The sequence below is a fragment of the Kribbella swartbergensis genome, assembly GCF_054784135.1.
The window spans coordinates 57672-115342 of sequence record NZ_BAAGPM010000014.1 but is presented as its reverse complement, the minus strand read 5'-3'; the positions used below and the strand labels follow the sequence as shown (position 1 = coordinate 115342).

General features: G+C 69.2%; 51 protein-coding genes, 1 pseudogene and 2 riboswitches (2 of these 54 cut by a window edge). Of the genes and pseudogenes, 14 read left to right on the top strand and 38 right to left on the bottom strand.

Annotated elements, in window-relative coordinates:
- The 6 genes from ACYVOK_RS07365 to ACYVOK_RS07340 form a co-directional block, all read right to left on the bottom strand.
- Positions 1–396, bottom strand: partial view of a fumarylacetoacetate hydrolase family protein gene (locus tag ACYVOK_RS07365; RefSeq protein WP_460661506.1) — the start only. The gene continues 438 nt to the left of window position 1, outside the view; only the first 396 of its 834 coding nucleotides appear in the window; it begins with the start codon at positions 394–396; its stop codon lies beyond the left edge, outside the window.
- A gap of 159 nt (positions 397–555) precedes the next feature.
- Positions 556–951 (bottom strand): RidA family protein, encoded by a 396-nt coding sequence (locus ACYVOK_RS07360; RefSeq protein ID WP_460661505.1) that lies wholly within the window; start codon positions 949–951, stop codon positions 556–558.
- Complete coding sequence (locus ACYVOK_RS07355; RefSeq protein WP_460661504.1) at positions 951–2039, bottom strand: Ldh family oxidoreductase; 1089 nt, start codon at positions 2037–2039, stop codon at positions 951–953. The genes ACYVOK_RS07360 and ACYVOK_RS07355 overlap by 1 nt, the downstream gene beginning before the upstream one ends.
- Positions 2036–2815 (bottom strand): ABC transporter permease, encoded by a 780-nt coding sequence (locus tag ACYVOK_RS07350; RefSeq protein WP_460661503.1) that lies wholly within the window; start codon positions 2813–2815, stop codon positions 2036–2038. Before ACYVOK_RS07350 ends, ACYVOK_RS07355 begins: the two co-directional genes overlap by 4 nt.
- Complete coding sequence (locus ACYVOK_RS07345; RefSeq protein ID WP_460661502.1) at positions 2812–3633, bottom strand: ABC transporter ATP-binding protein; 822 nt, start codon at positions 3631–3633, stop codon at positions 2812–2814. The genes ACYVOK_RS07350 and ACYVOK_RS07345 overlap by 4 nt, the downstream gene beginning before the upstream one ends.
- Positions 3634–3643: 10 nt before the next feature.
- Complete coding sequence (locus tag ACYVOK_RS07340) at positions 3644–4663, bottom strand: ABC transporter substrate-binding protein (RefSeq protein ID WP_460661501.1); 1020 nt, start codon at positions 4661–4663, stop codon at positions 3644–3646.
- 515 nt (positions 4664–5178) lie between these two features.
- On the opposite strand from ACYVOK_RS07340, the gene ACYVOK_RS07335 reads away from it, so the two are divergent.
- Together ACYVOK_RS07335 and ACYVOK_RS07330 are read left to right on the top strand one after the other, a co-directional pair.
- Positions 5179–6555, top strand: a complete 1377-nt coding sequence (locus ACYVOK_RS07335; protein WP_460661500.1) for a sensor histidine kinase — start codon at positions 5179–5181, stop codon at positions 6553–6555.
- A 1-nt stretch (position 6556) separates the two neighbouring features.
- Positions 6557–7213 carry a response regulator transcription factor gene (locus ACYVOK_RS07330; RefSeq protein ID WP_460661499.1) on the top strand — a complete coding sequence of 219 codons (657 nt, stop codon included), beginning with the start codon at positions 6557–6559 and terminating at the stop codon, positions 7211–7213.
- On the opposite strand, the gene ACYVOK_RS07325 is transcribed toward ACYVOK_RS07330, so the two are convergent.
- A complete protein-coding gene (locus tag ACYVOK_RS07325; RefSeq protein WP_460661498.1) occupies positions 7210–7755 on the bottom strand; it encodes a MarR family winged helix-turn-helix transcriptional regulator in 546 nt (181 codons plus the stop codon). The genes ACYVOK_RS07330 and ACYVOK_RS07325 overlap by 4 nt on opposite strands.
- Positions 7756–7881: 126 nt before the next feature.
- Between ACYVOK_RS07325 and ACYVOK_RS07320 the strand changes: the two genes are divergently transcribed.
- Complete coding sequence (locus tag ACYVOK_RS07320; protein WP_460661497.1) at positions 7882–8538, top strand: FMN-dependent NADH-azoreductase; 657 nt, start codon at positions 7882–7884, stop codon at positions 8536–8538.
- Positions 8539–8584: 46 nt separating this feature from the next.
- On the opposite strand, the gene ACYVOK_RS07315 is transcribed toward ACYVOK_RS07320, so the two are convergent.
- From ACYVOK_RS07315 to ACYVOK_RS07275, 9 genes are all read right to left on the bottom strand, one after another.
- Positions 8585–9418 carry a putative RNA methyltransferase gene (locus ACYVOK_RS07315; protein WP_460661496.1) on the bottom strand — a complete coding sequence of 278 codons (834 nt, stop codon included), beginning with the start codon at positions 9416–9418 and terminating at the stop codon, positions 8585–8587.
- 12 nt (positions 9419–9430) lie between these two features.
- Complete coding sequence (locus ACYVOK_RS07310) at positions 9431–10300, bottom strand: ABC transporter permease (RefSeq protein ID WP_460661495.1); 870 nt, start codon at positions 10298–10300, stop codon at positions 9431–9433.
- A complete protein-coding gene (locus tag ACYVOK_RS07305; protein WP_460661494.1) occupies positions 10287–11231 on the bottom strand; it encodes an ABC transporter ATP-binding protein in 945 nt (314 codons plus the stop codon). The genes ACYVOK_RS07310 and ACYVOK_RS07305 overlap by 14 nt, the downstream gene beginning before the upstream one ends.
- A 2-nt stretch (positions 11232–11233) precedes the next feature.
- Complete coding sequence (locus ACYVOK_RS07300; protein WP_460661493.1) at positions 11234–12334, bottom strand: LolA family protein; 1101 nt, start codon at positions 12332–12334, stop codon at positions 11234–11236.
- Positions 12335–12461: 127 nt separating this feature from the next.
- Positions 12462–13076 (bottom strand): hypothetical protein, encoded by a 615-nt coding sequence (locus ACYVOK_RS07295; RefSeq protein WP_460661492.1) that lies wholly within the window; start codon positions 13074–13076, stop codon positions 12462–12464.
- A 13-nt stretch (positions 13077–13089) separates the two neighbouring features.
- Positions 13090–14454, bottom strand: coding sequence for a 5,6-dimethylbenzimidazole synthase (bluB, locus tag ACYVOK_RS07290; protein ID WP_460661491.1), 1365 nt, complete (start codon positions 14452–14454; stop codon positions 13090–13092).
- Entirely contained in the window at positions 14451–15806 is a 1356-nt protein-coding gene (locus ACYVOK_RS07285) for a cobyrinate a,c-diamide synthase (protein WP_460661490.1), read from the bottom strand. Before ACYVOK_RS07285 ends, bluB begins: the two co-directional genes overlap by 4 nt.
- Complete coding sequence (gene cobO / locus ACYVOK_RS07280; protein ID WP_460661489.1) at positions 15800–16414, bottom strand: cob(I)yrinic acid a,c-diamide adenosyltransferase; 615 nt, start codon at positions 16412–16414, stop codon at positions 15800–15802. Before cobO ends, ACYVOK_RS07285 begins: the two co-directional genes overlap by 7 nt.
- Entirely contained in the window at positions 16414–18537 is a 2124-nt protein-coding gene (locus ACYVOK_RS07275; protein WP_460661488.1) for a putative cobaltochelatase, read from the bottom strand. The genes cobO and ACYVOK_RS07275 overlap by 1 nt, the downstream gene beginning before the upstream one ends.
- A 68-nt stretch (positions 18538–18605) precedes the next feature.
- A riboswitch (cobalamin riboswitch) is annotated at positions 18606–18731 on the bottom strand.
- Positions 18732–18820: 89 nt separating this feature from the next.
- Here ACYVOK_RS07275 and ACYVOK_RS07270 point away from each other — a divergent pair.
- The gene (locus tag ACYVOK_RS07270) at positions 18821–19456 is read left to right on the top strand and encodes a 3-keto-5-aminohexanoate cleavage protein (RefSeq protein ID WP_460661487.1); all 636 of its coding nucleotides are present in this window, start codon (positions 18821–18823) and stop codon (positions 19454–19456) included.
- Positions 19429–19512 (top strand): hypothetical protein, encoded by an 84-nt coding sequence (locus tag ACYVOK_RS07265; protein WP_460662180.1) that lies wholly within the window; start codon positions 19429–19431, stop codon positions 19510–19512. Before ACYVOK_RS07270 ends, ACYVOK_RS07265 begins: the two co-directional genes overlap by 28 nt.
- A gap of 58 nt (positions 19513–19570) precedes the next feature.
- Here the strand turns inward: ACYVOK_RS07265 and surE are convergent, their stop codons facing one another.
- The 4 genes from surE to ACYVOK_RS07245 all read right to left on the bottom strand — a co-directional run bounded on the left by surE (position 19571) and on the right by ACYVOK_RS07245 (position 26187).
- Positions 19571–20344 carry a 5'/3'-nucleotidase SurE gene (gene surE, locus ACYVOK_RS07260; protein WP_460661486.1) on the bottom strand — a complete coding sequence of 258 codons (774 nt, stop codon included), beginning with the start codon at positions 20342–20344 and terminating at the stop codon, positions 19571–19573.
- Positions 20345–20356: 12 nt separating this feature from the next.
- Positions 20357–24052 carry a cobaltochelatase subunit CobN gene (gene cobN / locus ACYVOK_RS07255; protein ID WP_460661485.1) on the bottom strand — a complete coding sequence of 1232 codons (3696 nt, stop codon included), beginning with the start codon at positions 24050–24052 and terminating at the stop codon, positions 20357–20359.
- A gap of 36 nt (positions 24053–24088) precedes the next feature.
- Positions 24089–24216, bottom strand: a riboswitch (cobalamin riboswitch).
- Between the two features lie 29 nt (positions 24217–24245).
- Positions 24246–25214 carry a DUF3500 domain-containing protein gene (locus tag ACYVOK_RS07250; RefSeq protein WP_460661484.1) on the bottom strand — a complete coding sequence of 323 codons (969 nt, stop codon included), beginning with the start codon at positions 25212–25214 and terminating at the stop codon, positions 24246–24248.
- A 49-nt stretch (positions 25215–25263) separates the two neighbouring features.
- Positions 25264–26187: a cobalamin biosynthesis protein gene (locus ACYVOK_RS07245; protein ID WP_460661483.1), complete on the bottom strand. Its 924-nt coding sequence runs from the start codon at positions 26185–26187 to the stop codon at positions 25264–25266.
- A 42-nt stretch (positions 26188–26229) separates the two neighbouring features.
- Here ACYVOK_RS07245 and ACYVOK_RS07240 point away from each other — a divergent pair, with 42 nt between their 5' ends.
- From ACYVOK_RS07240 to ACYVOK_RS07230, 3 genes are read left to right on the top strand one after another with little or no spacing between them, the layout of a single operon-like run.
- Positions 26230–27081, top strand: coding sequence for a serine hydrolase (locus tag ACYVOK_RS07240; RefSeq protein ID WP_460661482.1), 852 nt, complete (start codon positions 26230–26232; stop codon positions 27079–27081).
- Entirely contained in the window at positions 27078–28139 is a 1062-nt protein-coding gene (locus ACYVOK_RS07235) for a mandelate racemase/muconate lactonizing enzyme family protein (protein ID WP_460661481.1), read from the top strand. The genes ACYVOK_RS07240 and ACYVOK_RS07235 overlap by 4 nt, the downstream gene beginning before the upstream one ends.
- Positions 28136–29002 carry a C40 family peptidase gene (locus ACYVOK_RS07230; protein WP_460661480.1) on the top strand — a complete coding sequence of 289 codons (867 nt, stop codon included), beginning with the start codon at positions 28136–28138 and terminating at the stop codon, positions 29000–29002. The genes ACYVOK_RS07235 and ACYVOK_RS07230 overlap by 4 nt, the downstream gene beginning before the upstream one ends.
- A 66-nt stretch (positions 29003–29068) precedes the next feature.
- Here ACYVOK_RS07230 and ACYVOK_RS07225 read toward each other — a convergent pair whose 3' ends face one another.
- From ACYVOK_RS07225 to ACYVOK_RS07180, 10 genes are all read right to left on the bottom strand, one after another.
- A complete protein-coding gene (locus ACYVOK_RS07225; RefSeq protein WP_460661479.1) occupies positions 29069–30211 on the bottom strand; it encodes a TerC family protein in 1143 nt (380 codons plus the stop codon).
- A 351-nt stretch (positions 30212–30562) separates the two neighbouring features.
- Positions 30563–30910 (bottom strand): MmcQ/YjbR family DNA-binding protein, encoded by a 348-nt coding sequence (locus tag ACYVOK_RS07220; protein ID WP_460661478.1) that lies wholly within the window; start codon positions 30908–30910, stop codon positions 30563–30565.
- 33 nt (positions 30911–30943) lie between these two features.
- Positions 30944–33049 carry an excinuclease ABC subunit UvrB gene (gene uvrB, locus ACYVOK_RS07215; RefSeq protein ID WP_460661477.1) on the bottom strand — a complete coding sequence of 702 codons (2106 nt, stop codon included), beginning with the start codon at positions 33047–33049 and terminating at the stop codon, positions 30944–30946.
- 101 nt (positions 33050–33150) lie between these two features.
- Positions 33151–33948 carry a hypothetical protein gene (locus ACYVOK_RS07210; protein WP_460661476.1) on the bottom strand — a complete coding sequence of 266 codons (798 nt, stop codon included), beginning with the start codon at positions 33946–33948 and terminating at the stop codon, positions 33151–33153.
- 34 nt (positions 33949–33982) lie between these two features.
- Positions 33983–34855 carry a hypothetical protein gene (locus ACYVOK_RS07205; RefSeq protein WP_460661475.1) on the bottom strand — a complete coding sequence of 291 codons (873 nt, stop codon included), beginning with the start codon at positions 34853–34855 and terminating at the stop codon, positions 33983–33985.
- Complete coding sequence (locus tag ACYVOK_RS07200) at positions 34852–35943, bottom strand: hypothetical protein (protein WP_460661474.1); 1092 nt, start codon at positions 35941–35943, stop codon at positions 34852–34854. Before ACYVOK_RS07200 ends, ACYVOK_RS07205 begins: the two co-directional genes overlap by 4 nt.
- On the bottom strand, positions 35940–37076 hold the full coding sequence (locus tag ACYVOK_RS07195; protein ID WP_460661473.1) for a PrsW family glutamic-type intramembrane protease: 1137 nt from the start codon (positions 37074–37076) through the stop codon (positions 35940–35942). The genes ACYVOK_RS07200 and ACYVOK_RS07195 overlap by 4 nt, the downstream gene beginning before the upstream one ends.
- Positions 37077–37278: 202 nt before the next feature.
- On the bottom strand, positions 37279–37896 hold the full coding sequence (coaE, locus tag ACYVOK_RS07190) for a dephospho-CoA kinase (RefSeq protein WP_460661472.1): 618 nt from the start codon (positions 37894–37896) through the stop codon (positions 37279–37281).
- Positions 37897–37995: 99 nt separating this feature from the next.
- On the bottom strand, positions 37996–39474 hold the full coding sequence (gene rpsA / locus ACYVOK_RS07185; RefSeq protein WP_460661471.1) for a 30S ribosomal protein S1: 1479 nt from the start codon (positions 39472–39474) through the stop codon (positions 37996–37998).
- 262 nt (positions 39475–39736) lie between these two features.
- A complete protein-coding gene (locus ACYVOK_RS07180) occupies positions 39737–40627 on the bottom strand; it encodes a phosphotransferase family protein (protein ID WP_460661470.1) in 891 nt (296 codons plus the stop codon).
- Positions 40628–40723: 96 nt separating this feature from the next.
- Here ACYVOK_RS07180 and ACYVOK_RS07175 point away from each other — a divergent pair, with 96 nt between their 5' ends.
- On the top strand, positions 40724–41476 hold the full coding sequence (locus tag ACYVOK_RS07175; protein WP_460661469.1) for a MerR family transcriptional regulator: 753 nt from the start codon (positions 40724–40726) through the stop codon (positions 41474–41476).
- Between the two features lie 71 nt (positions 41477–41547).
- Positions 41548–42339, top strand: coding sequence for a class I SAM-dependent methyltransferase (locus ACYVOK_RS07170; protein WP_460661468.1), 792 nt, complete (start codon positions 41548–41550; stop codon positions 42337–42339).
- Here ACYVOK_RS07170 and ACYVOK_RS07165 read toward each other — a convergent pair.
- Positions 42298–43401, bottom strand: a complete 1104-nt coding sequence (locus ACYVOK_RS07165; RefSeq protein WP_460661467.1) for a PorA family protein — start codon at positions 43399–43401, stop codon at positions 42298–42300. The two genes, ACYVOK_RS07170 and ACYVOK_RS07165, sit on opposite strands and share 42 nt — an antisense overlap.
- A gap of 113 nt (positions 43402–43514) precedes the next feature.
- Here ACYVOK_RS07165 and ACYVOK_RS07160 point away from each other — a divergent pair, with 113 nt between their 5' ends.
- On the top strand, positions 43515–45290 hold the full coding sequence (locus ACYVOK_RS07160) for a hypothetical protein (protein ID WP_460661466.1): 1776 nt from the start codon (positions 43515–43517) through the stop codon (positions 45288–45290).
- Positions 45287–46510, top strand: coding sequence for an acyltransferase family protein (locus ACYVOK_RS07155; protein WP_460661465.1), 1224 nt, complete (start codon positions 45287–45289; stop codon positions 46508–46510). The genes ACYVOK_RS07160 and ACYVOK_RS07155 overlap by 4 nt, the downstream gene beginning before the upstream one ends.
- Here ACYVOK_RS07155 and ACYVOK_RS07150 read toward each other — a convergent pair.
- Positions 46399–50439, bottom strand: coding sequence for an alpha-(1->3)-arabinofuranosyltransferase (locus ACYVOK_RS07150; protein ID WP_460661464.1), 4041 nt, complete (start codon positions 50437–50439; stop codon positions 46399–46401). The genes ACYVOK_RS07155 and ACYVOK_RS07150 overlap by 112 nt on opposite strands.
- 29 nt (positions 50440–50468) lie before the next feature.
- On the bottom strand, positions 50469–51215 hold the full coding sequence (locus ACYVOK_RS07145) for a class I SAM-dependent methyltransferase (protein ID WP_460662179.1): 747 nt from the start codon (positions 51213–51215) through the stop codon (positions 50469–50471).
- 116 nt (positions 51216–51331) lie between these two features.
- Here ACYVOK_RS07145 and ACYVOK_RS07140 point away from each other — a divergent pair, with 116 nt between their 5' ends.
- On the top strand, positions 51332–52516 hold the full coding sequence (locus ACYVOK_RS07140; protein WP_460661463.1) for a glycosyltransferase family 4 protein: 1185 nt from the start codon (positions 51332–51334) through the stop codon (positions 52514–52516).
- Here the strand turns inward: ACYVOK_RS07140 and ACYVOK_RS07135 are convergent.
- Positions 52470–52568 (bottom strand): annotated as a pseudogene (locus ACYVOK_RS07135) (DUF2613 family protein); the annotation flags it as partial. The gene ACYVOK_RS07140 and the pseudogene ACYVOK_RS07135 sit on opposite strands and share 47 nt — an antisense overlap.
- 46 nt (positions 52569–52614) lie before the next feature.
- Positions 52615–54285 carry a hypothetical protein gene (locus ACYVOK_RS07130; protein WP_460661462.1) on the bottom strand — a complete coding sequence of 557 codons (1671 nt, stop codon included), beginning with the start codon at positions 54283–54285 and terminating at the stop codon, positions 52615–52617.
- 43 nt (positions 54286–54328) lie between these two features.
- Here ACYVOK_RS07130 and ACYVOK_RS07125 point away from each other — a divergent pair, with 43 nt between their 5' ends.
- Positions 54329–55594, top strand: a complete 1266-nt coding sequence (locus tag ACYVOK_RS07125) for a lipopolysaccharide biosynthesis protein (RefSeq protein WP_460661461.1) — start codon at positions 54329–54331, stop codon at positions 55592–55594.
- Positions 55595–55613: 19 nt separating this feature from the next.
- Here the strand turns inward: ACYVOK_RS07125 and ACYVOK_RS07120 are convergent, their stop codons facing one another.
- The 3 genes in view from ACYVOK_RS07120 to ACYVOK_RS07110 are tightly spaced (at most 4 nt apart) and all read right to left on the bottom strand, a layout consistent with a single transcriptional unit that may run on beyond the window.
- A complete protein-coding gene (locus tag ACYVOK_RS07120; RefSeq protein WP_460661460.1) occupies positions 55614–56636 on the bottom strand; it encodes an ABC transporter permease in 1023 nt (340 codons plus the stop codon).
- 4 nt (positions 56637–56640) lie between these two features.
- Positions 56641–57579 (bottom strand): carbohydrate ABC transporter permease, encoded by a 939-nt coding sequence (locus ACYVOK_RS07115; protein WP_460661459.1) that lies wholly within the window; start codon positions 57577–57579, stop codon positions 56641–56643.
- On the bottom strand, positions 57576–57671 hold the 3' portion of the coding sequence (locus tag ACYVOK_RS07110; RefSeq protein ID WP_460661458.1) for an extracellular solute-binding protein. It continues 1662 nt past the right edge of the window; only the last 96 of its 1758 coding nucleotides appear in the window; its start codon lies off the right edge, out of view — the gene reads right to left on this strand; its stop codon occupies positions 57576–57578. Before ACYVOK_RS07110 ends, ACYVOK_RS07115 begins: the two co-directional genes overlap by 4 nt.

The following is a 57671-nucleotide window of genomic DNA, read 5'->3' as shown; positions in this document are numbered from 1 at the left end:
GCCGGTCCTGCCGATCACCAGGGCAAGCTCGGCCTCGTAGTCCCACTTGGCCGAGATCGCCGGATCCCACGCGATGTCGTCGTACGGACCGATCACGACGTCCGGGCCCTTGGTGAAGAACGTCGGGTGCTCGGGCCGGTCGACGTCCTGACCCTCGCGCTTGCCTCGGCTCTCCTCGAAGTGGTCCCAGTAGTTCCACCCGGTACACAGGATGTCGCGCCGGAACCGCCGCAGCGGAGGACGCAGGATCCCTTCGCTGTAGGGAATCTCAGCGACGACCGAGGCCTCGGCGGTGAGCACCGCCGTCAGGTCAGGTGCCGAGAGCAACAAGACCGAATCCCCGTCGAGCACGCCCGGCCGTTCCCGGCCGTCGTGCTCCACCATCACGTACCGCATCTCACGTCCACTCGACGCCACGCATGCGATCACCCCCGGTCATGGGGCCTCCCGGCCTGGACTGAGGAGCGCAGGGAGCGAAGCGACCGGAGCGACGAGGGAAGGCCGGGAGCAACAGCCCCATGACCCGCCGCGCGGCAGCGCGGCAATGTGCACAGTTCATGAGATCACCGCGATGGCGCTGATCTCGATCAGATAGTCAGGATGCGCGAGTTTGCTGACCTCGACCATGGTGGAGGCCGGCAGCGGTTCGGCGAAGTACTGCGCCCGGACCTCGTGGATCTTGGCGAAGTCCTCCATGTTGCGCACGTACACGTCCACCCGGCAGACGTCCGCGAGCGTCCCGCCGGCCGCCCGGACCGCGGCCTGCACGTTCTCGCACACCTGCCGGGTCTGCTCCCGGATGTCGCCGACGCCGGCGATGCTGCCGTCCGGACGACGCGCGGTCATCCCGGAGACGAACACCAGCCGCCCGGTCGCCTCGATCGTGGTGGCCTGGGAGAACACCCCGTTCGGCGTGTGCAACTCCGTCGTCGAGACCTGTGCCTTCGGCATCAGTCGATCATCCCTCCCGCCGGGACGACGGCGCCGACCGCCCGTGCGGCCGCCAGCAACCCGTCCAGCCCGGACCTTTCGATCAGTACGCCGTTCCGTCGCTGATGCGCGGCGCGTTCGGCCTCGATCTCCCCCGGCAGGTACAGCCGGTCGACCCCGGGCGCCGTCGCACTGCTGCGGACCCGCGCGGCCAGGCCGGAGGATCGGCGCCGGAAGCTCTCCGCACCGCCGAGCAGCTCCGGGTCGATCGCCAGGAACAGGTGGGCGCAGTCGTTCGGCCGGTCCGGCTCCCGGTACAGCGGTCGCACCTGGTCGCCCCAGCCGCCACCGCTCAACACACCGGTCAGCACGTCGATCATCAGCGCCAGCCCGAACCCCTTGTGACCGGCGGCCGGCAGCAACATTCCGAGGACCGCCTGCTCCGGGTCGGTGGTCGGCGTCCCGGACGGGTCGGTCGCCCAGCTGTCCGGGATCGGGCGCCCGGCCGACGCCGCCAGCCGGATCTTGCCTAAGGCAACAGCCGACAAGGCCATGTCGAGCACGATCTCGACCCCGGCCGAGGTCGGCACCGCGATCGCCAGCGGGTTGTTGCCGACGATCCGCTCGGCCCCGCCGGGAGCCGGCATCAGCGGAGTGGTGTTCGACATCGCGACCCCGATGCAGCCGGCGTCGCCGGCCTGCATGGCCCAGCGGCTGGCCGCGCCGAAGTGGTGGGCGTTGCGGACCGACACCAGGCCGATCCCGTGCCGCCCGGCCCGCTCGATCGCGTGTCCCATCGCCTGCGGGCTGGACAGTTGCCCCATGCCACCGCGCGCGTCCACGACCATCGCTGCGCCGGCGTCGTACAGGATGTCCAGCTCGCGTTCCCGGGTGACACCGCCGGAGTTCAGGCGCTCGACGTACATCGGGACGAGCATGATGCCGTGCGAACTCACGCCGCGCAGATCCGCCTCGACCAACGCGGTGGCGATCTTGGCAGCGTCGGACGGGTCGAAACCGAGTGCGCTGAACACGGCCGAGACGGTCGCCTCCAGCCAGGCCGGCCGAACCAGCACACGCCGATCGGCGTCAGACGCTTGGGCTGTCACCGCTTCTCCTGGGCCCAGGGGAGGAACAGGTACTCCAGCAGCACCAGTCCGTAGAACAGGACGATGCTCATGATGCTGAGCAGGGTGATCGCGGCGAACGCCAGCGCGGTGTCGGCACTCGCGCCGGACTGCTGGATCACGTACCCCAGCCCCTGGGTGGCGCCGACGAACTCGGCGATCACCGAACCGATCACCGCCAGCGAGATCGCCACCTTGAGCCCGGTGAAGATCTGCGGCATCGCGTAGCGCAGCCGCAGCTTGAAGAACTCCTGCGCCCGGCTCGCCTTCAGCGACCGGAGCAACTCCACCAGCTCGACGGGAGTCGACTTCATCCCCTGCGCGGTCGAGATCACGATCGGGAAGAAGCACATCAGCAGGACCATGACCACCTTGGGCCATTGCCCAAACCCCATCCAGACCACCAGCAGGGGCGCCACCGCGATCTTGGGAATGGCGTTCACCATCAGCAGCAGCGGGTAGACGAGGCGCTCCAGGATCACCGAGCGCACGATCAGCAAGGCGATCGGTACGCCGATCACGATCGCGAGCAGGAAGCCCTCGACGGTCTCCAGGAACGAGACGCCGGTCTCCTTCAGCAGGTACGCCGGCTGATCGGCGAACGTGCGCACCACATCGGCCGGGCTCGGCAGCAGGTAGGACTCGACGGAGAAGACGATCGTCGCCAGCCACCACAACGCGATCGCCCCGACGAGACCGAGGATCGGCAGCAGCACTGCCGCGGTCGGCGAGGTCGTGAGCCAGGAACGCTTCGTCACGGCCGCACCTCGTCGACCGGACGCCCGTCCACCGGCTCGGCGGATTTCTCCGCGAGCAGCCCGTGCAGCAGGCCGCTGATCTGCGCGACCTCGGTGAGATGCGCGTTCTGTCCCAGGCTGCGCGGCCGCGGGATGTCGATGTCCACGACCTCGCGCAGCCGACCCGGCCGCGGCGTCAGGACGACGACCCGGTCAGCCAGGACGACGGCCTCCTCGATCGAGTGCGTGACGAACACGATCGTGGTGGACAGCTCCATCTTGATCCGCTGCAGTTCCTCGGACAGCTCGGTGCGGGTGAGCGCGTCGAGCGCGGAGAACGGCTCGTCCATCAACATCACCTGCGGGTCGCGGATCAGCGAGCGGCACAACGACACCCGCTGCTGCATCCCGCCGGACAGCTCGTGCGGCAGCCGCCGCTCGAATCCCTTCAACCCGACCAGGTCGAGCAGTTCGTGGGCCCGGTCCCGGTACGCCGCCCGGCCGCGTGACTGACGCTGCCCGCCGTCGCCGCCGTCGATCTCCACCGGCAGCATCACGTTCGACAGCACCGAGCGCCACGGCAGCAGGGCCGGCCGCTGGAACATGAACGACACGTCCCGGCGCGGCCCGGTGACCGGCTCCCCGGCCACCGTGACCGTGCCCGACGTCGGCGGCAGCAGTCCGGCGATCAGCCGGAGCAGGGTGGACTTGCCGCACCCGGACCGGCCGATCAGCGTGACGAACTCGTTCGGCCGGACGTGCAGGTCGATCTCCTCGAGGGCCGTGATCCGGCCCTCGCGTCCGTCGAAGACCTGCCCTACACCGTCCAGCCGAATCATCGTGGTCGGTTCAGCCCTTCGGGGCGAGGTCGACAGTGACGACGTCGGCGGTCTTGACCGCGCCCTTCGGCTGGATCGCCTTCGCGTTGTCCAGGAGGCTGATGATCTTCTGCACCCGGGTCGGGTCGACCGCACCCAGCGGATCGTTGAAGCCGTCCGGCTTGACGTACGGCTTCATCAGCTTGAGCTCTTCGGTGGCCACCGCGAGGTCGGTCTGCGGCACGTGCTTCTTCAGGATCGCGGCCGCCGCGGCCGGGTCGTCGATGGTGTCCTGCAGCCCCTTCAGCAGCGCACCGGTGAACTTCTTCACCTGGTCCGGGTGGTCCTTGGCCAGGTCGGAGCGGGTGATGATCGCGTTGCCGTACAGGTCCGGCAGCTTGTCGCCGTACGGGAGGGCGATGGCCTTCTTCTTCGCCGCCTTCTCCACCAGCGGTACGCCGACCACGAACTGGCCGATGCCGTCCACCTTCGTCGAGGCGAGCAACTGCGGCAGCGCCGGCGGCGGCGACGGGACGAACTTGACCGAGTTCGGGTCGATGCCGACCGCCTGGGCGTAGACCGGGAACATGACCTGGTTGGTCGAGCCGGGCTGGTCACCGATCCGCTTGCCGACCAGGTCCTGCGGCTTGCTGATGGTGCCGCCCTCGAGCGCCACGATCGCGGCCAGTGAACGCTGGTGGATCATCCCGACCGTGGTGACCGGCAGCTTCTGCTTGCCCAGCGTGATGACGGTGGCGGTGAAGTCGCCGATGCCGTAGTCGGCCTGGCCGCCGGCGACCAGTTTCATCACGTCGACGGTGCCGGAGCCGGGGTTGATGGTGACGTCGAAGCCGGCGTCCTTGAAGTAGCCCTTCTCCAGGGCGACGTACGCGTAAGCCTCACGACCGAAGGTGTTGAACGAGGTCAGGTAGCTGACCTTCTGCAGGCCCGAGTCCTCACCCTGGCCCTCGTCGCTGCCGTTGTTGCACGCACTTGTCAGGGCGAGCCCCAGGACCGCCATCAGGGCGACGGCGGAACGCCTCAACCTCATATCGACCTCTCTCCTCCGATATTTGATCAAACATCAAATATGGAAAGGTGGTCAATCGGCCCTCGGGGACTTCACAGTGACTTAACGTCCACCGCTCCGGGTCCCCTGCAGAGCCCGCTTGCCACCCGTCCTGGAGCCGTTCCCCATACCTGTCCGCACCGGACGGGCATCCCGCCCCGACCACAGACCGTACCTGCCTTGACAGCAGATCGCGACGCCAGTCGGCTCCGAACCCGTCCTTCCCCGGTCAAATTTGCGTAAACCCTGCGTGGCGAGTGACCCACCCCACGTGTCGGTCGCCGAGTCAAGCTCTCCCGGTCCGCTCTGGGTGAACGTTGCCCGCAGTAGGCCTCGACATGCCGTGAGGGGTGAACGTTGCCCGCAGTAGGCCTCGACATGCCGTGAGGGGTGAACGTTGCCCGCAGTAGGCCTCGACATGCCGTGAGGGGTGAACGTTGCCCGCAGTGGGCCTCGACGTGCCGTGAGGGGTGTTCCCTCCGGGGAGGGAGGTGGGGGTGCCGGGGGTTTGGGACGATGTGGGGGTGGTGGACGGGGTGGTGCGTGGATCGCAGGCCGACGGGTCTGTAGTGGTGCGTCCGGCGGGCCGGCTCGCGCGGTTGGCGTCGTACCTGGTTCGGGGTGTCACGTGCCTCGGCCGGGCGTCGACGTACCTGCGATGGGTCTACCTGCTGCTCGGCGCGGCGCTCGTGCTCGCGTTCATCCTGGTCGACAGCGCGCTGGGCGCTCTCGCGCAGGAGCTCGACCTGCCGGCCGTGGTGACCGGCGTCCTGATCGGCATCCTCGTTGTCGGCCCGCCGATCGCGCTGGGCATCCTGCCCGCGGTCCGTGAGGTGGAGGGCATCGCGGTCGAGTCGCTGCTCGGCGTCCGGTTCGAGGAACGTCCGCTCGGCCCGGCCCGGACCTGGGCGCAACGCCGCCGGACGGCGACCTGGTTCTGCCTGCACCTGATCACCGGCGGCATCGTCGGAACGCTCAGCACGATGGTGTTCGGCGTCGGCGCCGTGTTGCTCGCGGCACCGTTCCGCTCCCCCGGCCGGCGGGAACTGATCCCCGACTACGGGTATGTGGTCCGCGGCAACTGGACCGACCTGTGGATGCCGGCCGTCGCGCTGGCCGGGATCGTCGGGCTGTTCTTCCTGTCCGCGGCCGTCGGTGCGTTGCTCGCGTACCTCGCCCCGCGCGTCCTCGGCCCGACGCCGGCCGAGCGGATCGAACTGCTGGAACGCCGTACGGCGATGCTTGCCGAGCGCAACCGCCTGGCCCGGGAACTGCACGACAGCGTCGGGCACGCGCTGAGCCTGGTCACCATCCAGGCGGCCGCGGCGCGACGGGTGCTGGCGACCGATCCGGAGTTCGCCGAGACCGCCCTGGCCGCGATGGAGACCTCGGCCCGGGCCGCGCTGGCCGACCTCGACCACGTGCTGGGCCTGCTCCGGGACGACCGGCGACCGGGCTCGCAGACCGCGCCCCAGGCGACTCTGGACGACCTGCCCAAGCTGGTCGAGGCCACCAGGGCCGGCGGGATCACCGTCGAGATCCGGCGCGAGGGCGACCTGAGCCGGCTGCCGGCGGCGGTCTCCCGGGAGGCGTACCGGATCGTCCAGGAGGGCCTGACCAACGCGATCCGGCACGCGGGCCGACCGGCCGGCCGGCTCACGGTCGGCCTGTCGATCCGGCTGGACGCGTCCGGGCTGCGGCTCGAGCTGACCAATCCGGTCAGCGGGGTCTCGGATCACTCGGGCGGCGGGCGTGGTCTGGCCGGTATTCGTGAAAGAGTCGCCGTACTGCGGGGGACCGTCGACGCCGGCCTGGACGGCAACCTGTGGCGGCTCGCGGTGACACTGCCGGTCGCTGTGACGACGAAGGGATGACATGAGCCTGTCGGTGGTCGTGGTCGACGACGAGCCGCTGATCCGCAGCGGGTTGCGCGCCATCATCAACGCCGAATCCGACCTCGAGGTCGTCGGCGAGGCGGGTGACGGTGCGGAGGTGCTGCCGGTCGTGCGCCGTACCGGGGCGGACGTGGTCCTGATGGACGTCCGGATGCCCGCGGTGGACGGGATCCAGGCGACCCGGCTGCTGCTGGAGAACCTCGACCCGGCGCCGCGCGTGCTGGTGGTGACCACGTTCGAGAACGACGACTACGTCTACGACGCGCTGCGCGCGGGCGCGTCCGGGTTCCTGCTGAAGCGGACACCGCCGGACGACATCATCGCGGCGATCCGCACGGTCGCCGGCAGCGAGTCACTGCTGTTTCCCGAGGCGATCCGGGCCCTGGCTCTCGCGCACGTCAGCGCGCAGCCGGCGAAGCCGGCCGGCCTCGACGAGTACCAGCTGACCGAGCGGGAGCAGGAGGTATTGCGCCTGATGGCCAAGGGCCTCTCGAACGCGGAGATCGCCACCGAGCTGTTCCTCGGCCTGCAGACGGTCAAGACGCACGTGGCGAACGTGCTCGCGAAGCTCAACGCCCGGGACCGCACCCAGGCCGTGATCCGCGCCTACGAGTCAGGTTTCGTCCCGCTGCATTAGCGGTCGTCGATGACGTCCTCGGCCACGTCACATGCGTTGTGGATCGGGTCGATCGCGTTGGCCTTCATCGCGACGCGCTGCAGCAGCATGCGGAAGCTGGAGCGCTCGGCCTCGTCCAGGCTGCCCAGGACGTCCTCCTCGGCCGTCGTGAGTCGCCGCTCCATCTCACACAAGGTCTCCGTGCCCTGCTCCGTCGGCACGATCAACCGCGCCCGACGGTCGGCCGGATCCGGCTGCCGCTGGACCAGCCCCGCCTTCTCCAGGTCGTCCAGCAGGTAGGTCATCACTGTCCGGTCCACACCGAGCTGCGCGGCCAGGTCGAGCTGCCGCTTGGGACCTTCGGCATTGGTGGTGGCGAGCACCTGATAGCCCCGCGGCCCGCCTGGTACGTCCTCCAGCGCGGCGGCGGCTGCCTTCGCGTACCGCCGAAACACCACGCCCAGTGCCCAGCCGAGGTCGGACTCGACCGGTGCGCCGGCGGTGGCCCGGGGCGCGATGCCACGGGCGCTCCGGGTCGCGACCTCCGGCGAAGTACTGGTCATGTCCCCATCGTACGTCGTGTACGCCACCTGGAATACGATCTGACTTGAAGATGTTCTGCTTCACAGACTATCTTCAGGACAGCTCGATTCGAGCTTTCCCTCCCACGAACGATGGAGACAACTGAGATGACGACCCTGCTACGCGTCGACGCGAGCGTCCGGGTGGACGGATCGGTCAGCCGCGCCCTGGCTGACAGCGCCGAAGCCGCCTGGAAGGCCGAACACCCCGACGGCGTCGTGGTCCGGCGCGACCTCGGTCTGCAGCCACTACCGGCCACCGCCTGGCCGAGTCTGGTGGCCGCCAAGCTCGGCGCCGACACCGACCCAACCGACCTCGCCGCCGCCACCGCCCTCGCCGAAGAACTCGCCGCCGAGGTCCGCAACGCCGACGCCGTCCTGCTCGCCGTACCCCTGTACAACTACGGCATCGCCCAGCACGTGAAGACCTGGATCGACCTACTCATGATCGATCCCGAATTCGTCTACGGCCCCAGCCCGGTCGCCGGCCGCCCGGTGATCTTCACCCTCGCCCGCGGCGGCGGCTACAGCCCCGGCACCCCCAAACACGGTTGGGACCACGCCACCCCCTACCTGGAGCGCATCTTCGGCGACATCCTCGGCATGAACATCCGCACCGCCGTCGCCGAGCTCACCCTCGCCCCGGTCACCCCGGGCATGGAGGAGCTGATCGACGCCTCCAAGGTCTCCGAGTCGGAGGCCCACGTCACCGCCGAGCAGCACGGCACCGTGGTCGCTCGCGAACTCGTCGCCGACGCCGCCTGACATCCGCCCCGCGGCCGACGTGGTGCCGAGCTCGAGCCGGCATCACTCAGGCGACCCGCCAGGTGGACAGCGTCACCGACAACGTGACGATCGCCGGTTCCGGCAGTACGGCGATCCGGTGCGCGAGCTCGCGGTGATCCAGATGACGCGCACTCGGGGTCATCAGCACCAACTGCTCGACAGCCGTCCGGTCGAGCCGCATCACCGACTCGACGACCTCACTGCCGAGCTGGTCGAACTTTCCCGCCAGCGTGTCCTGCAGCCGCCGTTCCTTCTCCTCGTCGACCTTGACCAGCCCGAGTACGCCGACCAGTTCGGCCAGGTGGTCCTGGTTCGGCGTCACCACGACCAGGGTGCCGCCGGGCGCGAGGACGCGGGCCATCTCGGCGGCGTTGCGCGGAGCGAAGACGTTCAGCATCAGCTGCGCCGAGCCGTCGAGGAGCGGCAACTCTTTCCACGCGTCGCACACGACCGAACCGATCCGCGGATCCGCCTTGGCTGCCCGCCGAGCGGCGTACCGGGAGACGTCCAGGGCGATCCCCCGGCGTCCGGGCGCGGTCCCGAGGACGCCGGCCAGGTAGTAGCCGGTGCCGGCGCCCACTTCCACCACCAGATCGTCGTCCCGCAGGCCGGCGGCGGCGAGGATCAGCGCGTCGCGGATCGGTTCGTAGTGGCCGCCGCCGAGGAAGACGGTACGCGCGCCGACCATCGCGGCCGAGTCGCCGTCGATCCCGGTCGATGCCGAGGGCAACAGGTTGAGGTAGCCCTGCCTGGCGAGGTCGTAGGCATGGCCGCGCGGGCACCGCGCCGTACGGTCACTCAGTGCCAGCCCGTCTCCGCAGACAGGACAGCGCAGTACGGCGACCAGGTCGGCATCCACCGCCCCATTGTCTCAGCCGTTGATGTCGCGACTGGTGATCCGGGCCCAGGCTGCGGCGTAGAAGACCCCCAGGTAGCCGGCCTGCAGGAGCAGGTTGCGGCCGATCGCGTCCCAGTACGGCGGATCGCGCAGCAGGTCGGCGAACGACGTCCAGCCGTACATCAGCAGCCACGGGTGGATCACGTCGATCTGCGGGATGGCGCTCAGGATCCCGCACACGATAAAGGCGCCGAAAGTGGCCGCCATCGCCGCGAGCGGGGTCGACGTCAGCGACGAGACGAACAGCCCGATCCCGGCGAGCCCGAGCATCGACAACCCGATCAGTACGGCGATGCCGAGGGCGCGGAGCAGCCCGTCGCCGAGCGAGACCGTCGTACCGGACAGCAGCAGGACGTCGCCGACCGGGAACAGCACCATGCCCGCGACCAGCCCGGACAGCCAGATAACCATCGTCGCGGTCAGGCAGAACACGGCGAGCGCGACCATCTTCGCCGCGAGCAGCCGGGACCGCCCGGCCGGCGCGGTGAGCAGGTTGCGGAAGGTGCCGAGACTCGCCTCCCCGGCGAGCGACTCCCCCGCCACCACCGTCACGGCGGTCGGCAGGAAGAACGGCAACGAGACCGCGAGGCTGGCCACGATCAGGAAGAACCCGTTGCCGGCGACCTGCCCGATGAAGCCCTCGGCGTCACCCTCGGACCCGGACAGTTTGATCGCCACACCGATCATCACCGGGACCGCGGCGAGGACGGCGAGCAGCACCCAGGTCCGGGCCCGGCCGAACACCAGGTGCAGTTCGGAGCGGAAGAGCGCCAGCGTGTGCCGCCCCGCGCTCGGCCGGCGGAGGTCCAGCGTCTCCGCAACCGCGGTGTCACTCGGCGACATCGAAGCCCTCTCCGGTCAGGGCCACGAAGGCGTCTTCGAGGCTGGGGCGTTCCAGGCCGAAGCCGTGGATCCGGACGTCGGCGGCGACCAGGGCGGCGGCGAACTTGTCGATCGGGAGCTCACCGGCGTCGCCTTCCACGGTCTCGTCGCTGGTCCTCAGGTCGGTGACGCCGAGGCTCTTCAGGGTGTCGGCCGCCTGGCCGACGTCCGGCGTACGAACGACCAAGCGGGGACGCAGTTCGGCGCGGAGCTCGGCGACCGTGGACTGGCGAACCAGGCGGCCGCGGCTCATCACCGCCGCGTGGGTGCAGACCTGCTCGACCTCGGCCAGCAGGTGGGTGGAGGTGAAGATGGTGGTGCCGTCGCTCGCCAGCTCGCGGATGAGGTGGCGGACCTCGCGGGTGCCCTGCGGGTCGAGACCGTTGGTCGGCTCGTCGAGGACCAGGAGCTCACGGCGCTGCATGAGCGCGACCGCGATGGCCAGGCGTTGCCGCATACCCAGCGAATAGGCGCGGACCTTCTTGTTCGCCGCGTTCGACAGGCCGACCCGCTCGAGCGCCAGGCCCGCTCGTGCCTTGCGGGTCTTCGGGTCGGCCGTCCGGTCCGCGGCGTCGAAGCGGAGCAAGTTGGCCTGCCCGCTCCAGAACGGGTAGAACGCCGGGCCCTCGACCAGGGCGCCGACCCGCGGCAGCACCCGCAGCTGGGCCTTCGGCATCGGCTCCCCCAGGAGCTCGACCGATCCCGCCGTCGGCGTGATCAGGCCGAGCATCATCCGGATGGTCGTCGTCTTCCCGGACCCGTTCGGCCCGAGGAACCCGAACACGCTCCCGGCCGGCACCTCGAGATCGACCGAGTCCACTGCGACCTGCCCGCCCCTGAACCGCTTGGTCAGCCCCCGAGTCACCACCGGCGGCGAGGCGGGAGTGGCCACGGTTAGCGCGGCGCCTTCGCTGCGGCGGCGACGAGGGTGTCCGGACTGACCAGACCGACCAGGACCCGGCCGTCGTCGGTGACCAGGGCGTTGACCATCTTGCTGGTCAGGATCTTGCCCTTGCCCCAGGAGCCCTCGACGGTACGGGCGTTGGCGAGCAGCTGGCCGACCGGCCCGGTGCGCGGAAGGTTCACGTCGCGCAACGCGACCACGGTCTCCCAGCCCTCACCGATCACGGTCGGCTTGTCGCCGCTCGGCGTCGTGTGCTCGGGGCTGATCGCCTTCGGCGGCTTGACCGGCGTCGGCGCCTGCCGGGTGGCCGGCACCTTCTCCTCCTTCACCTTCACACCCTTGGGCGGGGTGAACGCGAACGTGCTCGCCGCCGGTACGTCGAACGACACCGAGGAGAATCCGAGTTGCACCGCCGGGTCGTTCCCGCTGCGGGGCATCACGGTCACCTCGAGCGGCACCCAGTTCTTCGCATCGATCGCCAGGGTGACCGAACCGACCGTGGACCTGCCGGACTTCGGCACCAGGCGCAGCTTGTAGGCGTCCCGGCCGGCGACCTCCTCGGTCCCGCTCACCTCGACCGTGGTGGACGGGTCGATCTTGTCGAGGAACTGCTTCGCCACCGCCGCCGGGTCGTACGACTCGGGCCGGAGCTCGGGCTTGGCGGGCCGGCTGGTCCGCGGCGGCAGGGTGAGCTTGACCGCCTCGCGCTCGGCGGAGTCGTAGGCCCAGGCGGTCTTGCCGTCGGTCGTCAGGACCCGCTCGGCCATGTTGTCGAGGATGGACACCCGCGCCTTGTCCGGGCTCGCGAACGCGACCCGGGCCGTGTGCTCACCGCTCAGCAGGTCGGACAACTGGTCGGCGCCCTCGACGCCGGGCAGCGCCGGCAGTCCGAGGTCGGCCGAGGACCGGACGGTCCCGCTGAGGCCGTCGACCTTGGCGGTCTGGACCTTGGTCAGCAACTCCTGCGCGGTGATGTCGGGCAAGTTGGGCGTCGCGTCCGCAACCACCGGACCGAGCGTGCCCACCCCCGCGACCACCGCGACTGCCGTGACCGGAACCAACCACCGTCGACTGCGCTGCGCTGCACCCATGTGTTCAAGACTCGCACCGTCACCGGGTGGAACCAAGTGGTCTCAGGGTCACTTCACCCAAAAGAGTGAGGAGGCTGTACGACGAGCGCGGTACGCCGGGCGTACGACGTACCGCGCAGGGTGGATGTCAGCGGCTCTGCAGCGCGTCCAGGGCCACGGTCATCGCGGCGGCCACGCGGAAGTCCAGCCGCGGATCCTGGACGGTGACCCGGTAGCGGTCCCGGACCGACACCTTGCGCTCCACCGACAGGACCGGCTGGCCCGTCTCGTGGTCGGTGAAGTCGAAGTGGAAGATGAACGGCAGCGGGATGTCACCGAGGTACGGGACGAACTCCCAGATCCGGCGGACGATCGCGATGGTCGGGTTGCGCTCGGTCCCGGCCGCGTGCAGGTGCCCGCTGGACAGCAGCCAGCTGGATCGCAGCAGGCTCTTGCCGAACTCCTTCTTGAACCACCCGATCGGCTGCCCGCTCGCGTCGAACACGTCGTACCCGGAGCCGAGGTCGATCGTGCTGCGCGCCTTGAACGAGAACACCGCCTGCGACTTGGAGTCGTCGCTGTAGAAGGTGACCTGCTCCTTGAACGCCAGCCGCTTCTGCTGCGCGAAGGCCAGCAGCGGCCCGTCCGACCCGTCCGGGTTGGTGGCGATCAGCTCGTACTTGTTCGCCATCATCGTGATCCGCTGCTTCATCGAGAACGCGGGCACGTACATGGCTGCTTGGCCTTGTGGTGGAACGGTCATGCGGACGAGTGTGTCATCCCGACCAGTCCACTCCACAGGCCAGCGCCCCGGCCCGGAGCCCACGCGCGAGGCCGTCGGCCAGCTCGGACTCCTCGACGACCTGTACGACGAGCTGTCCGACCCCTTGCATCGCCAGGTCGCGTGCGACCTCGACACCGAGCTCAACAGCCTCCACCGGCGTACGCGCCGGCCGCCACAGCACTCCGAAGTCAGCCGCCGGCCGGTCAGGCCCCAGTTGGACGACGAGCGCGTCAAGCTCTTCCAGATACTCCGACGGATCGCCACCCACGACCACACGAACTCGCTGCCAGCCGACAGCCCGTACTGCGTTCTTACCGGCGTTCACCGCGTCGTCCTCGATGGACGAGCTCCGACGACCCCACTGCTCGTGGTGCACGGCCCAGGCGAGTGGACGGCGTGCGGCCCACCCGGTCCGTACCAGCTCGGGTGCCGCGGCGAACTCCTCGACATGGCCCACGCAGAGGTAGCCGACGAGCTCTATGTGCGCGGGAAGGTCCAGCACGGCGGCGACCTCACCGGGCTCGAAGAACGAGACCCACCCGACGCCGAGCCCTTCGGCTCGTGCGGCCAGCCAGAGGTTCTGGATGGCGATCGCCGCCGAGAACCAGGTCGTGCGCGGATCCGCATGCCGGCCGAGGACGTGCCTGCCGCCACGGCCGGGGTCACAGGTCACAGCGATGTTGAGTGGCGTGTCGAGAATCGCCTCGATCTTCAGCCCGTCGAACGCCTGACGCCGGTCGTCCGGAAGCGATGCGGCGAACGCGTCACGCTGAGCAATGGCCAGGTCGTGCACCTTGCGGCGCGTGGCGATGTCGCGGATCAGCAGGAAGTCCCACGGCTGGCTGAGGCCCACACTCGGTGCACGGTGTGCGGACTCCAGCACCCGAGTGAGTACGTCGTCGGCGATCGGCTGGTTCACGAACCCACGCCGTACGTCCCGGCGCTCGGCCAGCACGCGATGCACCACGTCCCGCTCGGTCGGCGGGTAGCCGGGGGCGGCACGTAGGCGTCCGACGGCTGTGGTCGCGTTCGGGGACTTCCGTTTGGGAACCAGGAGTTCGGCGCCGGTCAGGAGCACAGCCGCCTCGGCAACGCTCGGCGTGCTCGTCAGGTGTTCCACCCGGTCACTCGGCGTCGGCACGGTCTGATGCTTCAGGTCTTCGGCGCTTGCGGTCCGGAGGCCGGCGTGCAGCGACGCCACCAGACGCTGCAGACCCGGCTCTGTCTCCCGGCCCTCAACGGTGATCACAGTGCGCACAACTCCCCCGCCCGCCTCGGCCAGTGCGGCGTCGACCAGGTCGCGGAGTTCGCGGTACGACGTACCGGAGCGCAGACCGACTCCGACGACCAGGTTCACTTCTCCAGCCCGGCGTGGACACGAGCGGCCGCGACCAGGCGCGCGGGCACGTCGGGGGTCGCGGTCCAGTGCAGATGCAGGTACGACGCGTGCAGCCGGGACCGGGTGAGGCCTTCGGCCCCGCTCGGGAGGTACCAGGCCGGATCCACCTCGGTGTCGAGGTCGATCATCGTACGGTGGAACTCGTGGCCGCGGACGCGCCGTCCCTCGTCGAAGAACGCGGTCGTGCTCGCGGCGATCGCCGTACGGTAGCCGAGCGTCAGGCTGCCGGTCATCCGTCCGGTCGCGGGGAGGACACCGGTCATCGGGTGACCGTCGAGCTCGCGGCACAGGTAGAGCAGGCCGGCGCACTCCGCGATGACGGGCAGGCCGGCCGCGATCTCGGTCGCCACCTGCCGACGGAGCCCGACGTTGGCCGACAGGGCTTCGGCGTGCAACTCGGGGAAGCCACCACCGAGATACAGCGCTGATGTGGCTTCAGGCAACGGGTCGGACAGCGGGTCGAAGGTGACGACGTCGGCGCCGGCGGCTGCGAGCAACTCGGTCGTCTCGGTGTAGCGGAACGAGAACACCGGCCCGCCGGCAACCGCTACGACCGGACGACCTTCCTCGGCCGGTGTCACCTCGGTCGCCGGATCCCATGCCGCCACGTCGAACTCCACCGCGGTGCGGGCGGCCGTCACAAACGCCTCGAGATCAACGCCCTGTCGTACCAGCTCGGCCGCCGCCTCCACGGCTGCCTCCGCCTGCCCGCGTTGTTCGTCGGCCGGGACCAACCCCAGATGGCGGCTGGGCACGGTCAGGCGGGTGTCCCGCCGGAGTACGCCGAGCACCGGTACGCCGGTCGGTGCGACACCGGCCCGGACCTCGGCCTCGTGGCGATCCGAGCCGACCTTGTTCAGGATCACCCCGACGATCCGAACCTCGGTGTCGAAGGCAACGAATCCGCTGACCACGGCACCGACGCTGCGCCCGGCCGCGGAGGCATCGACGACCAGCACGACGGGTGCCTTGAGCAACTTCGAGACATGGGCCGTGGAGGAGAAGCCCTCGGTCCCGAGTGCACCGTCGTACAGGCCCATCACACCTTCGACGACGGCAAGGTCCGTACCCGCCGCGCCGTGCGCGAACAGCGGTGCGACGCGCTCCTCACCCTGCAGCATCGGGTCGAGGTTCCGCCCGGGCCGACCGGTCGCGACGGCGTGGAAGCCGGGGTCGATGTAGTCGGGGCCGACCTTGAAACCCGCGACCGTGTGCCCGGCCTGCCGGAGCGCCGCCATCAGCCCGACGGCGACAGTCGTCTTCCCCGCGCCTGATGCGGGCGCGGCCACCACCAGACGCGGGATCACCACTCGATGCCCTTCTGGCCCTTCTGACCCGCGTCCATCGGGTGCTTGATCTTGGTCATCTCGGTCACCAGGTCGGCGGCGTCGAGCAGTCGCTGGTCGGCGTCGCGGCCGGTGATGACGACGTACTGATGGCCAGGCCGGTTCACCAGCGTGTCCACCACCTCGTCGACGTCGACCCAGCCCCACTTCATCGGGTACGTGAACTCGTCGAGTACGTAGAGGTCGTGCGTCTCGGACCCGATCCGGCGCTGGATCTCCCGCCAGCCCTCGAGGGCGTCGGCCGCGTGGTCGTCCTCGGTGCCGGCCTTGCGCGCCCAGCTCCAGCCCTCGCCCATCTTGTGCCACTCCACCGGACCGCCCTGACCCGTTGCCTCATGCAACTGCCCGAGCGCCCGGAAGGCACTCTCCTCGCCGACCTTCCACTTCGCGCTCTTGACGAACTGGAACACGCCGATGTTCCAGCCCTGGTTCCAGCCGCGCAGCGCCATCCCGAAGGCGGCCGTCGACTTTCCCTTCATCTCGCCGGTGTGGACCATCAGCAACGGCCGGTTCCGTCGCTGCCGGGTGGTCAGGCCGTCCTGCGGTACGACGGCGGGCTGTCCCTTCGGCATCAGGCCGCCCTCCGTTCGGTGACGGCCCGGACCAGGTTGCCTGCGGCAACGTCACCGAGGTCGAGGTACTCGGCGCCGAGGTCGGCGGCCAGCTCCGCGGCGAGACCGAGGCGGACACCGCGATGCGGTTCACAGTCGACCACGACCGTGGCGATTCCCTGCTGGGCCAGCCATCCGGCCGCCTGCCTGGCGCGCGCGAAGGCGTTGTCGCCGTGGGTTGCCCGGCCGTCGGTGACGAGGACGAGCAGCGGCCGGCGGCGTGGATCGCGGATGGCGGCGATGCGGAGTACTTCCGCCGTCTGGAGCAGGCCTTCGGCGAGCGGCGTGCGACCACCGGTCGGCAGCGATTCAAGACGTCGTACGGCGGTTTCGACGCTGCCGGTCGGCGGGAGCGCGACCGTGGCCGACGCGCCGGCGAAGGTGACGAGGCCGACGGTGTCGCGGCGCTGGTAGGCGTCGAGCAGCAGTGAGACGATCGCCGTCTTCACCTCACCCATGCGTTTCTTCGTACCCATCGACCCGGACGCGTCGACGCAGAACAGGACGAGGTTGCCCTCGCGACCTTCACGTACGGCGAGGCGCACGTCCGCCGCATGCACCGTCAGTCCGGGACCGCTTCGTCCCCTCGCTTGCTGGTGAGGGGCCGCTGACCGAAGGGTCGCCAACAGGTGCGGTCGACCGGGCTCCCGCCCGACCCTTGGTCGATCGCCGACCACGCGGCCCAGGTCGGTGATTGCCCGCGACCGTCGTCCGGCAACGCCCGCACCGGCGGACTGCACGCTCAACAGTCGAGCCTTGTAAGGCTGCGAGCTCCCGACGACCTCCTCCACTCCCGCCGGGCCGGCCTTCACATCGCCGCTGTCAGCCTCGCCCGAATCCGCGTCTGCGCGGTTGCCGGCGTCGGCATTGGCCCGGTTGGCGGCGTCGGCGTCGGCCCGGTTGGCGGCGTCGGCGTTGGCTGGGTCGGTTGGATCGGCGTTGTCCGCTTCCGAGGGGTCGGATGGGTCGGCGCCGCCACCGTCCGGCCCGCCCGGTCCGCCCCGGCCGTCCGGGTCGTCGTCGGGGTCCGGGGGTGGCGTGCTGTTCCTGATCGCCTCTTCGAGTTGGTCGTCGTCCAGGCCAGGGGCGTCGAACGGGTTGCGGCGTTTGCGGTGGGGCAGGGCGAGCTTGGCGGCGGCGCGGACGTCCTCCACCTCGACCACCGTCCGGCCCGACCAGGCCGCGTGCGCGACCGCCGTACGCGCCGTGACGAGGTCAGCGCGCATCCCGTCGACGTCGAACGACGCGCAGATCTCGGCGATCTGCCGCAGCGCCGCCTCGGTCAGGATCACCTGGGGCAACAGGTCACGGGCCTTCACGATCCGCTCGGCGAGTTCGCGCTGCGTTCCGTCGTACTGCGCGGTGAAGCCGGCCGGGTCGGCCTCATAGGCCAGGCGAGCGCGCATCACCTCGACGCGGATGGCCGGGTCGCGGCTGGCGACGACGTCGACGGTCAGGCCGAAGCGATCGAGCAGTTGGGGGCGGAGCTCGCCTTCCTCCGGGTTCATCGTGCCGACCAGGACGAAGCGGGCGGGATGGGTGACGGACACACCGTCGCGTTCGACGGTCGCGCGGCCCATGGCGGCGGCGTCGAGCAGTACGTCGACCAGGTGGTCGTGCAGCAGGTTGACCTCGTCGACGTACAGCAGCCCGCGGTGCGCGGCGGCGAGCAGACCGGGTTCGTACGCCGTGACGCCTTCGGCCAGCGCCCGTTCGAGATGGAGCGAGCCGAGTACGCGATCCTCGGTGGCGCCGACGGGAAGCTCGACCAGCCGAGCCGGGCGGACCGCGCGCTCCGACCCGTGCGGGCCGTCGGGGCACGATGGGTCCGGGTGCTCGGGGTCGCAGGAGAACCGGCAGCCGGTCACGACGTCCACCGGCGGGAGGATCTCGGTCAGCGCCCGGACCGCGGTGGACTTGGCCGTGCCCTTCTCGCCGCGGATCAGCACACCGCCGATCGCGGGTGAGACGGCGGCCAGGATCAACGCCAGCTGGAGATCCGCCATACCGACCACGGCGGTGAACGGAAACCCGGAGTGTCCCCGCGGGGTGAGCTCGGCTGGTGTGGTCGGAGCTGGCCGCATCGGCGGGGGTCCCTTCGTCGAGCGGGTGTCCACGCCCGCTACGGCTGGTACGCCGTACCGCGGTGATCGCGGACCGGCGGACGGACGCGGATGTCCTGGCTCCCGGGTCACCCCGGTCACAGTGGCGGGACCGCCCCGGACTCCCGGCCGCAGCCGGTCACCGGTGTTCCTCCACAACCGTCCGCCCGATCATGGCACACCGCATCCCCCTCCTCCGCGACCAGGCTCACATCGCCGCCCCACGACATCCTTCGTTGTCGGAGGTCGGCGTTAGCGTGGGCGGATGATCAAGGCGTGTCTGAACGGGGATCGGTCGCGGGCCGATCATCCCGGGGTGCCGATCACGCCGGAGGAGTTGGCGCGGGAGGCTGCGGGCGCGGTTCGGGCTGGCGCCCTCGCGGTTCACATCCACCCGCGCGGAGCCGACGAGAAGGAGAGTCTGCGCTGGGCCGATATCCATGCCGCGGTCGAGGCCGTTCGGCAGCGGTGTCCCGGCGTGCCGATCGGCGTGTCGACGCGGGAGGAGATCGTTCCGGATCTCGCCCGGCGAACGGAGTTGCTCGCCGGCTGGGAGCGCGGGCCCGACTTCGCGAGTGTGAACTTCCACGAAGACGGCGCCGAGCGGATCGCGGACCTGCTGATCGAGCGCGGGATCGGGGTCGAGGCGGGGCTGTTCACGGCGAAAGCCGCTGAGAAGTACGTCGCCTGGGGCGGACCCGTGACGCGTGTCCTGGTCGAGGCCTTGCCGGGCATTTCGCCCGGTGCTGACGGCGTCGAAGCCGCACAGGCGACCCTGGCGGCGCTCGGTCCAAGTCAGGCCGAGCTTGTCGTCCATGGTGAGAACGAGTGGGCTTGCCAGTACTGCGATGGGCGACGACGCAGGGCTACGGCATCCGGATCGGGTTCGAGGACGTCCTGACCGGACCCGACGGACAGCAGGTCACCAGCAACGCGGATCTACTGGCCTACCTGTAACACAAACGTCCTGACCACCTCGGCGTCACGGTCAGAGGTGACTCGCCGGCGGAGAGTTTCATCGGTAGGCGGCGAGGCGTTTGGCGAGGGTGGTGGCGGCTGTGTCGTCCTTGACCTCGCGGATGCCGACGATCGGGGTGACCGAGACGAAGCCGGCGGCGAGCAGGGCTTCGTCGGAGCCTGGCACCGGGTTCGCGGCCGGCGGTTGGAGTTCGATCATCGGCTCGCCGGTCGGGGCCGTCGTACCGGTGATCCGGGACCGCTTGATCGGGGCCAGGGACGCGTGCCGGGCGCCGGCCAACTGGTCGAGCGGGCGGTCCGGCACGTTGATCGTCAGCACGGTCCCGGCCGGCTCCGGCACGATCCAGGTCAGCGCCTCGGCGGCGACCGCACCCGCGGTCTCCCAGTGCGCCGGGTCTTCGGAGTCGATGCTGACGGCAACCGCCGAGATGCCCTGCCCGGCCGCGGTCAGCGCCGCGGCCACGGTGCCGGAATGGAAGATCGGTACGCCGATGTTGTGGCCGCGGTTGATTCCGGACACGACCACGTCGGGCGCCGCGCCGAACGCCCCGACGGATGCCAGCGTCACCGCGAGGGCCGGCGTCCCGTCGATGCCGTGGTAGGCGATACCGCCCTCCTCCTCGACGTCGGTCCGGATCGGGCGGCCGACCATCCCGGCCCGGGCCGAGCCGACACCGCTCTGGTCGTCGAGCGGCGCCACCACCAGGACGTCGTGCCCCAGTTCGGCGATCGCGGGTGCGAGCGCCCGGATCCCCGGAGCCTGGTAACCGTCGTCGTTGGTGATCAGGACTCGCAGGTTCTCGGGCGCCATACCTCTACCCAATCAGCCCCGATCTTCGATGTCACCCTCTGTCTCAAGGACTGCGCTGCGTAGCGTCTCGAGTGCTTCCGCGGAGGGCTCGGCCCACAGACCGCGCTGCGCCGCCTCGAGCAGGCGCTCGGCGATGCCGTGCCGCGCCCACGGGTTGGACCTGCGGAAGAACTCCGCCATCTCCGGGTCGGCGACGTACTCGGTCGTCAGCGTCTCGTACATCCAGTCGTCGACCACGCCCGCGGTCGCGTCGTACCCGAACAGGTAGTCCACCGTCGCGGCCATCTCGAACGCGCCCTTGTACCCGTGCCGCCGCATCGCCGCCATCCACCGCGGGTTCACCACCCGGGCCCGGAAGACCCGCTTGGTCTCCTCTTCCAGAGTCCGCGTCTTCACCTGCGCCGGTACGGCGGAGTCCCCGACGTACGCCTTCGGGTTCGAACCGGTGAGGTGGCGGACCATCGCGATCATGCCGCCGTGGTACTGGAAGTAGTCGTCGGAGTCCATGATGTCGTGCTCGCGGGTGTCCGCGTTCTTCGCCGCCACCTGGATCCGGGCGTACGCACGCTCCATCGACCCGCGCGCCTCGGTGCCGTCGAGATCCTTGCCGTACGCGTACCCGCCCCAGACCGCGTACACCTCGGCCAGTTCGGCGTCGGTGCGCCAGTTCCGCGCGTCCACCAGCGGCAGCAGGCCGGCGCCGTACGAACCTGGCTTGGAGCCGAAGACGCGGGCCGTCGACGAGCGTACGTCGTTGCCCGCAGCAACATCCGCGTCGACGTGGGCGCGCAGGTAGTTGTCGTCGGCCGGCTCGTCCAGCGCCGCGACCGTGCGCACGGCCTCGTCCAGCAACGCGACGACATGCGGGAAGGCGTCCCGGAAGAAGCCGGAGATGCGGACTGTCACGTCGACCCGCGGCCGGCCGAGCTCCGAGAGCGGGACCACCTCGAACCCGGTGACCCGGCGCGACGCGTCGTCCCAGACCGGGCGGCAGCCGAGCAGCCACAGCACCTCAGCCAGGTCGTCGCCCTGGGTGCGCATGGCCGACGTGCCCCACACCGTCAGACCGACGGATCGCGGCCACTCCCCTGTCTCGGCCTTGTGCCGGTTCAGCAGCGAGTCGGCCAGCGCGACGCCGACATCCCATGCGTTGCGACTCGGGATCGCCTTCGGGTCGACCGCGTAGAAGTTGCGGCCGGTGGGCAGGACGTTGACCAGACCACGCGTCGGCGACCCCGACGGGCCGGCTTCGACGAAGCGGCCGTCCAGCGCGCGCAGTACGTTGGTCAGCTCGTCGCCGGTCCTGGCGAGCCGCGGCACGACCTCGGTGGCGGCGAAGGTCAGCGACGCCTCGACTCCGGCCGAGGACCGCCCGAGCACCTCGGCCACGACCACCGGCACCTTCGCCGCGTCCCAGCTCAGCGTCTCCATCCCGACGACGAGCTTCCGTGCGACCGCCTCCAGCAGATCGACGCCGTCCGCGCCCGTCACCGCGGGCAGATCGGCCAGCGTCGCCAGGTCGGTGAGGTCCACCGCACGTCCCGGGTCGGCCAGAAGCTCGGACTCGGAGACGCCGAAGGTCTCGCCCAGCGCCGTACGCAGACCTGGGATCGAGTACGACCCGCCCCAGAGCTGCCGGGCTCGCAGTACGGCGAGCACCAGGTTGATCCGCGCCTCTCCGGTCGGCGCATCACCGAGCACATGCAGCCCGTCGCGGATCTGCACGTCCTTGATCTCGCACAGATACCCGTCGAGATGCAGGACGAACTCGTCGAACTCCTCGTCGTCCGGCTTCTCGGAGGTGTGCAGGTCGTGGTGCAGCTGAGCGGCCTGGATCAGCGTCCAGATCTGGGCCCGCAGGGTCGGCACCTTGTCCGGGTCGAGCGCCTGCACGGTCGCGTACTCGTCGAGCAGATACTCGAGCTTCGCCATGTCGCCGTACGTCTCCGCCCGGGCCATCGGCGGCACCAGGTGATCGACGACGGTCGCGTGCGCACGCCGCTTCGCCTGGGTCCCCTCGCCGGGGTCGTTGACGATGAACGGGTAGACCATCGGCAGATTCCCGAGTACGGCGTCCGGCGCGCAGTCGGCCGCCAGACCGATGCCCTTACCCGGCAGCCACTCCAGCGTCCCATGCTTGCCCAGGTGTACGACGGCATGCGCGCCGAATCCGCCGTCGTCGACGGACGCCTCGAGCCAGCGGTACGCCGCCAGGTAGTGATGCGACGGCGCCATGTCCGGGTCGTGGTAGATCGCGACCGGGTTCTCCCCGAACCCCCGCGGCGGCTGGATCATCAGGACGACGTTCCCGAACCGCAACGCGGCCAGCGCGATCGCGGGCTCGTCCCCGGACGTGTCGACGTACAACTCCCCCGGCGGCGCCCCCCAGGCCTCGGTCATTGCCTCTCGCAACGATTCTGGGACGCGGCCGAACCACTGCTCGTACGTCGACAGCGGGATCTTCGCCACCGCGTTGGACAACTGCTCGTCGGTCAGCCAGTCCACGTCGTGACCACCGGCGGCGATCAGGCGATGGATCAGCCCGTCGCCTTCCAGCTCACCGACCTCGAGACCACCGAGGTCGTACCCGGCCTGCTGCAACTGTTCGAGCAGCACCACCGCCGACGCCGGGGTGTCGAGTCCGACCGCGTTTCCGATCCGCGCGTGTTTGGTCGGGTACGACGACAGCACCAGCGCGAGGCGCTTCTCGGCCGGCGGCACGTGCCGAAGACGCGCATGCGCAACCGCGATTCCGGCCAGTCGAGCGCAGCGCTCGGTGTCGGGCGCGTAGCGGGCCAGCCCGTCGGCGTCGTACGACTTGAAGGAGAACGGGATCGTGATCAGCCGCCCGTCGAACTCAGGGATCGCCACCTGAGTCGCTGCGTCCAGCGGGCTGACCGCCGCGTCGCTGGCAAGCCACTGCTCGCGCGTCGAGGTCAACGCGAGGCCCTGGATCAGCGGGATGTCGAGCGACGCGAGCGCACCCGCGTCCCAGGCGTCGTCCGAGCCACCCGCGCTCGCGTCGGCAGCGACCGATCCGCCCGCGGCGAGCAGGGTGGTGACCAGTACGTCGCACTTCCGCAGCAACTCGAAGAGTCCGGCGTTCTCGGCACTGTCCGGATCGAGTCCGCGGAGCGTGCCGCAGTACACCGGCAAGGGCTGGGCACCGGCGGCTGTCACCGCCGCGGACAGTGCGTCCACGAAGGCGGTGTTCCCCGAGATCTCGTGGGCGCGGTAGTACACGATGCCGACGACCGGGCGCTCGTCCTCGACGAACGTCCCGCGCACGCCGTACGCCGGGAGCGCCCGAGGCGGATCGAAGGCGTCGCCGGTCAGCAGCAGCGTGTCGCGGAGGAAGCCGGCCAGGTTGCGCAGGTTCTCCGCGCCGCCCTCGCGGAGATAGGCGAGGGCCTCCGTCACGGCACCGGCCGGCACGGTCGACAGCGACATGAGTTCGGCGTCCGGCGCGGACTCGCCGCTGACCACCACGGCCGGTTTGCCGGACGCGACGACGGCGTCGAGTCCTTCCTCCCAAGCCCGGCGGCCGCCGAGCAGGCGGACCACCACGATCTCGGCGTCCGCGAGCAGCGGATCGAGATCGTCCAGGTCGAGCCGGGCGGGGTTCGCGACCGTCCAGCCGGCCTCCGCCTCGGAGGCGGCGAGCAGGTCGGTGTCGGCAGTGGAGAGCAGCAGGAGGTTGGCGGGCATGCGCAACCGGTCCTTCCTCGGGGTGTCCACGCCCCGTCCGGAGGTTCGACGGCGGCAGTTCCTGACTCCCACGCAAGGTGGTCACAGTGGCGGGACCGTCCCGGACTCACACCGGGTTCCTGCTGATGCCGTCGGATGACCTGGCCGACTCTAGCCGACCGGAGTGTGTTCCACGTCGGGCGTGACGCAGAACTCAGCGGTGCATGGCGTAGTGGGCGGCGAGGAGGTCGGTGCCCCAGTCGTTGCGGAGGTCCCGCCAGACGGAGTGGATGTGGTTGGCGTTGTCCTGGGTGTTGTCGTACTCGGCGAGGAAGGTCGGGCCGGCGATCGAGTAGTAGTGGCGGTTGCCGATGCCGGGCTCGGTCTTGCCGGCCCAGGCGAAGGTGAGGCGCTCGATGCCGTGGTCGGTGATGTCCTGCCACGTCTGCAACCCGATCGGCCCGGCGGCACGTCCGACGTACTGGCCGACGAGGAGGCTGAGCACCTGGCGTTGTTCCGCGGTCATGTCGCCGTACGCCAGGCCGCGGTAGAGAACTGAGGGGTCGGCGACCGGGTCGTGGCGGGTGAGGATGTCGTCGGGGGCCTCGTCGGAGACCACCGCGATCGCGCGCTGGCCGGGCTCGAGCGCGTGCAGGAGCTGGAAGCCGAGGTCCTGCTCGGCCGCCAGGAAGCGCCGGCCGGCCTGCGGACCAGATGTGACCTCGGCCGGGTTCGACCCGATGAACTGCGGGGTGAACGCGATCCCGCCGTCGACGAGCGTCACGTGCAGCGCGAGGTGATGGCCGTTCAGGCGCCACGCCCACGGCTCTGTCCCGGCCGGGTCGCCGAGCACCCGGAGGAAATACCGCCCGCCGAGCACGGATCCTTCCCACTCCCCTGTCGGCGGCAGGTCGGGGATCCCGCGCAGGATGACCTCGGCCTCCAGCACCGCCATGGAGTCGGCCGCGCCGCGCTCGCTGCAACCGATCTCGACCAACCGCTCGGCCAGCCGCTGCTGCGCCGGCGTCAGCTCCGACAGCGGCAGACCCGGCCGATCACCCGGCAGGTACGTCCATTCCTTGTGATCGGGCGTGTCGAACGCCGCCCTGATCTTGTCCAGCTGGGCGGGTGTCAGACTCGCCAGCAGGTCGAGTACCGCTTCCCGGGTCTGCTCTACAACCATGCCGATCGCTCCCGTTCCGTCGGTTCGCCGGGTGTTCCCAGGTCCATCCTCACGCCTTTCGCCGGCTCACGATGGCAAGCATTGCTGCGGCTGCTGTCGCCGCCACGGCGACGCGCCGTGCGAGGGCGGCGGTACGGCGGACGTCCGCAACCGTCGGCGGGGGTCCGTCACCCAGCGTGCCGCGGTCCTCGTCATAGTCGCCGTACCTGTTCCGCCCACCGAGTCTCAGGTCGAGCGCACCGGCGAACGCGGCCTCGACCGGACCCGCGTTGGGACTCGGGTGCTTCGCGGCGTCCCGCTGCCACACCTCGACCGCCGCGCCCGGCCGCCCCGCCGCGAGCCCGGTCAGCAAGGCGCAGGCCCGCGCCGGGAGCAGATTGAGTACGTCGTCCAGCCGGGCAGCGGCCCACCCGAAGTTGAGGTACTTCGCCGACTTGTATCCGACCATCGCGTCCAGCGTGTTGGCGGCGCGGTAGCCGAGCAAGCCGGGGACGCCGAACACACCGCCCCAGAGCAGCGGGGCGACACACGCGTCGGACGTGTTCTCGGCCAGCGACTCCACGGTCGCACGGGCGAGTTCGTCGGCCTCGAGGTCGGTCGCGTCCCGCGCGCACAGGTGGCTCAAACGATCCCGAGCGGCCGGGATGTCCTTCTCCTCGAGCAGACCGGCCATCGCCTCGGCCTCGCGATCCAGGCTGCGGGCGCCGAGCACGGTCCACGTCGCGGCGGCAGTGACGAGCGTATGGACGATCGGCCGCTGTCGGGTCAGGCGTTCCACGATCGCTCCGGCGGCGGTCGCCGTACCGACGAGGACGGCCGTGTACGCCGTACCGGCTGTGCGGGAGTCGTCGTACCAATGCGTCTCCAGCCGGGTCGCGACCTGGCCGAAGCCGGCCACCGGGTGGTAGCGGCGGGGGTCGCCGACGAGGCGGTCGGCGGCGAAACCGAGAATCAGACCCAACGCTCTGGACACCCTCGGAAGTCTGCCAGGCGCCGGTGTGTAAGGGTGAGCGGCATGGGAATCGCGGAACTGCTCCGGGAGGCCGACGGGAGCGGGGACTTCGGGGTATGGCTGGGCCGGCTGGACGGCGTACCGGTGTTCGAGCATCAGGCGGAGCGGACGCACTACTCCGCCAGCACGATGAAATTGCCGGTGGCGATGGCGATGATGCGCAAGGTCGAGGCGGGTGAGCTGAAGCTCGACCAGCCGGTGACCGTGCACAACGATTTCGAGTCCGCGGCCGGCGGCCGCTTCGGCGTGAACCGGGACGAGGACGACGCGCCGACGACCTGGACGAAGCTGGGTACGCAGGTACCGCTGGGGTGGCTGGCGACAGAGATGATCACCCGGTCCAGCAACCTGGCGACGAACCTGGTGCTGGAACAGGTCGGGATCGAGGCGGCTCATGCGGTGCTCGCGGAGTCGACACTCGCCGGCTCCGAGGCGGCGGGTGAGGGAGCGGCGCTGTCCGGCCGGAGCGCGATCCGGCGCGGGATCGACGACCTGCCGGCGCGACGGGCCGGTATCAGCAACGAGATGAGCCCGGCCGGGCTGGCCGGCGTACTGGTTGCGGTGGGCAAGCAAGAAGGTGCCTCCGGCGACCACCTGCGCGACCTGCTGGCCCGGAACGAGTGGAACGGCGAGATCCCCGCGTTGCTGCCGGCCGGGACCAGGGTCGAACACAAGAACGGGTGGGACACCCGGATCCGCCACGACGGCGGCATCGTCCGCCCGCCGGACGCCGAACCGTTCGTGCTCGTGGTCTGTACGACCTCCGACCTGCCGGACGCGGACGCGCAGAAGCTGATCGCGTCGATCGCCTTGGAGGCCTGGAACCACCGGCACGAGTTGGAAGCCGTCCGATGAAGATCTCCACGCATCTGGTGTCCGCGCCGCTGCATACGCCGTTCGTGACGGCTCTGCGTACGGCGACGCACGCCGACTCGCTGCTGGTCGAGGTCAGCGACGGCTCGATCAGCGGCTGGGGCGAAGCACCGCAGGTCTGGAAGGTGACGGGCGAGTCGCTCGCCGGTGCGCAGGCGTGCGTCGAGGGTCCGATCGCCGCCGCACTGGACGGGCTCGGCCCGGATGACCTGACCGAGGCGCTGCGACGCGTGCAGAACGCTGCCGTCGGCAACTTCGGCGCCAAGGGCGCTGTCGACGTCGCGCTGCACGACCTGGCCGCCCGGCGTCGCGGGCAGACGCTGCACGGGTTCCTCGGCTCGACGATCGACACCGTGGCAACCGACGTCACGCTGTCGGCCGGGGACGCCGACGCACTGGCCGCCGCCGCGCGTGACCGGGTCGCGGACGGGTTCGACGTCCTGAAGGTGAAGGTCGGCACCGGTGACGCCGCCTCCGACGTCGCGCGGGTCCGCCGGATCCGCGCCGAGATCGGTCCCGGCCCTCGGCTCCGCCTGGACGCGAACCAAGGGTGGACACGCCGCGACGCCGTCACCGCGATCCGCGCGCTGGAGGACTGCGACCTCGAACTGGTCGAGCAGCCGGTGCCCGCCGCCGATCTCGAGGGGATGGCTTGGGTGACCGACCGGGTCGGTACGCCGATCCTCGCCGACGAGTCCGTGTACGGCGTCCGCGACCTGGTCGCCGTGATCCGGCACGGAGCCGCCGACATGGTGAACGTGAAGCTGGCCAAGTGCGGCGGCCTCGGGCCGGCCCGGACGCTGCTCGAACTGGCCCGGGAGCACGGGATCAGGACGATCGTCGGATCGATGATGGAAGGCCCGGTCGGCGTCGGCGCGGCGGCCGCACTCGTGTCGGCGTACCCGACGTCGGCGGTCAACGACCTGGACGCCGCCTGGTGGCTGCGCGAGCCTCCGGTGACCGGCGGAATCCGCTACGACGGCGCGCTGATCCACCTGCCTTCGGCTGCTGGACTCGGCGTGACAGGCTTGACCGTATGAAGCTAGTCGCCGCCAAAGTCCCGGTCAGCACCGTGTGGACCGCACCGGACGCGCCCCGGGACATCGACGCCCCTGCGATCGCCGCCCAGCCCGACGTGGCCGCGTGGGCCAAGTCGATGGACACCGAGACCCGGCTCGGCCTGCACGGCCGGACGCTGACCCAGCTGCTGTTCGCCGAGCCCGTGCTGGTGCGGTCCGAACGCGACGGGTGGTCGGAGATCATCGCGCCGTGGCAGCCGTCGTCACAGGACGCGCTCGGCTATCCCGGCTGGGTGCCGTCGAGTCACCTCGGTGAGCTGCCCGGGGCCGCATCCGACCCGGTCGCCGTCGCCGTACCCACTGCTGCACTGCTGGCCGAGCCGCGTGGTGATGCTCAGGTGCTGGGCGAACTGTCGTTCGCCACGGTGCTCGCGTCCGTTGAGCACGCGGACGGGTACACGCGGGTGGCGACTCCGGATGGTGGGTCGGGCTGGCTGGCGGACGACGTACTGCGGTCCGGTCCGGGCTCGGCCGAGGACCGGCTGCGGCTGGGGTCGCAGTTCCTGGGGCTCGAGTACCTGTGGGGAGGTACGTCGGCGTACGGGCTGGACTGCTCGGGGCTGGTGCATACGGTCAGCCGGGTGCTCGGTGTGCGGACGCCGCGCGACGCGCACGACCAGGCGGACACGCTCGAGAACATCCCGTTCGACCAGGCACAGCCGGGGGACCTGTACTTCTTCGCCCGGCCCGGCAAGGCCGTCCACCACGTCGGCTTCGTCTCGCCGGAAGGCATGCTGCACGCCTCGGAGACCGGCAAGCGCCTGGAGAACGAGCCCGTCTCCGACGAACGCCGCGCCACCCTGGTCACCGCCGCCCGCCTCTAGCCGCCGTCCCGGCACACGCAAGTCGCCCCGGACCGAGTGGTCCGGGGCGACTTGGTGTCTGGGGTGTCAGGCCTTCTTGGCGTCGGTCTCCTCCGGCTCGCGGAGGGCGTCCAGCTCGGCCTTCGTGTGGTCGTCGAGCCGGCCATCGGTCCGGTCCTGGAGCCCCGAGCCGGTCGCGCCGTTCGCCGACTCGACCGGAACGGACTCGTCCAGCTCGCCACCGCCGGCCGACTCCGACCGCGCCACGGTCCGCGACTTGCGCAGGCTGGCGACCGTGGTGATCGCGAGCGTGATCACGATGAAGCCCAGCGAGAACCAGATCGGGATCTCCGGCGCCCACTCGATGTGGTGACCGCCGTTGATGAACGGCAACTCGTTGACGTGCATCGCGTGCAGGACCAGCTTCACGCCGATGAAGGCGAGGATGACCGACAGGCCCATTGACAGGTACACCAGCCGCTTCAGCATGTCGCCGAGCAGGAAGTACAGCTGCCGCAGACCCATCAGGGCGAACACGTTCGCGGTGAAGACCAGGAACGGCTCCTGGGTCAGGCCGTAGATCGCCGGGATCGAGTCGAGCGCGAACAGCAGGTCGGTGGTGCCGAGCGCGATGATCACGATCGCCATCGGGGTGACCAGACGCTTGCCGTTGCTGATCACGGTCAGCTTCACGCCGTTGTACTCGTCGGTGGCGTTGAGGCGCCGCTTGGCGAACCGGATGACCGCGTTCTCCTTGAAGTCGTCCTCGTCGTTCTCACCCTGCTTGGCCAGGTGGATCGCGGTGTAGACCAGGAACGCGCCGAACAGGTAGAAGATCCAGGAGAACTGGTTGATCGCGGCCGCGCCGACGGCGATGAAGATGCCGCGGAATACCAGCGCCAGGATGATGCCGATCAGCAGCGCCGTCTGCTGGTACTGCCTCGGCACCCCGAACCTGGACATGATGATCAGGAAGATGAACAGGTTGTCGACACTGAGGCTGTACTCGGTCAGCCAGCCGGCGAAGAACTCTCCTGCGTACTGACCGCCGGAGAACACCCAGACCCCGAGGCCGAAGACGACCGCCAGACCGACGTAGAACGCGATCGCGGTCGCGGACTCCCGGGTGGTCGGTTCGTGCGGGCGCCGCCCGATGATGAAGACATCGAACGCGAGCAGCGCGAGGAGCACGCCGACAGTGATGTACCAGACGTAGTCAGCAACGTGCACAGGAAACCTCCGGAGCGCAGACGGAACGGGACTCCGAAGGTCTCTTCCGCCTGACTCGTTCAGCCGAGCCTGGCCGGCGGCACCGGGCGCGGGTGCGAACCCTTGACCGTGATGACGATACCGCCGCGAAAGGAATACTCCCCTTCTCCAGCCCTATTCTGGCGGGTGGATGTCCAAGTCTCCAAATCCGGAGCGCCGGGTCCACTTGTCGGAATGATCACGGCTCGCGACGGGAATATCCGCGTTCGGTGACGGATTGTGCATGGTGAATGCTCGAATCAGGCCGGGACAGGCTGTGTACGGCGTACTGTATACGCCATCATCTCCCGCTGTCGTGACTCCGCGTAGTGATCAGGACGGCCGCTTCGACTTCGGAAGTTTCGCCACGATCGTCTCGTACGACGTGTCGATCAGCTCCAGGATCTCGTCGTCGGGGACGGCGCCGCGGAGGCGGACGGTGTTCCAGCCCGAGCGGCCGATGTACGCCATCTTGGCGACGTCGTCCGGGTAGGTGTCGACCAGTTCGTCGGCCTCCTCGCGGTTGCTGCCGCACTTGAGGCCGACCCCGTCGCCGCCGAGGAACGCGAAGATCTTGTCCCCGACCTTTGCGACCAGGTCCCCCTCCCACGGCTCGTCCTGCCAGGCCCCCGGCTTCCCCAAGCAGTACTCGAGGACCTCCGCTCCGGTCAGTCTCCCCATCTCACCCCGCGCCTCCGAGAGTCACCGCAGGGGCTACTTGGCGCCGGCGGCGGTCATCTGGCGGAGCTCCTTCTTGAGTTCGGAGATCTCGTCGCGGTAGCGGGCGGCGACCTCGAACTGGAGCTCGGCGGCGGCGTTGTGCATCTGGTCGGTGAGCTGCTGGATCAGGTCGGCCAGGTCCGACGACGGCAGGCCGCCGGCCAGCTCCTTCGCCTTCTCCCCCGCTCTCGCCTTCCCGCCACCCGGCACCGGCGCCTTCCCGCGCGACTGGGTCCGGCCGGAGCCGAGCAGCTCGGCCGTGTCGGCGTCCTCGCGCGCCAGCATGTCGGTGATGTCGGCGATCTTCTTCCGCAGCGGCTGCGGGTCGACCCCGTGCGCCTCGTTGTAGGCGATCTGTTTCGCCCGGCGCCGGTTCGTCTCGTCGATCGCCTGCTCCATCGACGGGGTGATCTTGTCGGCGTACATGAACACCTGACCGGACACGTTCCGGGCGGCGCGGCCGATGGTCTGGATCAGCGACCGGCCCGACCGCAGGAAGCCCTCCTTGTCGGCGTCCAGGATGGCGACGAGCGACACTTCCGGAAGGTCGAGACCCTCCCGCAGCAGGTTGATGCCGACCAGCACGTCGTACTCGCCCATCCGGAGCTCGCGGAGCAGCTCGACCCGGCGGAGCGTGTCCACCTCGCTGTGCAGGTACCTGGTCCGGATACCCATCTCCAGCAGGTAGTCGGTCAGGTCCTCGGACATCTTCTTGGTCAGCGTGGTGACCAGGACCCGCTCGTCCCGCTCGACCCGGATCCGGATCTCGTGGATCAGGTCGTCGATCTGGCCCTTGGTCGGCTTCACGATCACCTCGGGGTCGACCAGACCGGTCGGCCGGATGAGCTGCTCGACGTACCCGTCCGACTTGTCCTGCTCGTACTGTCCCGGGGTCGCGGACAGGTAGACGGTCTGCCCGATCCGCTCCAGGAACTCCTCCCACTTCAGCGGCCGGTTGTCCATCGCCGACGGCAGCCGGAACCCGTGCTCGACCAGCGTCCGCTTCCGGGACATGTCGCCTTCGTACATCCCGCCGATCTGCGGCACGGTGACGTGCGACTCGTCGATGACGAGCACGAAGTCCTCGGGGAAGTAGTCCAGCAGGCAGTGCGGCGCCGACCCGGGCTCGCGGCCGTCGGTGTGGCGCGAGTAGTTCTCGATTCCCGAGCAGGTCCCGATCTGGCGCATCATCTCGATGTCGTACGTCGTACGCATCCGCAGCCGCTGCGCCTCCAGCAACTGGCCGTTGCGCTCGAGCTCGGCCAGCCGCTCCTCCAGCTCGGCCTCGATCGACTGGATCGCCCGCTCCATCCTCTCCGGCGCGGTCACGTAGTGCGTCGCGGCGCCGATGTAGAGCTCTTCCTCCTCGCTCAGCACCTCGCCGGTGATCGGGTGCAGCGTCATCAGCCGCTCGATCTCGTCGCCGAAGAACTCCACCCGGACCGCGAGCTCCTGGTACACCGGGAAGACCTCGAGCGTGTCGCCGCGGACCCGGAACGTGCCGCGGGTGCCGGCCAGGTCGTTGCGCGCGTACTGCACCCCGACCAGCTTGCGGAGCAGGCCGTCGCGGTCCATCTCGGTGCCGACCTTCACGTGGATCATGCGGTTCAGGTACTCGTCCGCGGAACCCAGGCCGTAGATGCACGAGACGGTCGCGACCACGATCACGTCGCGGCGAGTGAGCAGCGACCAGGTCGCCGAGTGCCGCAGCCGCTCGACCTCCTCGTTGATCGAGGAGTCCTTCTCGATGTAGGTGTCCGTCTGCGGGACGTACGCCTCCGGCTGGTAGTAGTCGTAGTACGAGACGAAGTACTCGACGGCGTTGTCGGGGAAGAACTGCCGCAGCTCGTTGGCGAACTGGGCCGCGAGGGTCTTGTTCGGCTGCAGGATCAGCATCGGGCGCTGGATCCGCTCGGCCAGCCAGGCGACGGTCGCCGTCTTACCCGTCCCGGTCGCACCCAGCAGTACGACGTCCTGTTCGCCGGCCTTGATCCGCCGCTCGAGGTCCGCGATCGCGGCCGGCTGGTCACCGGCCGGCTCGAAATCCGACACCACCTTGAACGGCGCGACCATGCGCTGGAGATCCGACACCTGTCTCATGCACTCCACCGTACGGCCCGCCCCCGACAGTTTCTAAAAACCGCAGGTCAGACGCACAAACAGCCGGGTACGGCGGGCTGGGCGGCCGCCCGCCGTACCGGTCAGAAGCTCTTGATCAGGGTGTTGTTCATGAAGACGAGCTCGTTGACCCGGCGCTTGTAGACGCGGGTCTCGAGCGCTGCGTCGGTGGCGGTGACCCGGTCCCACTTGTCCTGGTACGCCGTGACGAAGCCCTGCATCGCGACCCGTTTGCCGTTGCTGCCCACCCACACGCCGGTGTACGTCAGCGCGTAGCAGGCCTTGATGTTCTCGTTGGCCGGCTTGCAGACGACGCCCTTGCCGATCCGGACGCCCTGCATGCCGTTCGACTCGATGTCGACCAGGTGCTCGGCGAACCCCTTGGCGTCGTACAGCTCGGTCTGCCGCACCCAGTAGTACCCGTCGATCAGGCCACGGGCGCTGAATTGCTGCAGGATGTAGTTCTTGCCGGCCTTGGACTTGTCCCAGTCCGGCAGCCAGCCCTTGGCCGGGGTGAACCACACGCCCCAGCCGACCTCGATGCCCTTGTCGTCGGGACCGGGAGTGTCCACCGGCTTGGTCGGCGTGGGCGGGGTGTACAGGGTGCCGACCGGATCCGGCGTCGGCCTCGCGGCCGGCGTCGCGTCGTCACCGCCGCCGGTGACCAGCAGCACCACACCGACCGCGACCAGGACGACCGCCAGCACGGCACAGCCCACGATGATCCACTGCGACCGGTTCGACCTTCCCGGCCGCTGCGGCTGCCGCGGCCCGGTCCCCCAGCCGACCGGGCCGGGTCCACCCGGTCCGGGCGCAGGTCCCCACCCGCCGGCCGAGGGGGCGGGTGGCGGTCCCGGCGGCGGCCCGTACTGCTGACTCATAGTTGTTCCTCGCGGTATGTCTGGGGATTCGTCATCAGAGGCTGTCGAGTACCGACTTCTTCATCACCTCGGCGTCCGCCTCGGCCTTCTGGGCGAAGTCGACCCTGGTCCGGAAGTCGAGTGCGGTGGCCACGTTGTCCTTGCGCCGGTACACCTCGACGTAGCCCTGCACCTTCACGTCCAGCCCGTTCTTGTCCTTGGCGGTGGAGGTGTAGCTGATCGCGACGCACTCCTCCAAGACGTCCTTCGGGCACGGCAGGTTCCGGGTGTTGCCGAGCTGGGCGATCTCGTTCTCGGTCTCGCCCTCGACGATCGCCAGCAGGTACGCCTGCGCGCTGACGTTCTGCTTCTGCCGGACCCAGAAGAACGCCCGCGGCTCGCCGTTCGGTGCGTAGGTGACGAGTTCCTTGCCCTGCGGCTCGGTCTCCAGCAGGCTCCAGCCCGCGACCGGTACGACGGATACACCGAAGCCGACCTGGATCGCGTCGGCCGGCGGCACGTACGTCGTGACCGGCGTACTCGCCGTCGGCGCCGGCGACTGGGTCGGCGGCGTGCCGGCGGTGTCGTCACCGCCGGACAGCAGCACGAGCGCGACCGCGACCAGCACGACCACGAGCAGTCCGGCGCCGATTGGGATCAGCAGCGGCGGGATCCGCGGCCGCTTCTTCTGCGGCGGCGGCCGTCGCAGCGAGGGCGGACCGATCTTGTCGCCCCACGCCGAGCTCGTCTCCGTTGCCGGGCCGGAACCAGCCGTGTCGGTCCACGGACCGGGCGGAGGTTCGACGTCCAGGTTCCACGGCGACGGCGGCGGCTCCGGGTCCTGCGGAGCCGCCGTGTCGTCGTTGTCCGGCCCGGGCCTACTGACCCAGGGGTTGCCGCCGGAACCCTTGTCGCGCTTCCCGGTCACTGGCTCTTGATCACCGACTGCAGCATGGCCGTCGAGTCGGGGTCGATCGTGGCCAGCTTGTCCTTGCGGCCGTACACCCGGATGATCGTGATCACGCCGTCGTTGCGCTCGATCACGCCGACGAAACCGACCACCGGCAGGCTGCCGTTCTGGGTCGTGGACACGGCCTGGAAGCTCTGGGTGGTGACGAGCTTGACGTCGGACTTGTCGTTCTCGCCCGGCTTGAGCTCCTTCGGCGCGTTCGTCTTGACCTGCGACAGGCCCTTGGTCTCGATCTTCAGCAGCTGCGGCAGCACCGTCGAGGTGCTCTCGCCCTGGGCCTTGAACGCGTTCACCATGAAGTACGCCTCGCCCTGCTTGAGCAGGTAGACGCCGGTGAAGTTGTCCACGCTCTTGCGGATGTAGCCGGGCCGCGGCTTCACGTAGACACCCTCGGCCACCTCGATGCCCTCGTCGACGTTGCCGGTCGGCTCCGGCGACGGGCTCTCGGTGCTGGTGGTGGTCGGCTCCGGGGTCGGGCTCGGATCGGCCTGCTTGTCGTCACCGCCACCGAAGATCAGCGCCAGGACGACACCGATCACCGCGACGACGGCGAGTGCACCGCCGGCCAGGAACAGGATCTTGTTCCCGCCCTTGCCGCGCGGGGGTTGGCCGCCGTACTGACCCCACTGCTGCTGGCCACCGCCGTACGGCTGCTGTTGCTGGCCCGGGTACCCCTGCTGGCTTGGATACTGCTGTTGGCCTGGGTACTGCGGCTGCCCAGGGTACTGCTGCTGACCCGGATAGGCCTGCTGCCCCGGCTGCTGGCCCTGGTACGGCGGTTGACCCGGCTGACCGTAGCCCGGCGGTGCCTGCTGCGGAGTGCCGTACCCAGGCTGCGCGGGCGGGGGCTGCTGCCCGTATCCCGGCTGTCCGTATCCAGGCTGCTGCTGACCCGGCTGCTGCCCATACCCGGGCTGCTGCGGACCGGGCTGCTGCTGTCCTGGCTGCTGTGGACCGGGCTGCTGGCCCGGCTGCGGTCCGTATCCCGGCCTGCCGCCGTACGGCTGCTGACCCTGGCCGCCGTACGGCGGTTGCTGGTTGCTCATGCCTGCGTCTCCCCGGTCGTCGCCTCATACCCACTTGGTGCAGCCGGTGTTGTCACGCCCCGGGCGGACTTCGGCACGGACCGCACCGAGTTGCCGCATGCGGAGCAGAAGTCGGAGTGCGGCAGCAGCGGCATCTCACAGCGCGAGCAGAAGGCAAGGTCGCCCGACGCGTGGTTGGTCCCGCCGCGCGCGGCGGCCTCCAGGGCGGCCTCGAGCAAGCCCTTGTGCAGCACGCTCCGGACCCGGATGATCAGCGCGCCGAGCAGCAGCAGTCCCCAGACGACGGCGAGGATCGCGCCGATCGTCGAACCGTGGCCGCCGACGAAGCCGAGCAGGTAGACACCGCCCTGGAACAAGGCGTTGATCCCGATCGCCTGGAGCACACCGGCCACCCAGCGCGGCGTGAACCCGTCGTACCCCTCGCCCAGACCGGAGAACTCGGCCGCGGCGAGGCCGGTCGCGGATCCGTAGATCAGCGGCTTGATGAACCCGTGCAGGACCACGATCGAGATCCAGGTGCCGGTGCTGCTGCCCGGGCCGGCGAAGCCGCCGCTGATCCAGCCCCAGTGGAGCACCAGGGTCTCGAAGCAGGCGAAGCCGACACCGGCCACCACGCCGAACGTGAAGCCGTCCATCAGGTCGTCGTACCGCGGCCGCGACGCCAGGTAGAGCGGGCCGACCTGGCGGATCAGCTCGGACACGACCGGGACCAGCAGGAGCAGGATCAGCAGGTCCCGGACGGCCGGTCCGGCGTCGTTGCCGCCGATCGTGTCGATGGACAGCCCGATCGTGTCCGACCACAGCCAGGTAAAGACCGAGGCCAGTACGCCGGTCAGCACGAACGCCGCGGCGACGACCGGGACCGGCTCGTCCTCCCACAGGTTCACGTCGTACAGGTAGAGGATGTAGACGATGGGAATGGCGAAGGCGGCCACCATGATCGCCACCGGCAGCGCGCCGAGCGCGGCCGTGACCACCGTCAGCAGCAGCGCGATGCCCAGGGCAACCTTGTACGTGTAGGGCTGCCGGCCGGCACCCTGCGGCATGATCGTCGAGACCAGCCGGAACGACGCCACCGGCTCATCCGGCCTGGCGGCATACGCCTTCTTCCGCTCGGCGTCCCCGGTGCGCACATCACTGCCACAGTGGTGACAGAAGTGTGACACCTCGGGGACGTCTGAGTTGCAGCGCGGACAGACCACGCCATCCTCCCAACCTCGGACGTCCGGACCGGCGCAGGGCGCGCCGACGGTTGCTGGCGGCCCGGTCACCCGGGCCGAACCGGGACAGATTCTCGTACAGGCCGCCCTGGATTCATCATTTACCGCGCAGGGGTCACTCTTTCGTGTCCGGACCGTGCCCTGCGCGGTCCTGTAACCCGTTCCACACCTCGTCGATCCGGCGGTCCAGGTCGGCGAGCGTGCCGGAGTTGTCGACGACCACGTCGGCCACCGCGAGCCGGTCCTCCCGGGACGCCTGACTGGCGATCCGGGCTTTCGCTTCGGCCTCGGCCATCCCGCGCTGGGTGGTGAGCCGCTCGACCTGTACGTCGACCGGCACGTCCACGACCAGGACGACGTCGAACCGATCGGCCTGGCCGGTCTCGACCAGCAGCGGGATGTCGTGCACCACGATCGCATCGGCCGGCGCGGTCGCCTCGATCTCGGCCGCCCGCGCGCGAACCCGGGGGTGGATGATCGCCTCCAGCGTCCGCCGGGCTGCCTCGTCACCGAACACGATCCGCCCCACCGCCGGCCGGTCCAGCTCCCCCGCCGGGGTCAGCACGCCGTCACCGAACGCCTTCACCACCTCGGCGAGCCCTTCGGTTCCCGCCGCCACCGCTTCCCGCGCCAGTACGTCGGAGTCGATCACCACAGCACCCCGCGCCGCCAACCGCGACGACACCGCACTCTTGCCGGACCCGATTCCGCCGGTCAGTCCCACTCTCAGCACACGAGCACCCTACCCAGCCAGAAGTCGTGGGCCTGACCAGAATGCGAAACCCCCGCATCCAGTACGGGGATGCGGGGGTCTCGGGTCCTACCGAACGGGTCAGCCCTGGCCGGTCAGCTTCTCGCGAAGAGCCTGCAGCGCCTCGTCGGAAGCGAGCGCACCCTCGACGGGAGCGTCGTCCTTCGGGGCAGCGGCCGAGGAGTACGACGACGCCTCGCCGGCCTCGACGTCGGCCGACTTGGCCTCCTCGATCTGCTTCTTGTGGGCCTCCCAGCGCGCGTGGGCCTCGGCGTACTGCCGCTCCCACTCCTCACGCTGCTTCTCGAAGCCCTCGAGCCACTCGCCGGTCTCCGGGTCGAAGCCCTCCGGGTAGATGTAGTTGCCCTGCTCGTCGTACGTCGCGCTCATGCCGTACAGCGTCGGGTCGAAGTCGTCCGAGACCGGGTCGACACCTTCGTTGGCCTGCTTGAGCGACAGCGAGATCCGGCGCCGCTCCAGGTCGATGTCGATGATCTTGACCATGACGTCGTCGTTGACCTGGACGACCTGCTCCGGGATCTCGACGTGCCGCTCGGCGAGCTCGGAGATGTGCACCAGACCCTCGATGCCCTCCTCGACACGGACGAACGCACCGAACGGAACCAGCTTGGTGACCTTGCCGGGCACGATCTGGCCCATCTGGTGGGTCCGGGCGAACTGCTGCCACGGGTCTTCCTGGGTCGCCTTCAGCGACAGCGAGACGCGCTCGCGGTCCATGTCGACGTCCAGCACCTCGACGGTGACCTCCTGGCCGACCTCGACCACCTCGGTCGGGTGGTCGATGTGCTTCCAGGACAGCTCGGACACGTGCACCAGACCGTCGACGCCGCCGAGGTCCACGAACGCGCCGAAGTTGACGATCGAGGAGACGACACCCTTGCGGATCTGGCCCTTCTGCAGCTGGGTGAGGAAGTTCATCCGCACCTCGGACTGCGTCTGCTCCAGCCACGCCCGGCGGGACAGGACCACGTTGTTGCGGTTCTTGTCCAGCTCGATGATCTTGGCCTCGATCTCCTGGCCGACGTACGGCTGGAGGTCGCGGACCCGGCGCATCTCCACGAGAGAGGCCGGCAGGAAGCCGCGCAGGCCGATGTCGAGGATGAGGCCACCCTTGACGACCTCGATGACGGTACCGGTGACGACGCCGTCCTCTTCCTTGATCTTCTCGATCGTGCCCCAGGCCTTCTCGTACTGGGCGCGCTTCTTCGAGAGGATCAGACGGCCTTCCTTGTCCTCCTTCTGGAGAACCAGGGCCTCGACGTGGTCGCCGACGTTGACGACCTCGTTCGGGTCGACGTCGTGCTTGATCGACAGCTCGCGGGAGGGGATGACGCCTTCGGTCTTGTAACCGATGTCGAGCAGGACCTCGTCCCGGTCGACCTTGACGATGGTGCCCTCGACGATGTCGCCGTCGTTGAAGTACTTGATGGTCTGATCGATCGCCGCGAGGAAGTCTTCCTCCGACCCGATGTCATTGACCGCTACCTGCGGGGTGTTGCGCACTGCGGGGTCGAGAGGTGCCTCGATGCTGGCCGTCATGTGGTGGGTTGCTCCGTGGACTGGTGGTGTCGTGCGGTCGCGTCATGAACCTTTGGATCGCACCAAACCGCTGGATTGCCTGAAGAACACAGATTCACCACCGAGCTGCTGCGAGCACGAGCCTGCTCCGTCCGAGGTCGTGCGGGCCCATAGCGCACATCACAGAATACCGGTCTTGACGAAGGCAGCACAACCTGGGGCACCCGGTAGCGACCGGCCGCCCGCCGAGGTCTCCCGACGTGCCCGACAACAACACCTGATCTCAATGTACGACGTCCAGCGCGGGCCTGCCCGCGGCGAGGGTGCCCGTGTCCGCCATCCGAGAGACCAGGGCGTGCGCGGCCCGCGTGACCTCGTTCGCGTCCGCGCGTGCGGCGAGCTCCAGCAACGCCCACAGGTCGCCCGCCCGTCCGAGGTCCACGAGCGGCTCGCCCAGCTCCAGCCCACTCCCCCGGACCACGCTCAGCACAGCACCGGCGAGCACCGGATCGTCGCAGAACCGGAAAAGGTTTCCCAGATCCGTGTACGGCGATCCGGCGTGCGCGAACTCCCAGTCGATCAGCCCGGTGATCCGCGCGGTCGCCGGATCGACCAAGAGGTTCTTCGGGTTGAAGTCGCTGTGCGCCAGGCAGACCCGGTCGACCCCCTCGGCCAGCAGGTCCTCGGCCTCCGCGAGCACACCGGCGAAGGTCTCCGACCCCTGTGCGTCCAGGCCGAGGTCCAGGCTCGCGGCGTACTGCTCGAGGTCCCCTGACCCGAACGGTTCGATCCCCAGTTCGCCGTCGCGGAACAAGCCGGAGGTCAGGAACGGCATGCCGCTCAGCCGCACCAGCAGTTCGCCCAACTGCTCGCCGACGCGCCGGCGTTCCTCGTCCCCCGCCGTGGCGAGATAGATCTCCAGATTGACGCCCGGCAGCCGCTCGGTCAGCAAGTACGGCGGGTCCTCGACCGAGCCTTCCCGCTTCACGTCCAGGACTCGCGGCACCGGCAGCAGCCCTCGCACCAGCCGCAGCAGCGCCGCATCCACCGCCGCTCGACCCGGGTCTCGCACGTACAGCTTCAGTACGGCGTCCTCACCGCCGGCGCTGACCGCGTACGTCTGACCGCCGTACCCGCCCGTCAACGGAACAGCGCTGGCCGACAGATCACTCATGCCGACGATCCTGCCGCATCCTCGCGACAAAACAGTTTGAAGTTGACGTAGCGGCAACCTCTACCGTCGTGCCCGTCGACGGAAAGGAGCAGGACGATGGCGTGGTCGATCGCGGAAGTGGCCCGGGCGTCCGGTGTCACGTCGCGCACGCTGCGGCACTACCACTCCATCGGTCTGCTGGTGCCGGCCCGGACGGCGCCGAACGGGCGGCGGTACTACGAACAGGAGCAGTTGCTGCGGCTGCAGCAGATCCTCCTGTTGCGGGACCTCGGGCTGAGTCTGGACGTGGTGGCCGAGGTCGTCGCGCACCGGAGCAGCCAGGACACCATCGAGGTGCTCGCACGGCACAAGGAGTGGCTGCTGCGTGAGCAGTTACGCCTCGGACAGCTGGTCCGGACCGTCGACTCCACCATCGAGAACCTGAGGAAAGGAGGAGAGATGTCACCGGAGAAGGTCTTCGAAGGGTTCGAACACAACCCGTACGAGGCCGAGGCCCGTGAGCGCTGGGGCGACGAGGCCGTCGACGCCAGCTACGAACGGATGCGCGGCTGGAGCGAGGCGGACGCCGAGAAGGCGCGCACCGGCTACACCCGCGTGCACGAGGGCCTGGCCGCACTCAAGGCGGAAGGGGTCGCTGTGACGGAGTTGAGCGTGCAGGAACTGATCCAGCTGCACTACGAGGTCACCTGCCTGTTCTGGACGCCGACACGTGAGGCGTACAAGGGCCTGGGCCAGCTGTACGTCGACGACGAGCGCTTCAGGCAGAACATCGGCAGCGGGGACGACTCGCTGGTCGAGTACCTGCGCGACGCGATGACCGTCTACGCCGACAACCGGCTGGACGGCTAGGACCGGGAGCTCGGGGGCTGCAGACCCCGAGATCCCCGCGCAGGCAGCAGACAGGGCACTAGGCTGACCCGGTGGTCGAGCCGCGCAGGATCGAGCTGTCCGAAGCTCAGACGTCACGAGCCAGCCGGGCCTACTGGGACGCGGCCGCGGACGAGTACCTCGCCGAGCACGGCGACTTCCTCGGCGACGACCGGTTCATCTGGTGTCCCGAAGGGGTCGACGAGGAAACCGCCCAGCTGCTCGGACCGGTCCGCGCCAAACGCATTCTCGAAGTCGGGTGCGGCGGAGCCCAGTGTTCACGCTGGCTGGTGCGCCAGGGCGCCGATGTGGTTGCCTTCGACATCTCGGTCGAGCAGCTCCGGATCGCCCGCCAACTGGATCGACGCACCGGCACCGTCGTACGCACTGTCGCCGCCGATGCGACCGCGCTTCCTTACCGGGACGACACCTTCGACATCGTCTGCTCGGCGTTCGGCGCACTGCCGTTCGTGGCCGAGGCCGGCGCCGCGCTGCGCGAGATCGCCCGGACCCTCAAGCCGGGTGGGCTGCTGGTGTTCTCGGTCACCCACCCGTTCCGCTGGACCATGCCGGACGACCCGAGTCCGGCCGGTCTGCACATCACCCACTCGTACTTCGACCGGACGCCGTACGTGGAGGTCGACGACGCCGGTACGCCGATCTACGCCGAGCACCACCGCACGACCGGCGACTGGATCCGCGCCCTCACCGGCGCCGGCTTCGTCGTCGACGACCTGCTCGAACCCGAATGGCCGGCCGGACACGACCTCGTCTGGGGCGGCTGGGGCCCGGACCGCGGCCGCCTAGTCCCGGGCACCGCCATCTGGTCCGCCCACAAGCCCTGACCGCGCCCGCACCTGGAAGAGAACGACGAGCGCCAGCAACAGCAGCCCGATGACGAGCGACACCAGCGGCACCCAGAAGCCGATCAGGTTGAGCTGGAACGCCTTCGACTGGTAGCCGCCCTCGGCGACGTCGTTCTCGACGGCCCCCTTGACGTTCTTCCGCACCGTCGCGTCGTCGTACTCGATCGACACCTGAGTCGCGGTCAGCTTGTCCTCGCCGTTGTAGGCGATGGTGGCGAGTTGCTGTTCCCTGCCCTTGATGATCGCGCCGGTGACCGGCTCGACCCACAGGGTCCGGGTGTTCTTGTACGTGCGCTGCACCTCGACCGAGTCGCGGCCCGGCTCGTCGACCAGGTTGCCCGGCACCAGCAGGGGCTTGGCCAACGGCACCTCCTGCTTCGGCACCTCCTGCTCGAAGACGTAGACCTCGAGACCCTCGATCTCGGCCTCCTGCTTGTACCGGATCGGGAACGCCTTGCGCAGCGTCGTGTCCCAGAACTGGTACGTCTTCTTCTCGGTGCCGAACGGGAACTTCAGCACCAGACCCTCGTGTCCTTTGAACAGTGGGCTGTTCGGGTCCGGCTTCAGCCGGTCCGCCACCTCCAGCGTGGTGGTGATGTACTCGCCGCTGTTGTCGTCACCCGACGGGTTCCAGCGCACCGCCTCGCCGGTGTGGGCATCCAGTACGACGCGCTCCTGGACGAAGCTCAGCGGCAGTTCGTCGGTCTCCGTCGCCTTGTCGGGGAACTGGTAGTTCTTCGAGTCGTCGGTCACCACCGCGGTGTCGAACACCACCACCTTGCGGTTGAGCGCCTTGCTGATCCGCTCGGCCGCGACGACGTCACCGCGGACGGTCCGGCGGGCTTCCAGTTCGACGCCGGTCTTCTCCTTCAGCTCGGCGATGCTGAAGATCGTCGCGTCCTTCCCTGCCGACACCGTGTGCGCGATCTGGTCGGCCGGCGCCACCGCCAGCGCCGGATACGCGTAGAACCTGGCCAGCGCGGCGACGCCGACGAAGAACACCCCGAGCCCGATCATCAGTGCCCGACTGCGAGTCCCCACTACCCATCCCCTCCCGGTCTGTCCGCGGGACGCTACCAGCGGGTAGCCAGGTTGAACAGACGGCGGCGACAACAAACTCCCCCGGTGTCCGAACTGTCATATAGTCGCGCCGCATGAGGGGGATCTCCGGGCTGCCCACGGCGTTGGACCACGGGCCCGATTCATCGGTGCTCCGCGGCGTCGTGGTGGCGATCGCGGTCGTCCAGTCGGCCGTGCTCGGGCTGCTGGCACGGCGCGGCTCGTGGTTGAGCGACGACCTCGACTTCCTCGTCCAGGGCAGCCGGGGGTTCGCGCCGGCCGAGCTGCTCACGCCGGTGAACGACCACATCGCGCCCGGCCTGCGGTTCGTGTACGCGGTCTTCGCCGAGGTGGCGCCGCTGAACCACGACGTCACCGTCGCGTGGCGGGCATTCATGCAGGCGGTCGCGATCGTCCTCATGGGTCGACTGCTTCTGCGCCTCCTCGGCCCGACCTGGTGGGTGATCGCGGGCACGCTGTTCTACGCGCTCACGCCGCTCAGCATGCCGTCGTTCATGTTGCTGTCGAGCGGTGTGAACAATCTCTCCGCCCATGTCTTCGGATTACTGTTGCTGCACGCAACCATCGACTGGTACGAAGACCACCGCCGCCGGGCGCTCGCGTACGGCCCGCTGTCACTGTTGATCTCGTTGGCCTGCTGGGAGAAGTCGGCCTTCATCCTGTTCACGGCGGTCGCCGTGGCCCTTTATCTGCGCGACCAGCCGCTCCGCGGTTGGCTTCGGCGTACCTGGCCGTACGCCGCAGCCCTCACCGTCGCGCTAGTTGCCTTCGGCACCCTCTACCTGACCCATGGCACCCCGTCGCGTGGCCGACTTCCGGCTGGGGACCTGCTCGAGCTGCTCGCGCGTGGCTTCCGCGTGCCCTTGTCCGCCCTGGCCGGCGGGCCTTGGACATGGGCGGCGACGGGGCAGCCGTTCAGCTTCGCCGCCCCTGGCGTCACCGAGGTCGTGGTGGGCGCACTGGTGGCCGGTGTGCTCCTGCTGGCGGCCTCGCAACGGGACCGGCGAGCACTCCTGCTGTGGGCATCGGTCGCGGCGTACGTCGTCGTCACCGTCCTCCTCGTGTCCTACGGACGGTTCGCGTTGTTCGGCGATCTCTTCACCGCGCATTACCACTATTGGTCCGATCTCTCCATCCCGTTGACGTTGGCCGTCGTACTGAGCGCGAGGTCGCTGCGGCTTCCGCGATGGGTGCCGGTCCTCGCGCTGGCCGCGTTCATCGCCGGGGTCGTGGTGTCCGACACCGGCTTTGCCAGGACATGGGCGAAGAACCCGGTCAAGGCGTACTTCGCCACCGTGACCGCGGAGCTCGAACGTGCGGGGCCGAACGTCAACCTCTGGGACACTGCGATGCCGCAGCCGATCGTCAACGCGCTGATGCCGGACATCAGGCTCTCGCCGGTTCTGCGGACGGCCGGGATCCCGTTCCGGTTGCAGGAGCCGGGTAGTGAGCCGTTGCTGGTCGACGAGACCGGGAAACTCCGGCCCGCGCAGTTCGCGGTGTGGTCGCGCGGTGAGCCGGCGTCGAGGAGCAACCCGTTCTGCAATCTGCTGCTGCACGGCACCGAGCCGTTGACCATCCCGCTGAAGCCGACACAGAGCCGGTTCGCCGCCGCCGACTGGTTCGGCAAGGCGGCGTACTTCTCCAACCGGGAGAACGAGGTGTCGATCGAGCTCGTCGACGCCGACGGCACCGTTGCCGCGCTTCCGGTCGCACGGTGGCCAGCCGGGGTCGGCACCATGTACTTCGGCCCGTCGCGGCGCATCACCGCCACCGCCGTTCGGCTACGCTCCTCCGATCCCGCGACGAACCTGTGTGTGGAGAACCTCGAGATCGGACTGCCCAGATGACACGGACCAGATTCCCCGCGTTGGACGGACTGCGTGCGATCGGGGCGCTCGCGGTGCTGACCACACACGTCGGGTTTCACAGCGGCGCCTCGCTGGACGGGCCGTTCGCCGGGCTGCTCGCACGCCTCGACGTCGGTGTGGCGATCTTCTTCGCGATCTCCGGGTTCCTGCTCTACCGGCCGCACGTGGTCGCGTGGTTCGAGGGCACGCTGCCGCCGCTGACCCTGCCCTACCTGCGCAACCGTGCCCTGCGGATCCTGCCGGCTCTGTGGGTCGCCGTACTGCTGGCCGCGCTCCTGGTCCCGCACAAGGACGGCGTGACGTGGGCGACGTACCTGCAGCACGCGACACTCACCCAGATCTATTTCGACGGTCTGGCAGCCGACGGGCTGACCCAGATGTGGAGTCTGGCGACCGAGGTGGCGTTCTACCTGCTGCTGCCGGTGCTGGCGAAGCTGCTGACCGGGTACGAGCGTCCCACCCGACGCAGCGTGCGTTGGCGGCTCGCCGTACTGGGTGCGTTCACTCTGCTCGGTCCCGTGTGGATGGCGGGCGTCAACGCCACAGATCACGCACGTGCCGGACTCTGGCTTCCCGGGTACGTCGGTTGGTTCGCAGTCGGCATGGGGTTCGCGCTGTGGCAGGTGGCTCGTAGCAGCGGGCGGCTGGGACCGTCGGCGCTCGACACGCTGACCAAGATCCCCGGCACGGTCTGGGGTGTCGCTGTCGCGCTACTGGTCATCGCCGCGACTCCGGTGGCCGGTCCCTACGACCTGTCGACCGCCACACCGGGCCAGGCGTTCGTGAAAAGCCTTCTGTACACAGGCATCGCGGCGTGCGTCCTCTTCCCAGCACTGACCCCGACGGCACGCACTGCTCGCGTCCTCGGCGGCAAGGTCGGCCACGTCGCGGGTGACATCTCGTACGGCGTCTTCGCGTACCACCTGATCGTGCTGAGCCTCGTCGAGCAGATCAGCGGGTACACCTTGTTCAGCGGGCGATTCGCACTGCTGTTCTTCCCGACACTCGTGCTGTCGGCAGTTGTCGCGGCGGCGAGCTACTACGGGATGGAGCGCCCGATCATGCGGCTCGGCCGGCGTGACAAGAACTACGACGTCTCACCGGTCGGCCGGGACAGCAGGACCAGCGCACAGCCGAACAACACCGATGCCTGGACCACACCCGAAGTCAGCCCCGCTCCCCCGTCCGGCCAGGGCTGAACGGCTGCGATCAGCGCTCCGAGCCCGACTACACCGGCAGCCACCGCCACAAGCCGCCGACCGGACAGGAACCACGCACACGCGCCGGCGACGGCCACGGAGACCAAGCCGATCCAGCCGGACATGAACGCGCCTGCGGCGAGTCCGACCGCTGCAGCCACCCACGGGCCCACGTACCGGCCTTCGCGCAGCCGATGCCTCGAGTGCCTCGAGCGGCGCCGGAAGAACACGGCCATGGCGATCACCGTCAGCAAGGCGAGCAGTCCGACCAGCAACCCGGCCCGATACGTGCGGTCGGGCATGAACCGTGCTGTGACGACCTGCTCGGTTCCCTCGGGCAGCACCCAGCCTTGCTGCCAGCCGCCAACTCGGATCGGGGTTAGCTTGCGACCACTACCGTCGTACGCCTCCCAGCCCTCGTTGTAGTTCTGCGCGACGGCGAGCACCGACTGCTCGTCGGACGCTGGGACCTCGACAGTCAACTCGGTTGGTTTCGATCGCCACACTTCCAGCACCTGCACCGGCGTCTTGGACACGTTGCCGAAGCCCGCCTTGGTCCAGGTGGCCTCGACCGGTACGAAGCCGCCCGCGGCCAGGACGTCGATATTGTGCCGACCGGCCTGCAGTGCGACGGTCCTGTCCTTCCCGCAGGTCGTGAACGTCACCGGACGCCGCTGCAGCAGGTCCCGCACGGTCGCCTTGACCTGCGTGTCCGCAGGTACGCCGTCCAGGCGCACACCTGGCCCGTAGCCGCAGAACGCGCCGGTCTGGCCGTCCAGGTCGAGTGCCTTGCGCAAATCGTCGGCACCGAGCACTCGGATCTCCGCCACGCCGACCGGCGCGTTCCTGGCGAGACCGGTCGCGGAGTCGAAGTCGACCAGCGGCCTGGTGCCGGTGAAGTCCAACTCGATCGTCTGAACCGTCCGCTCGGCGAACCGGACGTAGCCCTCCGGGTCGACCTTGCTCACGGCCGGCGGACCGCCGTCGATCCGGAGTACCACCTCGGTCGGCTGCGAGGCGGTCAGGTACGGATCGGTGAGGAACTGCAGCCCGCTCACTCTCCTTGCCACCGGCAACTTCAGGGTCAGCGTCGGGCGGCCGTCGGAGGGGTCCGCGACCCAGCCCGTGCCCAGATCGCGATCCACCGCGGCACCCGGCCGGCCCTCCGGCGCCGTGACGGCCCGGGACGAGGCGGTGGCGGTGATTGCACCGGGGACGGTCAGCAAGGCTTCCAGCGTGGGACCGTCCTTGGGCAGGGCGGTGCCCTTCAGCTGGTACGACGCGGTCTGCGGCAACTCCACGCTGCGGTGCAGCCCTGTCGGCTCCTCCGAGTCCTTGGCGACGTCCTGCCGGCACAGCGGCCGAGCGGCGACATGCAGGCAGGCGGACCGGCCGATCTGCTGATTCCTGAACACGAGGGCGCTCGGCTGACGATCCTCCGGCGGCACAGTGAGGCGGCTGACCGCGAGCATCCCCGGCAGGCTCACCTCGGCGATGGACACGCCGCTCGGGTTCTTGCCGTCGGTGATGCCGACTCTGAGCCGGAGTCGCTGCGTCTTGCCGGGCGGAGTCGGTACGCTCTGCGGCTCGGTCGATCCGGTCACCACCGAGGTCAGCGAACCCGCGTCGGTCTCCACCTGCAGGGTCCGGACCGGCTCGGTGGTCGGCGGCGCCAGCGAGAACTGGACCTTCAACCCGTCGACGGTTCGCGGCGAGGCGAACGTCACCTCCAGCCACTCACCGCTGCTGCGCCCGAAGTTGCCGGAGATCCACCGACTCGACGGATCCCCGTCGACAGCGGCGAACGGGCCGTTGCCGGGCCCGGTCCGCAGTGTGGCGTTCGCGTCGGCCGCCGACGACGACGCCCGTACGTCGACAACGCCGCCTCCCCATGTCCGCGTCGTACTCGGCGCTGTCGGGCTCACGTCGTACCCGAGGGTGCGGCGACCCTGGCTCGTCGGCTCGGTTGCGGAGAGGACGGGTGAGTAGTTCTCGGCCGGGCGGCCCACAGCTACCTCGCGACGCTGCATGCCGTCGGTCTGGATCAGTGGTAATCCGGCGAGCTTCCCGGCTGCGTCAGCCGTGGTCACAGCGCCTCGGTCGCCGCCGAGGGCAGTCAGAGCCGCCGGCACGTCCTCAGCCGCTCCACGGACCTCCACAAGTTGAGAACGCGGGATCAGCCGGGCGGGACTCGTCTCGCCGACGTCGTAGATCTCCACGGCCGGGTACGGCAGCCGGGTGCGTCCGTCGACTGTCACGCCAGGCTGCTCGATCGTGCTGCCGGTGGCGGGGCCGAAGTACGCGACCCGTTCGATACCGGACTCGGCCAGGCTCTCGTGGACTGCGAGCGTAGGCGTGACCTGTGCGTCGTACCGGAGGTCGTTGCGCACCACGACGTACCTGACTCCCGCACGTGCGAGTGCTTGCCGGAGGGTCTGATCGCCGACGCCCGTGCCGAGTCGGCGTTCCACCTCGTCCAGCCACCGCGTCGCACCGGCAGACCCCAGCGGTACAGCGTCCCGCACGGCCATGGGCCGTTTCAGCAACGCCTGGAACGGCTCGTCCTTCGTCGACCCCCAGGTGAAGTCGGCGAACGATGCGGCCGGTACGACGAGGACACTGCCGCTCGTGGTCTGGCTGTCGAGCCAGGTCGCTGCTTCATGCCAGTGCGCGGGGATGGCGTCGTACCCCTCGCGTCTGGGCAGTTGGCCGAAGATGGCCGGCGTGGCCACCGAGACGATCAGGCAACCGACCAGCACGGGCACCACGCGGCGGCGAACTCCTCGAGCCGTTGCCCAGACGGCAGTCCGGCTCAGTGCGTGGGCTGCCGCGAGGGTGAGCGGTAGTCGTACGACGAGCTCGAACTTGTGGGTGTTGCGGAGTGCGGCGAGCGGTCCGTCGAGCAGGTCCTGTAGCTGGGGTGCCAGTGGAGAGCCGGCGGAACCTGCATGCCCGAGTGTGACCAGCAAGAGTCCAACGACCAGCGAGAGCTGCAGGAACCCGCGGTTCTTGAGTGAGCCCATCGCCAAGCCGACGAGCCCCAGCAACGCGATCACCGCGGTCGTCAGGATCAGCATCGGCTGGGTGACGTAGAGCCAGCCGGCCGGCCAGCTAGGTCCGCCAGAACCCGTGAGGAAGTTGAGCCAGTGCGACGTACCGCGGAACGACTCGAACGCGCTGGCCGTGCCCGTGGTGACGGCGGCGTCCTCGATCCAGTCCAGGAACGGTGGGCTGTAGCGGCCGAGCAGCAGGAGCGGCACGAGCCACCACACCGAGACGGCAACCACACAGCCCAGCCAGCCGACCGCCACCTTGAGCGTCGACCGGTCCAGTCGTCGGGTGATCAGCCAGAGCGCGGGCAGGACGAGCGTCGCACCCGTGGCGACCGCGTTCACTCCACCGACCAGTGCGAACGCCACGGCCGACCATCCGACCCGCCACCAGCCTGAACGCGCTCGTGGTGTCACCAACGGCAGCAGCACCCAGGGAGCCATCGCGATCGGCCACACTTCGATCGACGTGATCGACACCTCGCCGAGCATGCGTGGACTCAGTGCGTAGAGCAGTGCCGCGGCAAAGCGCGTCCACGGCACTCCGTAGTCCAGCGCGTTGCACAACTTCCAGACGCCGACGAAGGCGACGCAGAGGACGACCGACCACCACAGCCGTTGCGTCACCCAGTCGGGAACCGACAGGGCGTCCAGCAGCCAGTGGAACGGTCCCATGGGCAGCAGGTAGCCGTATGCCTGGTTCTGCAGCTGGCCGAAGGCACCCTGTGGGTCCCAGAGGTGCAGTGAGCGGGCCAGGAAGCCGCCCGGACCGGCCGTCAGGTCGAGCTTGGTGTCGGGCACGATCTTGCCCGGCGCCTGATGGAAGCACAGGGCGACCAGGACCAGGCAGCCCAGCACGAGCCTCGCTCGCCAGACCACCTGCTCAGTGCTCCCTGCTTTCAGCCTCCTCATCGCCGCCGCAGCACCAGGACGAGGTTCCACGTCACGACCTCACGCACCCCCGGCAGCGCGAGGACGCCGTACGCCCACCGCGGGTGGTACCTCGGTACGGCGGCCACGAGATCGGCTTCCGTGCAGGAGCGAGCCCATCGCAGGCCGTCGGCGACGGTGATCGGGAAGAGCGATTCACCGAACCGGTTCTTCGGCGGGTGCCCTCTCAAACGCTCGTACCGACGGGCCGCCCGGTGTCCGCCGAGGTAGTGCCAGGGCGCGGTCTCGTGGCCACCGTGCGGTCCCCACCAGCCGGTGTACGACAGGAAGACCGTGCCGCCCGGCTTGGTGACACGCACCAGCTCGTCAGCCATCAGCCATGGGTCCGGCACGTGCTCCAGCACGTTGGACGAGAAGCAGATGTCCACAGCCGCGTCCGCAACGGGCAGTGCCATGCCGCTGCCGAGCACTGTGCCCCGAGCCGGCTCACCACGACCACTCAGCTCACCAAGGTCGGAGTCGATCGCGAAGTACGACGCTCCGGCCTCCCGGAATGCGTCCGCGAAGTACCCGGGGCCACCACCGACGTCCAGCATCAGCGCGCCGCGCAGGTCGACGTACTGCTGCAACTGACCGACCGAGTCCGCGGCCAGCGTGCCGTAGAAGCGATCCGGGTCCGTCTGCTCGACCCCGAACGCCCGGAACAGCCGAACCGCACGACCGAGATCGGCGGTCCACGCCGGTCTCGATGTGGGGTTCGTCATCACTGGCACAGGCGGGACACTAACGGATCTTCTGACCTCTGGCGGACATCGTTACTCCTTGGTAACGTCCCCGCCCATTACCTCGGGGGAGGTTACCGGAGGGTGGGGCTCACAAGGTGCGTGCGCAGAGCGTGCTGTTGCTGAACTGGCGGGACACGACGAACCTTGAGGGTGGAGGCTCGGAGCGGTACGTCGAGGAGGTGGCGAGAGGTCTTGCCGTGTTGGGCTGGCGGGTGACCGTCCTGTGCGCGGCGTACCCGGGCAGTCCGCGGGAAGCGCGTCGATACGACGTGCGGTACCTGTACCGCGGCACCAAGGTCACGGTGTACCTCCGTGGCCTGCTCCACACCTGGCTGAGCCGTCCCGACCACGTGATCGACGTGCAGAACGGACTCCCGTTCTTTACCCGCCTCGTACGTCGTACCGGGGTAGTCGTACTCGTGCATCACGTGCACCAGGAGCAGTGGCAGGTCGTGTACCCGGGCTGGCGCGGCCGACTCGGCTGGTGGCTCGAATCACGCGTCGCACCACGCCTGTACGACGACTGCCACTACGTGACCGTGTCGTCGGCCTCACGCGACGAACTGCTGAGCCTCGGCGTCAAGAGCATCCAGGTGATCCACAACGGCACCGATCCGGCACCGCCACGGCAGCGGCCTCGGGCTTCGGCCCCAACCGTGGTGTGCGTCGGGCGGATCGTGCCGCACAAGCAGCTCGAGCACGCGGTCGACGCGATCGCGGACGCCCGCAAGGTGGTGCCGGACGCGCGACTGGTCGTGGTCGGCTCGGGCTGGTGGGAGGACTCGTTGCGGACGTACGTCGAGGAGCGCGGCCTCCAGGACGCTGTGGAGTTCCGCGGTCACGTCAGTGAGGACGACAAGCACGCGGCGTACGACGAGGCGTGGGTGCTGGCACTGCCCAGCCTCAAGGAGGGCTGGGGACTCGTCGTAGGTGAGGCCGCGGGTCACGGCGTACCGACTGTGGCCTACCGGAGTGCGGGTGGTCCGACAGAGTCGGTGCACGACGGAGTGTCGGGAGTGCTCGTCGACAACCCCAGCGACTTCACCGCTGCCGTCATCGAGCTCCTGCAAGACGTGGAACTACGGCAGCGGCTGTCCGACGGAGCAGCAGCCAGTGCGGGCAACTTCACCTGGAGCGCGGCCGCACTGACCTTCGACCGGCTGCTCTCTACTTCGTCCCGTAGCCCACGATCGGAACCTCTGCCTGTCCCTGAGTCTGGCCGGCCGGCGGCACCGGGTCTTCCTTCACCGACTGCACGACCCCGACAACTGTGGTCGTAGCCACCGCAAGGCCGGCCAAGACGGCGATGGCCGCACCGATCAGTGATCCCATGAAGCGTGTCCCCTCCTCGATAAGTGAACCGAAGAGTAACAACCGCTCACCGACTCCGCCAGAGCGTAGAGCGGCGGGCTGTGAGGGCCGCCAGGGCCGCGAGCAGCGTTGCTCCGGCGACGGCCCAAGCGGCCAGTACGGCGGCCGTTCGCCAGGGCTGACTCCGTTGCTCTGCGGGCGTTCCGGCAAGCCGGTACACACTCACCGTCGGGCCGGCGTACGCCTCGGTCAGTCCGGCGATCGAGTCTCCCGGTGGCGGCCCACCGGCCTCGCGGTCGACGACGAGCCAGCCGACGCCTTGCTGTCGCAAGGCCGGTGTCGGGTCGGCTCCGGTGCGGAGCGCCGTACGGACCGCCGTTGCCACCGCGGCGGCGCGCGGGTCTTCTCCGGCCAGGCGATGGCCGCCCACGATCAGCTCGTCGGGTACGACAGCCGGCTGGTCGAAGTACCGCGGCATGGGATCCAGCACCGGCCGGCGACCGTTCCAGACCGGCGCCCGGTAGGACTCGAACGGCCACGGGATGAACGGCCCTGCGAGCACCTGCTGCGCACGCTCCCAGTCCTCCGGATAGTGCGACACCTTGAGCCCGGCGCCACCGGCGAGTGCGGGCAGTGCCGCGATCGGCAGCAGTACGGCGGTCACGCCGACGACTCGATGGAGAGGCACGTGCTGCAGCAACGCGTGGACCGCTACACCGAAGCCAACAGACTCGAGCAGCACCAAGGGAGACAGGTAGCGCTGGCCATCTCGGAACAGACCAGCACCCGGCACGTTCGCCATGACATCTGCGAATGCCCCCGGTGCTACAACACCGGCCAGGCCTATGAGTACGGCGACGATCGCCGCAACGACCAGTCCGCCGGCCACTCGGTCCTGCCGCCACCAGAGCACGACACCGGCGACCGACAACAGCAGCATCAGGAACGCGAAGATCACCGGCAGCAGGTCGCCTCTGTTGCCAGGGACAACGGCCGCGTTCCAGACACCGCCCAACGTGAGCAAAGTGGGCAGCACTCCCCCATAGCCCTCGTCTCGAGCGGCGAAGGCTGTCACGGAAGCGGGGTCGACGGTCGCGTTCCCGCCGTGCACAAGGCCTGCCACGAACCACGGCGCGTTCAGCAGAGCGGCAGCACCGAGCGGCCATACACGTCGTCTTCCGGGCCACAGCAGGATCAGACCGGCCACAAGCAGTCCGACGACCCCACCCGAGGCGGTCAACGCACAGCCGGCGGACGCCAGCAGAAATCCGGGCCAGCCCCTGCCTTGACGCAGTCTCAGTGCGGACCGCACCAGCCACGGCAGAGCGGCGTACCCGAGCAGCAGCGCCCACGCGCCCAGCCGGAGGCGCTCGGCGACGAACGGATTCCACAGGTAGAGGGTCGCGGCCGCGGCACCGGGCAGTGCGGTGCCGAGCCGCAACTCCCGCCACAGCGCAGTCATGCCGAGTCCGGACAGTAACGGGATGGCCACAAGAACGACCTTGTTCAGCACCTGGCCGCCGACGACGTCATCCAGGACCGCGACGATCACGTCCGACGGGACGGCGCGGGGCATGGCAGTTGTGACACCGAACAGGTCAAGCCGTAGCGTGAGGTCCGGCACGAACACCATGTCGTAGCCGACCACATGGCCCGGAGCGAGCAGCGGAGCAATGATCAACAGGGTGAGCAGCACAGGCCACAGCCAGGCCAGGACGCGCGCGGCACGTTCTGACATGACCACCTCCCCCTCCTGCTGCTCCGCCACGAGGCAGTAGAGCATGAGCGCAGAAACCACACCTGAGCAAGAGCCCAAGGCACCGCGGCTGGCCTTCCTCCGCAGTGCGACCGTTGTCGCCGTCGGCATGGCCATCATGAACGTGGCCGCCTACGGTTTCACCCTCATTGCAGTCCACCGGCTCGTGCCGGAGCAATTCGGCGCCATCACAGCCTTGCTGGGCCTGCTCCTGATCGGCAACGTCGCATCACTCGGCCTGCAGGCGACAGGCGCCCGGCAACTCGCCACCCACACCGGAGACGGCGCTGCGGCCCTCGCCGACGCGATGCTCAAAGCAGGCCGTCGTGCCGCGCTCGGACTCACGCTTGTCTGCCTCCTGGCCACTCCACTCTTCGTCTGGCTGCTGCACATCGACTCCCTGCCGGCGATCCTGCTCCTGGCTCCCACCCTGGGCGGTCTGACGCTGATGGGCTCGCAACTCGGCGTCCTGCAAGGCAGCCAGCGCTGGACCGAGCTGGCAGCCATCTACACCTCAGTGGGTGTCGGAAGGGTCGTGTTGGGTGGCGGTGCTCTCCTCATCCACCCGTCCATCGACGCCGCCATGCTCGGCCTCGCACTCGGTGCCGCCGTACCCGCTCTGCTCGGTGGTCTTCTGCTGCGTGGATCCACCGGAGGTACGTCGCAACAGGTCAAGGACGTACTGCGGGAAACGGTGCACGGCACGCATACGCTGCTCGCGTTCTTCGCGATCGCGAACGCGGACGTGCTGTTCGCCCGCGCCCTGCTTGACGGCCGGCACAGCGGGTACTACGCGGCCGGTGTCATCGTCGCGAAGGCGTGCCTGTTCCTGCCGCAGTTCGTGATCGTGATCGTGTTCCCGTCCCTGGCCAGCTCTCCCGGCGACACCCTTCGGCTGCGACGGGCGATCCAGGCCGTTGCGGGACTCGGCGTGTGCACGGTCCTCGGCGCCCTGATCCTGCCGGACCTGGTCCTGACGGTGATCGGCGGCAAGGACGATTACGCGCCACTCGGTCCGTACACCTGGCTGTTCGCGATCGCCGGCTCGGCGTACGCCGTACTGCAACTCGTCGTCTATGCCGCGATCGCGCAGCAGGAGAGGCGCGCGGCGCTGCTGATCTGGATCGGGCTCGTCGCGCTCGCGATCGGCGCCGGCATCGTGCTCGGCGCCGACATCGCCACCGGCATGTCCGGCGTGCAGGCCCTGGTCGCCATGACCAGCGTCTGCGCCCTCCTCCTGTCGGCCGGCCTGGCGGCAGGTCTGCACCGCCAGGCCGCCGACGACAGCTGACTCGCCGACGACGGGCCGCTCACCAGAGGCTGGACTTGGCGAATCGGCGGGCGAAGCTGTTGGCCAGGACCAGGAGGACCAAACCGATCACCGATCTGAACAGGCCGATCGCGGTCGCGTAGCTGAACTGCGGCACCGCCGAGGCCAGACCGATCTTGTACACGTAGGTGTCGATCACTTCGGCGGTGTCGAGATTCAGGTTGTTCTGCATCAGCAGGACCTTCTCGAACCCGACCGACAGGATCGAGCCGATGTTCAGGATCAGCAGGATCACCGCCACCGGCACGATCGCCGGCAGGTCGATGTGCCACATCCGCCGCAACCGCGACGCACCGTCCACGATCGCCGCCTCGTGCAACTCCGGCGGCACGCTGGTCAGCGCGGCCAGGTAGATGATCGCCGCGAAGCCCATCGTCTGCCAGGCCCCCGACCACACGTAGATGTGCCGGAACATCCCCGGGTCGCCCATCATGTCGACCGGCCCGAAGCCGAACAGGCCGATCAGCTTGTTCGCCACCCCGGTGTTCGGGTTCGTGAGCACGACGACCAGGCCGACCACCACCACCGTGGAGATGAAGTGCGGGGCGTACGTGATCAGCTGGGCCGACCGGCTGAACCACTTCCTCCGGACCGTGTTCAGGCAGAGCGCCAGGATGATCGGCAGCGGGAACGTCGCGACCAGCTCGTACACGTGCAGGTAGACCGTGTTCCGGATCAGCTTCCAGAACTGGTACGACTCGATGAACCGGTCGAAGTACTTGAACCCGGCCCACGGGCTGCCCCAGATCCCGGACACCACGTTGTAGTCCTTGAACGCGATGATCACGCCGTACATCGGCCAGTAGGCGAAGATCGCCAGCCAGATCAGCGGCAGCGCCAGCATCGCGTACAGCTGCCAGTTCCGGCGCATCCGGATGCCCAGCCGGACCGAGGGTTTGGGCGGTTTGATCCGGCCGCGACCGCGGCCGCGAACCACCTGGCGCCTGGTCGGTGGCTTGGCGGCCGGGCGGGCGCCGGCGCGGGTTTCCGTCGATGCAGTCATCTCGTCACCCCTTCAGCGAGCCGATCATGGCCCCCTTGACGAAGTGCTTCTGCACGAAGGGGTAGACCAGCAACGGCGGAATCATGCCGATCACGATCAGCGAGTACTTCAGCTGCTGCTGCAGCTCCTTCAGCTGGGCCAGCTTGCTCGTGTCGGGCATCTGGGACGGGTCGACCTTGCTCTGGATCAGGATCTGCCGCAGCACCACCTGCAACGGGAACAGGTGCTCGTTGGTCAGGTAGATCAACGCGTTGAAGAACGAGTTCCACTGCGCGACCGCGTAGAACAGCAGGTTCACCGCGATGATCGGTTTGCTCAGCGGCAGCACGATCCGCCAGAAGAAGCCGAAGTCGCTGCAGCCGTCGACCTTGCCGGCCTCGACCAGCTCCTCCGGGATCGTGACCATGAAGTACGTCCGGGTGATGATCACGTTCCAGACCGCCAGCGCGGTCGGCAGGATCATCGCCCACCGGGTGTTCAGCAACCCCAGCTGATCCACCACCAGGTACGTCGGGATCAGGCCGCCGCTGAACATCATCGTGAACACGAACGCGGCCATGATGAGCCCCTTGCCCGGCAACCCCTTCCGGGACAGCGGGTACGCCGCCAGCAGCGTCAGGACCGTGGCGACGACGGCACCGACCACCGCGTAGTACACGGAGTTGCCGAAGCTGCTGACGATCGCGTCGTAGTCGAAGATCGCCCTGTACGCGTCCAGGGTGAAGCCGATCGGCCACAACCACACCTCGCCGGACGACACCTTCGAGGTGTCACTGACGGAGGCGCTGACGACGTAGATCAGTGGATAGAGGACGGCGAGGCAGAACAGGCCGAGGGCGGTGGAGATACAGGCCAGCGCGATCTTGTCGCCTCGGGTGTCCTGGATCGGCGCTCCGGCCGCCAGTCGTTTCTCGTCCGGCGGGAGCGTACCCGCGGCGCTCATCCGTTGTACGTCTCGTAGGCGGCCTGCTGCAGTTCCAGATACGGCTTCACGCCGATCTTCTCGACCCGTTCCTTGTAGTCGTTCCAGGCCGC

Excerpts from the sequence above, each read along its gene's own strand:
- ACYVOK_RS07275 (WP_460661488.1), bottom strand. The coding sequence starts at position 18,537 with ATGCGGCCAGCTCCGACCACACCAGCCGAGCTCACCCCGCGGGGACAC.
- ACYVOK_RS07220 (WP_460661478.1), bottom strand. The coding sequence starts at position 30,910 with ATGGGGAGACTGACCGGAGCGGAGGTCCTCGAGTACTGCTTGGGGAAG.
- ACYVOK_RS07120 (WP_460661460.1), bottom strand. The coding sequence starts at position 56,636 with ATGACTGCATCGACGGAAACCCGCGCCGGCGCCCGCCCGGCCGCCAAG.
- ACYVOK_RS07325 (WP_460661498.1), bottom strand. The coding sequence starts at position 7,755 with ATGACCAGTACTTCGCCGGAGGTCGCGACCCGGAGCGCCCGTGGCATC.
- cobO (WP_460661489.1), bottom strand. The coding sequence starts at position 16,414 with ATGCCGAAGGGACAGCCCGCCGTCGTACCGCAGGACGGCCTGACCACC.
- ACYVOK_RS07180 (WP_460661470.1), bottom strand. The coding sequence starts at position 40,627 with ATGAGTGATCTGTCGGCCAGCGCTGTTCCGTTGACGGGCGGGTACGGC.
- ACYVOK_RS07125 (WP_460661461.1), top strand. The coding sequence starts at position 54,329 with ATGAGCGCAGAAACCACACCTGAGCAAGAGCCCAAGGCACCGCGGCTG.
- uvrB (WP_460661477.1), bottom strand. The coding sequence starts at position 33,049 with ATGAGACAGGTGTCGGATCTCCAGCGCATGGTCGCGCCGTTCAAGGTG.
- ACYVOK_RS07250 (WP_460661484.1), bottom strand. The coding sequence starts at position 25,214 with ATGGTTGTAGAGCAGACCCGGGAAGCGGTACTCGACCTGCTGGCGAGT.
- ACYVOK_RS07175 (WP_460661469.1), top strand. The coding sequence starts at position 40,724 with ATGGCGTGGTCGATCGCGGAAGTGGCCCGGGCGTCCGGTGTCACGTCG.
- ACYVOK_RS07300 (WP_460661493.1), bottom strand. The coding sequence starts at position 12,334 with ATGGGTGCAGCGCAGCGCAGTCGACGGTGGTTGGTTCCGGTCACGGCA.
- ACYVOK_RS07295 (WP_460661492.1), bottom strand. The coding sequence starts at position 13,076 with ATGACCGTTCCACCACAAGGCCAAGCAGCCATGTACGTGCCCGCGTTC.
- ACYVOK_RS07230 (WP_460661480.1), top strand. The coding sequence starts at position 28,136 with ATGAAGCTAGTCGCCGCCAAAGTCCCGGTCAGCACCGTGTGGACCGCA.
- ACYVOK_RS07320 (WP_460661497.1), top strand. The coding sequence starts at position 7,882 with ATGACGACCCTGCTACGCGTCGACGCGAGCGTCCGGGTGGACGGATCG.
- ACYVOK_RS07155 (WP_460661465.1), top strand. The coding sequence starts at position 45,287 with ATGACACGGACCAGATTCCCCGCGTTGGACGGACTGCGTGCGATCGGG.
- ACYVOK_RS07310 (WP_460661495.1), bottom strand. The coding sequence starts at position 10,300 with ATGTCGCCGAGTGACACCGCGGTTGCGGAGACGCTGGACCTCCGCCGG.
- ACYVOK_RS07270 (WP_460661487.1), top strand. The coding sequence starts at position 18,821 with ATGATCAAGGCGTGTCTGAACGGGGATCGGTCGCGGGCCGATCATCCC.
- surE (WP_460661486.1), bottom strand. The coding sequence starts at position 20,344 with ATGGCGCCCGAGAACCTGCGAGTCCTGATCACCAACGACGACGGTTAC.
- ACYVOK_RS07160 (WP_460661466.1), top strand. The coding sequence starts at position 43,515 with ATGAGGGGGATCTCCGGGCTGCCCACGGCGTTGGACCACGGGCCCGAT.
- cobN (WP_460661485.1), bottom strand. The coding sequence starts at position 24,052 with ATGCCCGCCAACCTCCTGCTGCTCTCCACTGCCGACACCGACCTGCTC.
- ACYVOK_RS07145 (WP_460662179.1), bottom strand. The coding sequence starts at position 51,215 with ATGACGAACCCCACATCGAGACCGGCGTGGACCGCCGATCTCGGTCGT.
- ACYVOK_RS07330 (WP_460661499.1), top strand. The coding sequence starts at position 6,557 with ATGAGCCTGTCGGTGGTCGTGGTCGACGACGAGCCGCTGATCCGCAGC.
- ACYVOK_RS07200 (WP_460661474.1), bottom strand. The coding sequence starts at position 35,943 with ATGAGCAACCAGCAACCGCCGTACGGCGGCCAGGGTCAGCAGCCGTAC.
- ACYVOK_RS07130 (WP_460661462.1), bottom strand. The coding sequence starts at position 54,285 with ATGTCAGAACGTGCCGCGCGCGTCCTGGCCTGGCTGTGGCCTGTGCTG.
- ACYVOK_RS07345 (WP_460661502.1), bottom strand. The coding sequence starts at position 3,633 with ATGATTCGGCTGGACGGTGTAGGGCAGGTCTTCGACGGACGCGAGGGC.
- ACYVOK_RS07360 (WP_460661505.1), bottom strand. The coding sequence starts at position 951 with ATGCCGAAGGCACAGGTCTCGACGACGGAGTTGCACACGCCGAACGGG.
- ACYVOK_RS07240 (WP_460661482.1), top strand. The coding sequence starts at position 26,230 with ATGGGAATCGCGGAACTGCTCCGGGAGGCCGACGGGAGCGGGGACTTC.
- ACYVOK_RS07115 (WP_460661459.1), bottom strand. The coding sequence starts at position 57,579 with ATGAGCGCCGCGGGTACGCTCCCGCCGGACGAGAAACGACTGGCGGCC.
- rpsA (WP_460661471.1), bottom strand. The coding sequence starts at position 39,474 with ATGACGGCCAGCATCGAGGCACCTCTCGACCCCGCAGTGCGCAACACC.
- ACYVOK_RS07340 (WP_460661501.1), bottom strand. The coding sequence starts at position 4,663 with ATGAGGTTGAGGCGTTCCGCCGTCGCCCTGATGGCGGTCCTGGGGCTC.
- ACYVOK_RS07235 (WP_460661481.1), top strand. The coding sequence starts at position 27,078 with ATGAAGATCTCCACGCATCTGGTGTCCGCGCCGCTGCATACGCCGTTC.
- ACYVOK_RS07210 (WP_460661476.1), bottom strand. The coding sequence starts at position 33,948 with ATGAGTCAGCAGTACGGGCCGCCGCCGGGACCGCCACCCGCCCCCTCG.